The sequence below is a fragment of the Cellulosimicrobium sp. BMG9.23 genome (assembly GCF_059159985.1).
Genome location: NZ_JBZGBZ010000006.1, coordinates 334,063 through 387,300 on the forward strand (window position 1 = coordinate 334,063; position 53,238 = coordinate 387,300).

Here is a 53,238-nt window from a genome sequence, read left to right on the forward strand (position 1 = left end):
CCTCGAACGTCAGGGTCACGCGCTCCGGCGGGGGCTTCGGTGACCCGTGCACGCCCGCCGTCGGCACCCCCGACACGTCCAGGCCGGGGTGGCCGGGGAACAACGAGGCGACGTGACCGTCCGGCCCCATCCCGAGGAGCAGGACGTCGAACTCCGGGACGGCCGAGCCGTCGGCGGCGTGCGCGGCGAGCTCGTCGGCGTACCGCGCCGCGGAGTCCTCCGGCGTCGCGACGACGTCGGCCGCGGGCATCGGGTGCACGTTCTCCGCGGCGAGGTGCGGCAGGTGGGCGAGGAGCGCGTCGCGGGCCTGCGTCTCGTTGCGCTCGGGGTCCCCGGACGCGAGGAACCGCTCGTCCCCCCACCACAGGTGCACGCCGGACCAGTCGACGGCGTCGCGCGCCGGGTGGCGCGCGAGCGCCGCGAGGCTCGCGATCCCGACCGTCCCGCCCGTCAGGACGACGTGCACGGGGCGGCGCGTCGACTGCACGTCGAGCAGGCGCGTCACGAGCCGCGAGGCGACGGCCTCGGCGAGGACGGCGCCGTCCGGGTGCACGACGACGAGGCGCGCGTGCGAGGCGTGGGCGGCCCCGGGAGCCACCGCGCCCGGGCCGCTCACGCGCCCACCTTGGTGAGCCCCTTGGTCAGCACCTCGCCGTAGACCTCGTCGGGGTCGAGGCGCCGCAGCTCCTCGATGAGGGCTTCGCTGAGCGTGCGGATCGGCAGGGCGACCCGGCGGTCCGGCTTGCCGGGCTGGCTGATCGTCACCGTGCGGCCGTCGGGCCGGTCGAGGACGACAGGGCCGCTCTTGCGCTCGAGCGTCACGCGCGTGATCGCCTCGGCGCCGCGGCGTCGCACGACCTCCGCGGGGCAGCGCAGGCGCTGGCCGAGCCACGCGGCGAGCAGGTCGAGCGACGTGTGCTTCGCCTGCCCCTCGACGGTCACGCTGGTCACCGGGTCGTACGGCGGCTGGTCGAGGGCCGCGGCGATGAGCCCGCGCCACAGCGTGACGCGTGCCCAGGCGAGGTCCGAGTCCCCGGGGCCGTAGGTCGTGGCGAGCGCGGCGAGCGTCGCCTCGGGGTCCTTGGCCGTGATGGAGTCCGTGATCCGGCGCTGCGCCATCGCACCGACCGGGTCGTCGTCCGGGGAGGCAGGCGGCTCGCCGGGCCACCACACGACGATCGGCGCGTCGGGGAGCAGGAGGGGCATGACCAGGGTGTCGGCGTGCTCGAGCAGTGGGCCCGAGGTGCGCAGCACGACGACCTCCGACGCGCCGGCGTCGCCGCCCACGCGGATCTGGGCGTCGAGGCGCGCGTCGCTGCCGCGCGCGGCGGGCGCCACGACCACGACCCGGCACGGGTGCTCGCGGCTCGCGTCGTTCGCGGCCTCGATCGAGGTCTCGACGTCGGACTCGCGCGCGATGACGACGAGCGTCAGGACACGACCGAGGGCGATCGCGCCGCCCTCGTCCCGGAGGCGCACGAGGCGCTTGTTGACCGCGTTCGTCGTGGTGTCGGGCAGGTCGATGATCATCGCGGGGTCCTCCCCGGTCGCGTGCTGGCGGTGCGCGCCGAGCGGCGCGCGGGTCGGTGCTGTCCGGCGGCGCGGTCGGCGAGCTGGCGCGGGCCGGTGCGGGGGCGTGCGCCGGTGCGGGCGCTCACGGGCGCCGCCACGCACGGCCGTCGCGCGCGAGCATCTCGTCGGCGGAGGCCGGGCCCCAGGTGCCGGAGCGGTACTGGTCGGGCGTGCCCTTCGCAGCCCAGTGCGCGGTGATCGGGTCGAGGATCTTCCACGACAGCTCGACCTCCTCGCGCGTGGGGAAGAGCGGCGGGTCGCCGAGCAGGACGTCGAGGATCAGGCGCTCGTAGGCCTCGGGGGAGGACTCCGTGAAGGCGTGGCCGTAGCCGAAGTCCATCGTGACGTCGCGGACCTCCATCGCCGTCCCGGGGACCTTGGCGCCGAAGCGCATCGTCACGCCCTCGTCGGGCTGCACGCGGATGACGAGGGCGTTGTTGCCGAGGTCGGACGCCTGCGACGTCTCGAACGGCAGGTGCGGTGCCTTCTTGAACACGACCGCGACCTCGGTCACGCGTCGCCCGAGGCGCTTGCCGGTGCGCAGGTAGAACGGCACGCCCGCCCAGCGGCGGTTGTCGATGTCGACGCGGACCGCGGCGTACGTCTCGGTCTTGGAGTCGGCCGAGATGCCGTCCTCGTCGAGGAAGCCGATGACCTCCTCGCCGCCCTGCAGGCCGGCGGCGTACTGGCCCCGTGCGGTGTGCCGGGACAGGTCGCGAGGGACCCGGACCGAGGACAGCGCCTTGATCTTCTCCGCGCGCAGCGACGGCGCGTCGAACGAGACGGGCTCCTCCATCGCGACGAGCGCGAGGAGCTGCAGCAGGTGGTTCTGGATGACGTCCCGCGCGGCGCCGATGCCGTCGTAGTACCCGGCGCGACCGCCGATGCCGATGTCCTCGGCCATGGTGATCTGGACGTGGTCGACGTAGTGCGCGTTCCAGATCGGCTCGAACATCTGGTTCGCGAAGCGCAGGGCGAGGAGGTTCTGGACCGTCTCCTTGCCGAGGTAGTGGTCGATGCGGAAGACCGAGTCCGGCGGGAAGACCTCGGAGACGACCGCGTCGAGCTCGCGGGCGCTCTCCAGGTCGTGACCGAACGGCTTCTCGATGACCACGCGTCGCCACGCGTCGCCGTCCGGCTTCGAGAGCCCCGACTCGGCGAGCTGGCGGCACACGACCGGGAACGCGCCCGGCGGGACCGACAGGTAGAACGCGTGGTTGCCGCCCGTGCCGCGCTCCGCGTCGAGCGTCTCGACGGTCTCCCGCAGGCGCTCGAACGCGGCGTCGTCGTCGAACGAGCCCTGCACGAAGCGGATGCCCTCCGCGAGCTGTCGCCACGTCGCCTCGCGGAACGGGGTGCGCGCATGCTCCTTGACCGCGTCGTGGACGACCTGGGCGAAGTCCTGGTCCTCCCAGTCGCGACGCGCGAAGCCGGTGAGCGCGAAGCCGGGAGGGAGGAGACCGCGGTTCGCGAGGTCGTACACCGCGGGCATGAGCTTCTTGCGCGCGAGGTCACCCGTCACGCCGAAGATGACGAGCCCGCACGGGCCCGCGATGCGAGGCAGTCGCAGGTCGAGGGGGTCGCGCAGGGGGTTGTGCTCTGCCGTGATCTTGGCCGGTCTCACCTGGTGGCACCGTTCCGTTCGAGGGTGGTCGGGAGGGTCTGAGGCGCGCCGCGATCCTAGGAGGCGACGCGGCACGCCTGCGCGGTCTGCTCGCGGACCGGACGGGCGTCAGCCCTGGTGGGCGGCCTGGGCCAGGTTGTCGGCGGTGGTCTCGAGGAGCTCGGTCCAGCTGTCCTCGAACTTGCGCACGCCCTCGGCCTCGAGGCGGTCGGTCACCTCGGCGAGCGAGACGCCGAACGACTCGACGGTCTCGATGGTGCGCCGCGCCTCGGCGGCCGTGCCCCGCACCGTGTCACCGGTCACGACGCCGTGGTCCGCGAACGCCTGGAGCGTGCCCTCGGGCATGGTGTTCACCACGCCGTCGGTGACGAGCTCGTCGACGTACATCGTGTCGCGGTACTCGGGGTTCTTGACGCCGGTGGAGGCCCAGAGGGGTCGCTGCGGGTGGGCGCCCGCCGCGGCGAGCGCACGCCAGCGGTCCGTGCCGCTGAACTCCTCGTAGGCCTCGAACGCGAGGCGTGCGTTGGCGATCGCGGCCTGGCCCCGCAGGTCCAACGCCTCCGGGGTGCCGACCTTCTCCAGGGCGGCGTCGACCGCCGTGTCGACGCGCGAGACGAAGAAGGACGCGACCGAGCCGATCGGGGCGAGGTCGATGCCGGCCGCGCGCGCCTGCTCGAGACCGGTCGCGAACGCGTCCATGACGGCGCGGTAGCGCTCGAGCGAGAAGATCAGCGTGACGTTGACGCTGATGCCCTGCGCCAGGGTCCGGGTGATCGCCTCGAGGCCCGGGAGCGTGGCCGGGATCTTGATGTAGACGTTGGGCCGGTCGATCGTGCGCCACAGGCGCTCGGCGACCTCGACGGTGGCCGCCGCGTCCTGGTTCGCGAGCCGCGGGTCGACCTCGATCGACACGCGCCCGTCGACGCCGTCGGTCGCGTCGTACAGGGGACGCAGGAGGTCGGCGGCGGTGCGCACGTCGTCGGTCGTGATGCGCTCGACGGCGGCCTCCACGGCGGCGGCGTCGGTGCCGGCCGGCGCGAGCTCGGCGAGCTGCGCGTCGTACGCGTCGCCCTTCGACAGGGCGGCGGCGAAGATCGTCGGGTTCGTCGTCACGCCGACGACGCCGCGCGTCGCGACGAGGTCGGCGAGGTTGCCCGAGCGCAGACGCTCGCGCGACAGGTCGTCGAGCCAGATCGACACTCCCGCCTGCGTGAGCTGCTCGATCGGTCCGGGGACGGTGGTCTGCGTCATCAGGGGGTCCTCTCGTGGTACCTCGACGGGGCCTCGCCGGCCCCGCGCTCCGTCCCGGCGCGGTGCCACGGGTGCGACCCGTGGCGCAGGTCCGAGGTGGGGCGCCGGGACCGGGGCCCCACCTCGGAATCTACGGTCGGTCAGGCGAGGTCGCCAGTGCCGCCCTCGACGGGCTTCGCCGGGCCACCGGGGGCGTCGCCGCCGCGCGCCGCGGCGATCGACTCGCGCGCTGCTGCGGCGACGGCCTCGGCCGTGATGCCGAACTCGCGGTAGAGGACCTTGTAGTCGGCCGACGCGCCGTAGTGCTCGATGCTCACGACGCGACCGGCGTCGCCGACCAGCTCGCGCCAGCCCTGGGCGACGCCCGCCTCGACGGAGACGCGAGCCCGGACCGCCGCCGGCAGGACGGACTCCCGGTACGCGTCGTCCTGCAGGTCGAACCACTCGCGGCTCGGCAGCGAGACGACGCGCGCCTGCACGCCCTCGGCCGCGAGCTGCTCGCGCGCCTCGACGGCGAGCTGCACCTCGGAACCGGTGCCGAGCAGGATGACGTCGGGGGTGCCCTCGGCGTCGACGAGCACGTAGCCGCCGCGCGCGGTGCCCGAGGCGTCCGCGAAGCCGTCCGTGCCGCGCGGGAACGTCGGGACGTTCTGGCGCGTGAGGATCAGGCCGGCGGGGCGCTCGGTCGTCTCGAGGATCGTGCGCCAGGCCCACGCGACCTCGTTGGCGTCGGCAGGACGCACGACGTCGAGACCGGGGATGGCACGCAGGGCCGCGAGGTGCTCGATCGGCTGGTGCGTCGGTCCGTCCTCGCCGAGGCCGATCGAGTCGTGCGTCCACACGAACGTCGACGGGATCTGCATGAGCGCGGCGAGCCGGACGGCCGGGCGCATGTAGTCGGAGAACGTGAGGAACGTGCCGCCGTAGGCGCGCGTGCCGCCGTGCAGCACGATGCCGTTGAGGATCGAGCCCATCGCGTGCTCGCGGATCCCGAAGTGCAGCGTGCGCCCGTTCTCGTTCCCGGGGAACTTCTTCGTGGCGTGCTCGACGGGCACGAACGACGGCTCGCCGTCCATGGTCGTGTTGTTCGAGCCCGCGAGGTCGGCCGAGCCGCCCCACAGCTCGGGCAGCACGTCCTTGAGGGCGGTGAGCACCTTGCCCGACGCCGCGCGCGTCGCGACGTCCTTGCCGGGCTCGAACGACGGGAGCGAGTCCTCCCAGCCCTGCGGCAGGGTGCGCGTGGTGAGGCGCTCGAGCAGCCCGACGCCCGCCGGGCTCGCCGTCCTCCACGCGTCGAAGGCGGTGTCCCACGCGGCGCGCTGGTCGCTCTGGCGCTCGGCGACGGAGCGGGTGTGGGCGAGCACGTCGTCGTCGATCGCGAACGTCGCCTCGGGGTCGAGGCCGAGCTCGACCTTGAGGCCGCGGACCTCGTCGGCGCCCATCGCGGAGCCGTGGATGCCACCGGTGTTCTGCTTGGTGGGCGACGGCCAGCCGATGATCGTGCGCAGCGCGATGATCGAGGGCTTGCCGGTCTCCGCCTTCGCGGACTCGAGGGCCGCGGCGAGCGCGTCCACGTCCTCGGCGTAGCCCGTGCCGCCGTTGGTGAAGTCGACGCGCTGCGTGTGCCAGCCGTAGGCCGCGTAGCGCGCGAGGACGTCCTCGGTGAACGCGATGTCGGTGTCGTCCTCGATCGAGATCTTGTTGTCGTCCCAGATCACCACGAGGTTGCCGAGCTGCTGGTGGCCCGCGAGCGACGACGCCTCGGACGTCACGCCCTCCTGAAGGTCGCCGTCGGAGGCGATGACGTACACGTGGTGGTCGAACGGCGACTCGCCGGGCGCGGCGTTCGGGTCGAGCAGGCCGCGCTCGCGGCGCGACGCGAAGGCCATGCCGACCGCGGACGCGAGGCCCTGGCCGAGCGGCCCGGTCGTGATCTCGACGCCGTTGGTGTGCTTGTACTCGGGGTGGCCCGGGGTCTTCGAGCCCCACGTGCGCAGCGCGGCGATGTCGTCCATCTCCAGGCCGTAGCCGGCGAGGAACAGCTGCAGGTACAGCGTGAGCGACGAGTGGCCCGCCGACAGCACGAAGCGGTCGCGACCGACCCAGTGCGAGTCGGCAGGGTCGTGGCGCATGACCTTCTGGAACAGGAGGTAGGCCGCGGGCGCCAACGAGATCGCCGTGCCCGGGTGGCCGTTGCCGACCTTCTCGACGGCGTCGGCGGCGAGCGCCTTGATGGCCTTGACGGCCCGGTCGTCCAGGTCCGTCCAGTCCAGGGGCGTGTGAGCAGGGGGCAACGCGTTCACCGAACCTCATTCCCGTCCGGAGCGCGCGCCCCGGATCCTCGCGACAACTCGAAGCAACCGTCGACCTGTCCCTGCCGGTGCGTCCCGGCGACGCCGGGAACCCGGCTGGTACGGCGCGACCCGCCGGTCGAGTGGACGACGGGCACGGTGCGGCGCAGCGCGGTTGCGGCACCCAGCCTATACGCGGACGGGCTTCCCGCCCGGTGGGTGCTCACGTCGTGGATTTCGGTCGGATCTCACACAATATGCGGGCCCGTGCGGTCGGCCCCGTGGCAGGGCGCGACGTACGATGCTCAAGGACGGCCGGTGGTCCGTCCTCGCTCGCCCCCCACCTCAGAACGGAACACCGAAGCGCGTGCACACCACGAGCCAGGCACCGATCGACGGGACCGGAGTCCCGTCGCGCACCGCGCCGACCCCCGGGTCGGCGGACGAGGCGGTGCGTCCCTCCGCGACCGTCGCCGCTCGCGGGGTGCGGGAGCGCCTCGGCGCGTACGTCGCGCTGACGAAGCCGCGCATCATCGAGCTCCTGCTCGTCACGACCGTCCCCACGATGATCCTCGCGGCGGGCGGCTTCCCCGACTTCTGGCTCGTCGTCGCGACGCTCGTGGGCGGCACCCTCGCCGCCGCGTCCGCGAACGTCTACAACTGCTACCTCGACCGCGACATCGACGAGATGATGAATCGCACCAAGCGGCGCCCGCTCGTCACGGGCGAGGTCACGCCGCGCGCGGCGCTCGTGTTCGCGACGGTCCTCGGCGTCGTGGCGCTCGTGTGGTTCGCCGTGCTCGTCAACGCGCTCTCCGCCTGGCTGACGTTCGCCGCCATCGCGATCTACGTCGTCGGCTACACGATGATCCTCAAGCGCCGCACCCCGCAGAACATCGTGTGGGGCGGGATCGCCGGCTGCATGCCGGTCTTCATCGGGTGGTCCGCCGTCGCGGACTCGCTGAGCTGGGCCGCCGTCGCGCTCTTCCTGGTCATCTTCTTCTGGACGCCGCCGCACTACTGGCCGCTGTCGATCAAGTTCAAGCGCGACTACGAGACGGCGGGCGTCCCGATGCTCCCCGTCGTCGCGGACGACCGCAGGGTCGCGCGCGAGATGATCGTCTACGGGCTCGCGATGGTCGCGTCGTCGCTCGCCCTGTGGCCGCTAGCGGGCATGACGTGGGTGTACGGCGTCGTCGCGACCGTCCTCGGCGTGTGGTTCATGGCGTCGTGCGTGACGATGCTGCGCCGCGCGCAGGACCCGTCGCGCGGCAAGATCGGCGCGATGAAGGTCTTCCACGCGTCGATCACCTATCTGACGCTGCTGTTCGTCGCCGTCGCGGTGGACGTCTTCCTGCCCTTCTGACACGTGCCGGCACGTGCCGGCACCTTTCGCCGCACGGCCGTTCCCGGGGTCGCCTCCGCCGTCGCGCCGCTCGGCGCGGGCATGATGGTCCCGTGCACCCTGCTCTCTCCGCCCGAGCCGGCGAACCGGCGCCCGGCACTCCGGGTGCGCCCGTCGTGGTGCCCGACGCGCTGGACCGGGCAGCGCGCGAGTACCTGGCGCACCTCGCCGTGGAACGTGGCCTGTCGGCGAACACCGTCGCGGCGTACCGCCGCGACCTGTCGCGCTACGTCGCGTTCCTCGCCGCGCGCGGCAAGCATGCCGTGCGCGACGTCGCCGCGGAGGACGTCGGCCTCTACGTCACGGCGCTGCGCACGGGGTCCGACGGCGGCGCGTGCCTCTCGCCGTCGTCCACGGCCCGGTCCGTGGCCGCGGTGCGGGGGTGGCACCGCTTCTGCGCGGCGGAGGGCCTCGCCGACGGCGACCCGTCGGCGGACGTCCGGCCGCCCGCGCAGGGCAAGCGGCTGCCGAAGGCCATCTCGACCGACGAGGTCGAGCGCATCCTTGAGGCGGCCGGGGCCGGCGACGGCGCAGCGCCGCTGCGCGACCGGGCGCTCCTCGAGCTCGTGTACTCGACGGGCGCGCGCATCTCGGAGGCCGTGAGCCTCGACATCGACGACCTGGACCTCGGCACGGGGGCCGTCCGCCTGCTCGGCAAGGGCGGCAAGGAGCGCGTCGTCCCGGTGGGGTCGTTCGCCCGGCGCGCGCTCGACGCCTATCTGGTGCGCGGTCGTCCGGACCTCGCCGCACGCGGGCGCGGCACCCCGGCCACGTTCCTCAACACGCGCGGCGCGCGGCTCTCGCGGCAGAGCGCGTGGGCCGTGCTGCGCACGGCCGCGGAGCGCGCCGGCCTGGCGCACCCTGAGCGGATCTCTCCGCACACGCTGCGCCACTCGTTCGCCACCCACCTGCTCGCCGGCGGGGCGGACGTGCGCGTGGTGCAGGAGCTGCTCGGGCACGCGTCGGTGACGACGACGCAGATCTACACGCTCGTGACCCCCGACACGCTGCGCGAGGTGTACACGTCCTCGCACCCGCGCGCGCTCGGCTGAGCGGACCAACCCGTCGTTCGACCGGGATCGCGGCGCGCGGGCGCGTGCGGACGGGCGCGCGCCGGGTGCTGCGATACCGTGGCGGACGTGAGCAGCCAGGCCGAGACCCAGCACGAGACCGGCGGCACGTACCCCGCGCCCGGTGCCGGCGAACGTCCCGCCGCCCCGTCGGACGCCCCGTCCGACCGGCAGGCGGGTGCGTCGTCGGAGGCCGCGGTGCACGTCGAGGAGGCCCCGCGCGTCGACGTCGTCGGCCGCCCGCTCCCGGTGTTCCCGGACCCCGCCCCGCTCGCGTCGCACGGCCCCGGCCGGATCATCGCGATGTGCAACCAGAAGGGCGGCGTCGGCAAGACGACCACGACGATCAACCTCGGTGCCGCGCTCGCGGAGTGCGGACGGCGCGTGCTCCTCGTCGACTTCGACCCCCAGGGTGCGGCGTCGGTCGGCCTCGGGGTCAATCCGCACGAGCTCGACCGCACGGTCTACAACCTGCTGATGGAGCGCGGTGCCGACGTGCACGAGGTCATCGTGAGCACCGACGTCGAGAACCTGGACGTCCTGCCGGCGAACATCGACCTGTCCGCGGCGGAGGTGCAGCTCGTCGGCGAGGTCGCGCGCGAGTCCGTGCTGGCCCGCGTGCTGCGCCCGGTGGTCGACGAGTACGACGTGATCCTCGTCGACTGCCAGCCGTCGCTCGGCCTGCTGACCGTCAACGCCCTCACCGCCGCGCACGGCGTGCTCATCCCGCTGGAGTGCGAGTTCTTCGCGCTGCGCGGCGTCGCGCTGCTCGTCGAGACCATCGAGAAGGTGCGCGACCGGCTCAACCCGCGCCTCGACGTCGACGGCATCCTCGCCACGATGTTCGACTCGCGGACCCTGCACTCGCGCGAGGTCGTGGCGCGCGTCCACGAGGCGTTCGGCGACAAGCTGCTCCAGACGGTCATCGGTCGCACGGTGAAGTTCCCGGACGCGTCCGTCGCCGCCGAGCCCATCACGGTGTACGCGCCGAACCACCCGGGCGCCTACGCCTACCGGCAGCTCGCGCGGGAGCTGGTCGCCCGTGGCGACGCCGCCTGACACCGACGCCGCGTCCCCGCGCACCGAGCAGCGCGGCTTCGAGGTCCGGCTCGACAACTTCAACGGACCGTTCGACCTGCTGCTGTCGCTCATCACGAAGCACAAGCTCGACATCACGGAGATCGCGCTCGGGCGCGTGACCGACGACTTCGTCGCCCACATCCGGGAGCAGACGCGCGCGGCCGCGGAGGCGCACGCCGCGGGCGAGGAGCACCCCGGCTGGGACCTCGGGACGGCGAGCGAGTTCCTCGTCGTCGCGGCGACCCTGCTCGACCTCAAGGCGGCCAGGCTCCTGCCGTCGGGGATCGTCGACGACGAGGACGACCTCGCGCTCCTCGAGGCCCGCGACGTGCTGTTCGTCCGGCTCCTGCAGTACCGCGCGTACAAGGAGGTCTCGGGCGTGCTCGCCGAGCGGCTCGAGAGCCAGGGCCGGCGCTTCCCGCGCGTCGTGCAGCTCGAGCCGCACCTCGCCGCCCTCCTGCCCGAGCTCGTGTGGACGATGGGTCCCGACCGCCTCGCGGCGCTCGCCGCGGGGGCGCTCGCGCCGAAGGCGCCGCCGCCCGGGGTCGACCTCGCGCACCTGCACGCCCCTGCCGTGAGCGTGCGCGAGCAGGCGGACGTCGTGGCGGGGCGCGTCCGGCGCCAGGGTGCGACGACGTTCCGCGCCCTCGTGGCGGACGCGGGGGAGACCGTCGTGGTCGTCGCACGCTTCCTCGCGCTGCTCGAGCTCTTCCGGGAAGGCCTCGTCGGGTTCGACCAGCTCTCCCCGCTGGGCGAGCTCACGGTCCGGTGGGCGGGGGAGGACGACGCCGGCCTCGCTGCGGGGGTCGGCAGCGAGTTCGACGAGGACGACGAGGACGACGAGCAGGATGGGCTGGACGAGGGGCGTAACCAGGAGGTCGTCCTGGAGCGGGACATGACGGAGGTGCACGCGTGAACGAGGTCGAGGACGACCGGGTCGTCGAGGAGGCGGTGGCGACGCTGACGGTGGACGACGCCGTCGACCTGCCCGACGTGCACGACCTGCCCGACGTGCACGACCTGCCGGGCGGGCTCGCCGCCGCGCTCGAGGCCGTGCTCATGGTCGCCGACGAGCCGATCCCCGTCGTCGAGCTCGCCGCGGCGCTCGCCGTGCCGACGGGCGAGGTCGCCGAGACGCTCGTCACCCTCGCGGCCGAGTACCGGGGCGACGACGGCGGCCGGCCGCGCGGGTTCGAGCTGCGCGAGGCGGGCGGTGGCTGGCGCGTGTACTCCGCGCCCGCGCACGCCGACGCCGTCGGGCGGTTCGTCCGGGGCGGTCAGACGGCCCGGCTGACCCAGGCGGCGTTGGAGACTCTGGCCGTCATCGCGTACCGTCAACCGGTCAGCCGGGGGCAGGTGTCCGCGGTCCGGGGCGTGAACGTCGACGGCGTGGTACGTACTCTCGCCGCGCGCGGGCTCGTGGCCGAGGTCGGGCAGGACCCGCACACGGGCGCAGGCCTGTTCGGCACCACGGGGTACTTCCTCGAGCGCATGGGCTTCTCGTCGCTCGACGAGCTGCCCCCGCTCGCGCCGCACCTGCCGGGGATGGACGATCTCGAGGGGATCGACGGGCTCGCCGACCTCCGGTCGGCCGGCTCGCGACGGCCCTCGGCGGCACAGACGCCCGACGACGCCGGGTCGACCGACCCGGCGCACGACGAGGGCACGGACGAAGGACAGCGATGAGCACAGGAGACCGACGCCGGGACGGCGACGGGTCACGTCGACGCGAGGACGCGCAGGGCCGCGACGCCGGCCGGGGCACCGGTGGCACGGGACGCGGCGCGGCCGGGAGCGGGCGTGGTGCGGCCGGGAGCGGGCGTGGCGCGGGCGGCGCGGCCGGTGCCGGTCGCGCGACCGGTGGCTCCGGTCGCGGGGCCTCAGGTCGCGGGGCCTCGGGTCGCGGCGGTACACCGGGTGGTGCCGGTCGGGGCGCGCGGGTCGGTCCCGGCGCACGGCCCGCCGCGGCGCCGCAGCAGCGCCGCGTCCAGCGCGCCGCGCCCACGGAACCGGTGCGCGACGTGCACGTCGAGGACGGCGTGCGCCTGCAGAAGGTCCTCGCGTCGGCCGGCCTCGGGTCGCGCCGCGCGTGCGAAGAGCTCATCGCCGACGGCCGCGTCGAGGTCGACGGGGTGCAGGTGCGCGAGCTGGGCGTGCGCATCGACCCGGCGACCGCCGTCGTGCACGTGGACGGGCTGCGCCTGCAGCTCGACACGTCGCGCGTCACGCTCGCGCTGAACAAGCCGCGGGGCGTCGTGTCGACCATGCACGACCCGGACGGGCGCACGTCGCTCACCGACTTCGTCGCCGACCGCTCGGAGCGGCTGTTCCACGTCGGGCGTCTCGACGCCGACAGCGAGGGACTGCTCCTGCTGACGAACGACGGCGAGCTCGCGAACCGCCTCGCGCACCCGTCCCACGAGATCGCGAAGACCTACCTCGTGACGGTGGAGGGCAAGGTCCCGGGCAACGTCGCGAACAAGTTCCTGCACGGCATCGAGCTGGAGGACGGCGTCGAGCGTGCCGACTCCTACCGCGTGGTCGACCAGGTCGCCGACCAGACGATGGTCGAGATCGTCCTGCACTCGGGCCGCAACCGGGTCGTGCGGCGCATGTTCGAGGAGGTCGGTCACCCCGTGACGCGCCTCGTGCGCACCCGCATCGGCCCGATCGCGCTCGGCAACCTGCGCCCCGGCACGACGCGCGTGCTCGGGCGCACCGAGCTCGGGACCCTCATGTCCGCCGTCGACCTCTGAGGACCGCCGAGACCTCACCACCGCACGAAGGAGCACCAGCCATGCCGGTCCGGGCGATCCGGGGCGCCACCCAGCTCGACGCCGACGAGCGCGAGCACCTCTTCGCGCGCACGCGCGAGCTGGTGCAGGAGGTGCTCGACGCGAACCGCGTCGACACGTCCGCGCTCATCTCGATCCTCTTCACGTGCACGCCCGACCTCGTGTCCGACTTCCCGGCCGCGGCCGCGCGCGAGCTGGGCCTGGGGGACGTCCCCCTGATGTGCGCGACGGAGATCGCGGTCGCGGGCGCGCTGCCCCGCGTCGTGCGCCTCATGGCCCACGCCGAGCTGGACGTCGACCGCGCCGACGTCCAGCACGTGTACCTGCACGGCGCGACCGCGCTCCGCCGGGACCTCGCCCAGTGAGCACAGCCAGCCCGGTGACCCCGGTGAGCGCGCGTGACGACGCGCGAGGAGGAGACGAGATGACGCAGGGCACGCCGAGCACCGGCGCCGGCGCCGCCGGGAGCGCCGCCGGGAGCGCCGCCGTTCCGCTGACGATCGCGATCGACGGGCCGTCCGGGTCGGGCAAGTCGAGCGTCGCGAAGGGCGTCGCACGACGGCTCGGGCTCGCGTACCTCGACACGGGCGCCATGTACCGGGCGGCGACGTGGTGGTGCCTGCACCGCGGCGAGGACCTGCAGGACACGCTGGCCGTCGCGCGCGCCGTGCGCGTCATGCCGCTCGTCGTCGGCCTCGACCCGGACGACCCCACGGTTCACGTCGACGGGACGGACGTCGGCGAGGCGATCCGCAGCACCGAGATCTCCACGGCCGTGAGCGCCGTCGCGACGAACCTCGACGTGCGCGCCGAGCTTCGCCGCGTCCAGCGCGCGGTCATCGAGGCGGAGCACGGTCCGGACGGGTTCTCCGCCGGGCGCGGCGTCGTGGCCGAGGGGCGGGACATCACGACCGTCGTCGCACCGGACGCCGACGTGCGGGTCCTGCTCACCGCGAGCGAGGAGGCGCGCCTCGCCCGCCGCTCGCTCGACGTGCACGGCACCGCGGACGCCGCGGCCGTCGAGGCGACCAGGGACCAGGTGCTGCGGCGCGACCGCGACGACTCGACGGTCTCCCAGTTCCAGGTCGCCGCGGACGGTGTCACCACGGTCGACTCCTCCGCGCTCGACCTCCCGCAGACGGTCGACGCGGTCCTCGCCGTCGTCGAGCGGGTGACCGGTCGGGCGGTGGGCCACCGCCCCGCGCCGTGAGCGGCGCGGCACCCGCACCTCGCGTCCCGTCGCACGCCGGGCCGGCGTGGTCCCGGTGGGTCGGTCGCTTCCTCGCCCGCGTGGTGTGGGCCACGCGCGTCGAGGGCGCCGAGAACGTCCCCGCCGAGGGTCCGGTGGTGCTCGCCGCGAACCACACGGGCGTCGTCGACGGTCCCGTCGTGCTCGGCGTCGCCCCGCGCCCGCTGCACGTGCTCGTCAAGGAGGAGATGTTCGTCGGGCCGATCGGCGGGGTGCTGCGCGCCGCCGGGCAGATCCCCGTGGACCGCCCGGGCGGGCGCCGGGCGCTGTCGACGGCGCTCGCCGTCCTGCGCCGCGGCGGTGCGGTGGGCGTGTTCCCCGAGGGCAACCGGGGCCGTGGCGACGCGACCGCGGCGCGCGCGGGCGTCGCGTGGCTCGCGCTCAACGGTCACGCCACGGTCGTCCCCGTCGCGGTCCTCGGCACGCGACGCACGGGCGAGGGCGTCAACCACGTCCCTGGGCTGCGCCGCCGCCTCGTCGTGCGGTTCGGGGAGCCGCTCGTCGTGGAGCGTGTCCCGGGGGTGAGCGGCAAGCAGGCGCTCGAGGACGCGAACGAGAGGATCCGGCACGCGCTCGCCGTGCTCGTCGCCGACACCGTGGCGAGCTCCGGGATCGCGCTGCCCCTGGACGACCCGAACCGCGAACGGCGGCCGACGTCGTGACGCCCGACGGTCCGGCACCCGTCCTCGGTGCCCCGCCGGCCACGCCGCGCGGTGCCGTCGGCGACCGGCCCGCGACGGGCATCCTCCTGGGCCTCGCGTCGGCGCTCGCGTTCGGCGCGAGCGGACCGTTCGTCAAGCCGCTGCTCGAGGCGGGGTGGACACCCGGGGCGGCCGTCCTCGCGCGCGCCCTGTGCTCCGCGCTCGTCCTCGCCCCGTTCGCCCTCGTCGCCCTGCGCGGGTGCCGTCGCGCGCTGCGGCACGAGTGGCGCCTCGTCCTCGGGTTCGGGCTCATCGCGGTGGCCGCGACCCAGCTGTGCTACTTCGCGGCCGTCGAGCGCCTGCCGGTCGGCGTCGCCCTGCTGATCGAGTACCTCGCGCCCGTGCTGCTCGTGGGCCTCGCGTGGGCGCGGACGCGGCGGGTCCCGCCCCGGCTCACGCTCGCCGGGTGCGCGGTCGCCGTGGCCGGTCTGGTCCTCGTCGTGGACCCGGGCGGCGCGAGCCTCGACGTGATCGGCGTGGTTCTCGCGCTCGGTGCCGCGATGGGACTGGGTGCCTACTTCGTGCTCTCCGCCCGCCCGACGACGGTCCCGCCCGTCGCGCTCGCCGCGTCCGGCCTGGCTGTCGGTGCGGTGGCGCTCGCGGCGGCGGGCGTGACGGGTCTGCTCCCGCTGCGCGCCCCGCTCGTGGACGTCCCGCTCCTCGGGTCCACGGTGCCCTGGTTCGTGCCGTTGACGGTCGTCGTGCTCGTCGCGACGGCGTTCGCGTACGTCTCGGGCGTCGCCGCGACGGTGCGCGCGGGGGAGCGGCTCGCGTCGTTCGTCGGGCTCTCGGAGGTCCTGTTCGCCGTGCTCATCGCGTGGTTGCTCCTCGGCGAGGTGCCGAGCGTCGTGCAGGGTGTCGGGGGTGCGCTCGTCGTCGTGGGCATCGTCCTCGTCCGCCTCGCGGGGACGGAACGGGTGGCGCTGGGCACGGACGCCGGGGCGGCCCGACGCGCCACCACGGCCGACGCGGAGTAGGTTCGCGCGTATCCCGTGCCGTCGGCGCGGGTCGCGCGAGGTGGCGCGGGTCCCGCGGGGGAGGAGCAGCGATGGCGGACAAGGTCACCACCGTCGACGAGTACGTCGCGTCCCTCTCGCCGGCAACGCGCGAGGTCGTCGAGCACCTGCGCGGCGTGATCCACGCGACGGTCGACGGGCTCGGCGAGCGGATCAGCTACGGCATCCCGACGTTCACGCTCGACGACCGCTACGTCGTGTACCTCGCGGGCTGGGCGCACCACGTCTCGCTCTACCCCGTGCCCGACGACGAGGACGACGACCTCGCGCGCCGGATCGCGCGCTACCGCGACGGCAAGGGCACGCTCCGGTTCCCGCTCGCGGAGCCGGTGCCGGACGACGTCGTGCGCGACGTCGTCGCGCGGCTGGCGGCGCGTCATCACGGAGCGGTCGGCTGATGCGCGGGCCCGTCTCCACGCGGTGCAGGGAGCGGCGTCCTCGCCGCGTTCGGAGAGTGCGCGCACTCCTGGGAGAATGGTCCCCATGACCACACCCGACCAGGCCCAGCCCGGCACGCCCGACGAGACCGACGCCGTCGTGCAGCCCGTGGACGGGACGACCTCCACCGCCGAGGCCGGCAGCCCGACCGACGGGTCCACGGAGACCGTCGACGACGAGGCGCGCGAGCGCGCGCTGCGCGCCGGGCTCGAGGACTACGAGCTCGAGGACACCGACCTCGCCCTCATCGACGCCGACGACCTCGACCTCGAGGACCACGAGCCCGAGGCGCCGCTGCCGGTGCTGGCCGTCGTCGGGCGCCCGAACGTCGGCAAGTCGACGCTGGTCAACCGCATCATCGGCCGCCGTGAGGCCGTCGTCGAGGACAAGCCGGGCGTCACGCGCGACCGCGTGAGCTACCCGGCGGACTGGGCCGGTCGCCGGTTCACGCTCGTCGACACCGGCGGCTGGGAGGTCGACGTCGCGGGCCTCGAGTGGAAGGTCGCCGAGCAGGCCGAGGTCGCGATCTCGCTCGCCGACGCCGTGCTCTTCGTCGTCGACGCCACGGTGGGACCGACCGCCACCGACGAGCGCGTCGTGCGTCTCCTGCGCGAGTCGGGCAAGCCGGTCGTGCTGTGCGCCAACAAGGTCGACGGCCAGTCCGGCGAGGCCGACGCCGCCTCCCTGTGGAGCCTCGGGCTCGGCGAGCCGCACCCCGTCTCGGCGCTGCACGGCCGCGGCACCGGCGACCTGCTCGACGCCGCGATGAAGGCCCTGCCGACGGAGTCGGAGCACGGCGAGCTGCGCCCCACGGGCCCGCGTCGCGTTGCCCTGATCGGCCGCCCCAACGTCGGCAAGTCGTCCCTGCTCAACAAGATCGCGGGCGCCGAGCGCGTCGTCGTCGACGAGACCGCGGGCACCACGCGCGACCCGGTCGACGAGCTCGTCGAGATCAAGGGCGTGCCGTACGTGCTCGTCGACACCGCGGGCATCCGGCGCCGCGTGCACCAGACGAAGGGCGCGGACTTCTACGCCTCGCTGCGCACGCAGGCGGCGATCGAGAAGGCCGAGCTCGCGGTCGTGCTCGTCGACGCGTCCGTGCCGCTCACCGAGCAGGACACGCGCGTCATCTCGCAGGTCGTCGACGCCGGGCGCGCGCTCGTCATCGCGTACAACAAGTGGGACCTCATGGACGAGGACCGCCGCCCGTTCCTCGAGCGCGAGATCGAGAAGGACCTCGTGCAGGTCACGTGGGCGCCGCGCGTCAACGTCTCGGCACGCACGGGCTGGCACACCGACCGGCTCGTGCCCTCGATGGAGCGCGCGCTCGACTCGTGGGACATGCGCATCCCCACGGGGCGCCTGAACGCGTTCCTCGGCGAGCTCGTCGCGGCGCACCCGCACCCGCTGCGCGGCGGAAAGCAGCCCCGCATCCTCTTCGCGACGCAGGCGTCCACGCGGCCGCCGCGCTTCGTGGTCTTCGCGACGGGCTTCCTCGAGGCGGGCTACCGCCGGTTCATCGAGCGCCGCCTGCGCGAGACCTTCGGGTTCGAGGGCACGCCCATCGAGATCAGCGTGCGAGTCCGGGAGAAGCGCAAGCGCTGACGCGGACGTCCGGAGGGGCGCCGGTCGTGCGGCGAGAAGCTCGTGTCACAACGGCGCGTGCTGTCCCGTCGGAGGGTGCATGGACGCACACGCGCAGCACCGGATCGTCGTCGTCGGAGCCGGGTACGCCGGTCTGACCGCTGCCCAGCGGCTCGCCCGCCGGCTACCCCGTGGGCAGGCGTCGGTGACGCTCGTCACCGCGTCGCCCGACTTCGTCGAGCGTCCCCGCCTGCACCAGGTCGCGACCGGACAGCGGATCGCCACGCTCTCGCTCCCCGAGCTCGTGGCGGGGACGTCCCTGCGGTTGATGGTCGCGACGGTGCAGGGCGTGGACGTCGACCGGCACGTGGTCGACCTCCCGGACGGCCCGGCCCTCCCGTACGACACCCTGGTGCTCGCGACGGGGAGCCGGATCGACACCGAGACCGTCCCGGGCGCGAGCGAGCACGCCGTCGCGCTCGACGACCGTCCCGGCGCGGAGCGCGCCGCGACGCGCGTCGAGGAGATCGCCCGAGCGGGCGGGAGAGTCGTCGTGTGCGGTGGGGGCGCGACGGGCATCGAGATCGCGGCCGAGCTCGCCGACCGCTGGCCGGACCTGAGCGTACGTCTCGTGAGCGGCTCCGACCCGGGATCCTGGCTGTCGGGGCGTGCGCGCCGCCATCTCCGATCGGTCCTCGACACGCTCGGCGTGGTTCGCACGACGGCGCGGGTCGTGCGCGTCGAGCCGGGGAGGGTCGTCCTCGCCGACGGCGCCGGGGCGGACGAGGGACGCGCGCCGGTGCCGTTCGACCTGTGCTTCTGGGGCGCGGGCTTCCGTACCTCGCCGCTCGTGGCAGGGTCCGGGCTGGCGGTCGACGGCCGCGGACGCGCCCTCGTGGACGGCACGCTCCGCTCGGTCTCCCATCCGGACGTGTGGGTCGTCGGCGACGCCGCAGCCGCGCCCGGGCCGTGGGGAGCATCGCTGGCCATGGGCTGCCGCACGGGAACCTTCACCGGGCCGGCCGCGGCGGACGCGGTGACCGCGGTGCTCACGGGGAGCGAGCCCCGACCCCTGAGGTTCCGCTACCGGCACGAGTGCCTGAGCCTCGGGCGACGTCGTGGGCTCGTACAGCTCCTGGACCCGCAGGGCGCACCGCTCGACCGCATCCTCGTCGGGCGGGCGGCGATCGCGTACAAGAACGCCACGCTGGACGGCGCGCGATGGCTCTTCAGGCACCCGGGCCCCCTCGTGCCGCGTCGTCGGTCACTCGTCCCGCCGGTCCGCGAGATGATCGGCGCATGACCCTCGACGACGCCGCGCTCGAGCGCCTGCGCCCGCTCGCCTTCGCGGTCGCCTACCGGATGCTCGGCAGCGTGGCGGAGGCGGAGGACGTCACGCAGGACGCGATGGTCAAGGTGCTGGGCGTCGAGGACGTGCAGAACCCGGACGCGCTCGTCACCACGATCGCAACCCGGCTCAGCCTCGACGTCCTGCGGTCGGCCCGGGTCCGTCGAGAGCACTACGTCGGCGACTGGTTGCCGGAGCCGCTCGTCTCCCGCACCGTCGAGGGCTCCGCGGGAGCCGGCGACCACGCGGAGCTGGCCGACGACGTCTCGACGGCGTTCCTGGTCCTCCTCGAGAACCTCAGCCCGACGGAACGCGCGGCGTTCCTCGTGCACGACGTGCTCGGCTACTCCCACGGGGAGACCGCACAGATCGTGGGCAGGTCGGAGGCTGCGACGCGTCAGCTCGTCTCCCGCGCACGCCGCCACGTCGTCGAGCGTCGGCCGCGCTTCGAGGACGACGCGGCGCGCAGGAGCAGGCTCGTCGACCGGTTCCTCGCGGCGTGCGAGAGCGGTGAGCTCGACCTCTTCGTGGAGCTCCTCGCCGACGACGTGGTGTTCACGGGTGACGGCGGGGGCAACGTCCCGCCCGGGTTCGCCATCTCGAGGCCTGTCTCCGGCCGCGACGCCGTCGCACGGCTCCTGCTGGGCTTCACGCGACGCGGCATGCCGGTGCGCCTCGAGGCGGCCGTCGTCAACGGGGGTCCGGGCGTGGTCGCCGTGGCGGGAGCCGAGGCAGGCGGCGGGATCGTGTCGGTGCTCGGGCTCGAGGTGACGGGCGGGCTGGTCGTGCACATCCGCTCCGTGGTGAACCCCCACAAGCTGCGGCACCTGGGCCGGCTCGCGGACCTCCCGCGGCTCGCAGAGGCAGCGGGCCGCGGGCGCTGAGGGGACGGCGCTCGCGGAGGAGCGGCCGCGACGCCCGCCGTGCACCGGGTCCGCCGTGGCAGAGCGGGGCATACTCTCCTCGTGGCATCTTCCCTGGAACCGGTGCGCCGCGACGAGGTGCGCCGCCGCACCGCGACCCTCACCGCAAGAGGCCGCGCGCTGCGCCTGGGCGTCGTCCGTGACACCGCCGCGACGCGGCACGTCGTGACCTTCCTCGTGGTCGCGGTGGCCACGGTGCTCGTGACGCGCTTCCTCCTCGCTGCCTCCGGGTACCCGCAGGTGGGCGGGGGAGACCTGCACGTCGCGCACGTGCTGTGGGGCGGTCTCGGGATGGCGCTGGGCATCGTCGTGCTGCTGTCGTTCGTCGGCCCGACCCTCCGGTCCCTCGGAGCGGTGCTCAGCGGGATCGGGTTCGGGCTGTTCGTGGACGAGATCGGCAAGTTCGTCACGGCGGACAACGACTACTTCTACGAGCCGACGGCGGCGCTCATCTACGCGACCGTCGTGGCTCTCGTGCTCGTGACCGAGGCGCTGCACGGCCGACGGCGGCACCACGGCGCGGAGTACCTGGCCGTGGCCACGGACCGCGCGGTCGCGGGCGTCGCGGGCGGGTTCACCGACGAGGCGCGCGACGAGGCACGCGCTCTCGCGGCGCGCGGCCGGGATGAGCCCGGCGCGGCCGAGGTGGCTGCCCTGGTCGAGGCGGTGCCGCGCGACGTCGTGGACGTGCCCGACCCGGTACGAGCGCTCGTCCGTCGCGCGTCGGACTGGTTCACGGCCGCGCTCGAGCGGCGCTGGACGGCGGTGGTCGTGGTCGTCGCCGTGCTGGGCGTGGTCGCCGGCTCGGTCGCCGTGGCGGTGCGTGTCCTGGTGCGTGACGTCGACGTGCCCACGTGGGTCGGCGTCGGGATGCTCGCGGGCGCCGCCGCGACGGTCGCGTGCGTCGTGGCCGGGCTGCTGGCCGGGCGCCGCTCGCGCCGGGCGGGGGCGGTGTGGGTGCGGCGCGGCGTGCTGGTCTCCCTCCTGCTCACCCAGCTCCTGGTGTTCCGAGCGGTGCAGTGGGTGGGCGTGGTCGGGCTGACGGTGGACCTGCTCGTGCTGGCGGCGCTCGGGTCCGCGCTGGGGCGGGACGACGAGCGCCGCGCGAGGCCGAACGGCTGATCGGACGGGCCACCACGACGGCCGAACCCCGGGTTGTGGGTCGATCCAGGGCTGGATCGGCCGGTAACCCGGGGTTCGGCACCTCCGCGGGCGGTGCCGCGGGACGAGCGTCAGCGCATCGACGTGACGGGGAAGCCGTCCATGTCGTCGAACGACTGGTTCTCGCCGGCCATCGCCCAGACGAACGAGTAGGCGGCGGTGCCGACACCGGAGTGGACGGACCAGCTCGGGGAGATGATCGCCTCGCGGTCGCCCACGACGAGGTGGCGCGTCTCGGTCGGCTGCCCGCACAGGTGGATGACGCGCGCGTCGGCCGGCACGTCGAAGTACAGGTAGCACTCGGTCCGGCGGTCGTGCGTGTGCGCCGGCAGGGTGTTCCACATGCTGCCCGGGTGCAGCGACGTGACGCCCATGACGATCTGGCAGGACTTCACGCCGTTCTCGTGGATGTACTGGTTGAGCGAGCGGCGGTTCGACGTCACCTGGTCGCCGAGCTCGCGCACCGTGCCCTGGCCGGGCAGCGTGAGCACGGTCGGGTAGGCGGTGTGCGCGGGCGCGGAGAAGAGGTAGAACGCTGCGGGCCCGTCCTCGCCAGAAGCGTCGCTCGCGTTCGCGAAGACGACTTCGCGCACGCCGCGGCCCACGTACAGGCACGCGCCCTTCGGCAGCTCGTGCACCTCGCCGTCGGTCGTCACGGTGCCCGTGCCGCCGACGTTGACGATGCCGACCTCGCGGTGCTCGAGGAAGTACTCGCTGCGGATCTCGTCGTACGTCGGCAGCGGCAGCGGGGCGTCACCGGGCACGGCCCCGCCGAGCACGACGCGGTCGTGGTGGGTGTAGGTGACGTTCACCTCGCCCGGGACGAACAGGTCCTGGACGAGGAAGCGGTCGCGCAGCTCCTGCGTCGTCGCTCCGGTGATCTGCTCGGGGCTGGTGGCGTAACGCTGTTCCACGGGTCTTCTCTCCTGGTGGTGCGGATGGTGCTCGGTCAAGCTTCGGGAGGTTTCTCAGGCGGCTCAGCGCACGAGCCAGCCGCCGTCCACGGGGAGGATCACCCCGTGCACGTACGCGGCGGCGTCGGACGCGAGGAAGACCAGCGCGCCCGCGAGGTCGGCGGGCGTGCCCCACCGGGCGGCCGGGATGCGCTCGGCGATCGAGCGCTCGCGCGTCTCGTCAGCGCGGATCGGCGCGGTGTTGTCGGTCGCCATGTACCCGGGGGCGATCGCGTTGACGTTGACGCCGCGCGCGGCCCACTCGTTGGCGAGCGCCTTGGTCAGGCCAGCGACGGCGTGCTTGGACGCCGCGTAGCCGGGCACGAGGATGCCGCCCTGGAACGACAGCATCGAGGCGACGTTGACGATCTTGCCGCCGCCGCGCTCGAGCATGCGCCGGCCCGCGGCCTGCGACAGGTGGAACACCGCGTCGAGGTTGACCGTCAGCACGGTGTCCCAGTCCTCGACGGGGTGCTCGGCCGCAGGAGCGCGGCGGATCGTGCCGGCGTTGTTCACCAGGACGTCCACAGCGCCGAGCGCCTCCTCGACCTCCGCGACCGCGGAGCCGAGCTCGGCGGGGGTGGCCGTCGTGAGGTCGCGCTGCACCGAGTGGACGCGACGGCCGAGCGCCTCGACCTTCGCGATCGTCTCGGTGGGCACGCTGCGGTCGAGCAGCGCGACGTCGGCACCCGCCTCGGCGAGCGCGACCGCGGCGCCCTGGCCGAGGCCGCGGCTCGTGCCCGTGACGAGGGCGACCTTCCCGTCGAGACGGAACTGGTCGAGGATCATGCGCGCGCTCCTTCGGTCGTGGTGGTCGAGCTGCCGGACGTGGCCGCGCCCGCGGTCACGGGGGCCTGGTCCGCGAAGCGCGTCGTCAGCGCACCGAGGCCCGCCACGCGGATCGTCACGGCGTCGCCGTGCACCAGGGGACGGTGCGCGGCGAGCGCGTCGGGCAGCTTCTGCGGGGTGCCGGTCGAGATGACGTCGCCCGGTTCGAGCGTCATCACCTGGCTGAGGTAGTGCACGAGGTACGGCAGCCGGAACACCATCGTCGACGTGCTCTGCGACACGGTGACGACGCCGTCGCGCTCCACCTCGACGGTCAGGTCGTGGAAGTCGGGCACCTCGTCGGCGGTCACGACGGCCGGCCCGAGCTGGCCGAACCCGTCGAGGCACTTGCCCATCGTCCACTGGCTGGAGCGGCGCTGCCAGGAGCGGTCGGACACGTCGTCGAACAGCGCGTACCCGGCGACGTGGTCCATCGCGTCCTCGACGCGCACCCGGTGCGCGCGGCGCCCGATCACGACGGCGATCTCGCCCTCGTAGTCGACGTCGTCCGCGACCGCGGGGACGGTGATCACGTCGTGCGGCCCGCTCAGCGTGTTCGGCGTCTTGACGAACACGTCGGGGAACTCCGGGTCGTTCGTCCTCGGGTCCTGCCCGTCCGGGACGTGGCCCCGGTAGTTGTACCCGAGGCACAGGATCTTCCCCGGGCGGACCGGGGGAGCGAGCCGCGCGTCGTCGGCCCGGGGGAGCGCACGGAGCGCGGCCGGGTCGGCCGCGGCCTGCCCGACGGCGTCGCGCACCTGCGCGGTCAGCGCCGGGTCCGCGAGCACGTCGGTGACCGTGACGCCCGCGCCGAGCAGCGGCGCGAGGTCGAGCAGGCGGTCGCGGCCGCCGTCGGGCACGAGGGCACCGGGACGCTCGACGCCCGCGGCTGGGTGGCCCGTGCCGTCGTCCGCGACAGTGACGTGCGTGACGTGCGTGACGTGCGTGACGTGCGTGACGTGCGTGACGAGCCTCACCAGTACCTCACCCAGCCCGGGAGCGTGTGGCGCACGAGCGCCTCGAGGTAGAAGTAGTCGCCCCAGAGGCTGCCCTCGTCGACGCCGATGCTCTTGGGAGCGTCGTAGACCGAGTGCAGCAGGAGCGCGTCCGACTCGACGCCCTCGGCCGCCGGGGTGTAGCCGGTGACGAGCGCGCGGAGCATGTCGAGCGAGGCGGTCACGTAGCGCTCGCGGCGCTCGGGGTCGGTCTCGACCGCGGCGAGCTCGTGCAGCCCGCACGCGGCGATCGCGGCGGAGGAGCTGTCGCGGGGCGCGTCGCTGCCGTCGGTGTAGACGAGGTCCCAGTAGGGCACGCCGTCCGACGGCAGGTGCGCGAGGAAGTAGTCCGCGCAGCGGCGGGACGCGTGCAGCAGATCCGGGTCGCCCGTCACCCGGTGGTTCATCGCGAAGCCGTAGATGCCCCACGCCTGGCCACGGGCCCAGCACGAGTCGTCACCGGCACCCTGCTCGGTCCCACCGCGCAGGGGCTCGCCCGTGACGGGGTCCCAGTAGAACGTGTGGAAGGTCGTGTCGTCCTCGCGCACGATGTGCCGCGCGAGCTGCGCGGTGTGGCGGCGCACGGCGTCGGGGTAGCGTTCCTCGCCGGTCTGCCCCCCGGCCCACGTGAGCAGCGGCATGTTCATGAGGCTGTCGACGATGGTGCGGCCCCGCTGCGCGGGGTCGGACAGGTCGCCCCACGCCTGGAGGATGCCGGCCGGTTCGAGGAACCGCGTCATGAGGTGGTCGGCGGCGGACAGGGCCGCGGCGCGAGCCGTCTCGTCGCCGAGCAGGCGCCACGGCGCGACGCACGACAGCGTGTAGAGGAAGCCGAGGTCGTGCGTGTGCAGGTCCTCGCCCTGGTCGACGCGGCGCGCGAAGTCCGCGACGTGCCGCTCGCCTGCCGCGCGGAACGTGGCGTCGCCCGTGAGCTCGTAGGCGAGCCACTGCATGCCGGGCCAGAAGCTCGTCGTCCAGCCGCGGTTCGCGCCCTCGGCGAACTCGGGGGTCGCGGGTCGAGGCGGGTACACGTTGCCGGCGGTCGTGTCGTCGGGGTAGCGGTCGCCGAACGCGGCGATGTTGCGCCGGACGGTCGCGAGGGCGGCGTCGACGGCGGGTGCGAGCTCGGTGGCGAGCCCGGTGGCGAGCGTCATCAGGAACATCCTTCTGGTCGGGCGAGGTCGCCCGACGGTCGGTGACGTAGTCAGCAGGTGCGGCGGCGGCGAGGCAGCAGCACGGGGGGCGGGGAGAAGTCAGCGGGCGGCGGCGGCCGGCGTCGTGGCAGACCCCGTGACCGTGCCGAGGGTGGAGTGCAGCGCGTAGCGGGCGGCGCCCCACGCGACGAAGAGCAGCGGCGCGAGCGCCAGGCCCAGCCCGACGGCGGGCCGGGCCGCGACGACGGACCCGAGCATCGCGAGGACGAGCAGCGCGGGGAGCGTGAGGTACCAGCGCCGGACGCTGGCGAACAGCGACGCCCGGAGCAGGTCGCGCAGGCGCGCCGTCGGGTGGTCGGCGAGGGACGCCGTGGCGACGAGCGTCGTCACGAGCGTCAGCGCGACCAGCGTGACGAGCACCGGGATGGCGACCGCGCCGACGGCGTGGCCCCACACGGCGCGCACGTCCACGGCGAGCACCACGACCAGCGCGGTGCTCAGCGCGCCCAGCGCGACGGACCGGCGCCAGTGCTGCCGGTAGCCGCGCCAGAACGTGCGCACGACCTGCGCCGAGCCGTCCGCCGTGATCGCGCGGAACACGCCGAACGCCGCGACGAGCGCCGGCGTGCAGAACGGTGCCAGGAGGGCGAGGGCGGGCCACGACGCCGTCGGGTCCGTCGTCATGGCGAGCACCACGAGCGGGAGGCACATGACGACGACGAGGAGGTTCGTCGCGAGCCCTGCGTACACGGTGCTGAAGACGAGCTCGTACGTCTCGTGCGAGACGAGGTGGCGCCGGGGAGCGTGCGCAGAGGTGGCCATCGCGATCAGCCCTTCAGCCCGGTCGACGCGACGCCCTCGACGAAGTACCGCTGGCCGAGGAGGAAGATGATCGCGATCGGCAGGACGGACAGCACGGAACCGGTCATGATCAGCGCGTGCTCGGCGTTGTACTGGCCGATGAAGGACTTGAGACCGAGCTGGACGGTCCACAGGTCGGGGCTGCGCAGGTAGAGGAGCGGCCCGAGGTAGTCGTTCCAGGTGTTGACGAACGTCAGCAGCGTGAGGCTCGCGATCGCGGGGACGGACAGCGGCATCATGATGCGACGCCAGATCCCGTACTCGCTGAGGCCGTCGATGCGCGCGGCCTCGCTGAGCTCCTCGGGGATGGTCTCGAAGTACTGCTTCATGAGGAACACGCCGAACGCGCCGAAGGCCTGCAGGGCGATGATCGACCACAGCGTGTTCGACAGCCCGACCTCGGACATCATGATGAACTGCGGGATCATGTACGACTGCCACGGCACGGCGATGGTGCCGATGTAGAGCAGGAACAGCGCGTCGCGCCCGCGGAACCGCATCTTGGAGAACCCGTATGCCGCGAAGCTGCCGGTGAGCACCTGCAGCACCGTGACGGTCACCGACAGGATGAGCGTGTTCTTGAGCCACGACGTCATGTCGGACTTCGCCCAGATGTCGAGGTAGTTCTGCCACACGACGGGGTCGGGGATCCACTGGATCGGGATCGTGAACACCTGGTTGTTGTTCTTCAGGGACGAGACGACCATCCAGAAGAACGGCAGCAGGATCGCGGCGGCGGCGACCGCCATCGCGACGTAGCCGACGGTCCTGCCCGCGACGGACCGGGCGCGGCCGCTCGGCGGACGCAGGTCCGGGGCGAGCGTCGCCGGAGCGGCGGCAGGGGTGGGGGTGTCGAGCGTGGCCATCACGCCTCCCTCCTCTTGTTCACGAGGAACTGGACGATGGTCACGCAGATGCAGATGAAGAACAGCACGACCGCGACGGACGACGCGTAACCGAACTGGTTCTCCACGAAGCCCTTCTGGTAGATGTACTGGCTCAGCACGAGGGTCGACTGCCCGGGGCCACCGTTGGTCATGACGAGGATCAGGTCGAAGATCTTGAAGCTCCCGATCGTGAGCATCACGGTGACGAAGAACATCGTCGGGCGCAGGCCCGGGAGCGTGACGTTCCAGAACCGCTGCCACGCGTTGGCGCCGTCCATGCGGGCCGCCTCGTAGAGCTGGGCGGGCACCGTCTGCAGGCCCGCGAGGAGCAGCAGCATGTAGTAGCCCATCTCGCGCCACACGCTCACGAGGATGACGGCGGGCATGGCCCACGTGCTCGACGTCGTCCACCCGGGCGGGTTGTCGACGCCCACGGCGCGCAGGAGCTGGTTGATGGGCCCGAACTCGGGGCTGAAGAGCATGTTCCACACGACGGCGATCGCGACGATCGACGTGATGTAGGGGAAGAACGCGACGGTGCGGAAGAACGCGACGCCGCGCAGCTTGCGGTTGAGCAGGAGCGCCAGGCCGAGCGACGCGGCGAGCGTCAGCGGGATGTGGATCGCCGCGTAGTACAGCGTGTTGAGCAGCGCCGTGTGGAAGCTCGCGTCACCGACGAGGCGCTCGAAGTTGTCGAGGCCGATCCACTGCGCCGCGCCGAACACGTTCCAGCTCGTGAACGAGATGTAGAACAGCACGATCACGGGGATGAGCGTGAGCAGGGCGAAGCCGATGAAGTTCGGCAGGATGAAGCTCCACCCCACGAGGGTGTTGCGCAGCTTCAGGCGGCTTCCGGCGCGGTGGCGGCTCGTCGGCGGTCGGGACGGCGTGGCCGGCCCGTCCGTCCCGGGCTGCGACCGCTCGTCGGCGGCGATGGTCGACATCGTGGGACTCCTGTGTCTGGAAGATCGTGGTGTGCCGGCCCGCCCGGGGGCGCCGCGGTCAGCGGCGCGGCGCCCCGGACGGGTGCGGCGGAGGAACCGGGAGGCGTCAGCCGATGCCGGCCTCGGACGAGGCGCGGTCCTCGGCCTCGGGGATCGCGTCGGCGATCGGGGTGGAGCCGGACATCACGGCGGTGTGCAGGTCGTTGAGGATGTTCTGCACGGCGGCGGTGCTCGGTGCGACCGGGTTCTCCGGCTTGGTCTCGTGCGTCGAGAACGCGAACTTCGACAGGTCGTCCGTCGGGACGCCCTCGAGGCCGAAGAACGTGTCGACGACCGTGTCGGAGGAGAGCGCCGGCGTGATGCCGATCTCGGCGAGCGCCGAGGCGCCGCCCTCGCCCGCGGCGAACGCGAGGAAGTCCTTCGCGGCCTGGACCTTGTTCTCGTCGATCGCCGGGTTGATGCCGAAGGCGGTCGGGTCGCCGAACGTCACGGGGGTGGCGTCGGTGCCGGTCGTGGACTCGTCGACCTGCGGGATCGGGGCCATGCCCCACGCGAACTCGTCCGCCTCGCCGTTCTCCTGCTGCGCGATGAGCGTCGCGGCATACCACGTGCCCATCGGCATCATCGCGGCCTGCTGCGTGCCGAACTGCGCCTGGTAGGTGAGCGAGTTCGTCGTCACGGTGCCGAACGTCGGCTGGGCGCCCGCGTCCTGCAGGTCGAGCGCACGGTCGTAGAACGGCTCGAGGAACGAGTAGTCGGCGCTGTCGAGCGACGCGCCGTCGCTCTGCGCGAGGGCGAAGCCCTGCACCGTGGACTGCCACGAGTGCTGGTACGTGCCGGTCGCCGTCGAGCCGGAGCCCTGGAACGACGTCGTCAGGTCCTTCGCGGCCTGCGTGTAGTCGTCCCACGTCCACGAGCCGTCGGGCTGGGCGACGCCCGCCTGGTCGAACAGCTCCTGGTTGTAGTAGAGGATCCACGAGTCCTGGCGGTAGGGCACCGCGTAGGTCGCGCCGTCGGCCTCGTAGGCGTCGACGCCGCTCGTGCCCTCGTCGAGCTCGCCGACGACGTCGGACACGTCGAGCAGCTGCTGGCCGGACTGGTAGGTGTAGAAGTTCTTGAGGTTCTTCAGCACGTAGATGTCGGGCGCGGTGCCCGCGGCGAGGTCCGCCGTCATCTGCGTGTCGTAGTCGTTGCCGGCGGCGTACTCCTTGACCTCGACCGTGACGTCGGGGTTCTCCTCGTGGAACGCGTCCGCGATGGTCTGGAACTCCGGCGTCGACGCCAGGCTCCAGCCCGCGAGCGTGAGGGTGACGGGGCCGTCGGCCGTGGCGTCGCCGCCGGACTCGCCGGAACCTCCGCCGCAGGCGGTCAACGTGAGGGCGACCACGGCGGCGGTGCCGATCGCGATCGGTGTCGTGCGCTTCATGTTTCCTTGCTCTCCTTCGAGTTCGGCGGCCCGACGTCGGGCCTGGTCCTTTCGCCGGCAGTGGGTCGGCGGGAGGGGTGGTTCAGGGCAGGTCGGTGAGCGTGCGTTCTCCGTCCGGCCAGTGCACGAGGGCAGTGCGTCCTGCCGACGTGAGCTCGGCTTCGCTCACCAGCAGGCGCGGCGCCGAGGGGTCTGGTTCGCGGGCCGCGCCCGCGAGCGTGAGCAGCACCGCGTGCCAGCGGCCGGGCTCGACCGGGAGGTCGACCGCGTCGGCCGCGGACGCGTGCCCGAGCGGCGAGGCGTCGGTGCGGTGCTCGGTCGTGACGAGCGCGTCCGGAGCGGTGAGCGGGACAAGCGACGCGGTGAGGCCGTCGCCGTCGACGACGGGCCAGCCGCCGACGCGCAGCCGCACGGCGGTGGCGTCGACGCCGTCGGCGAGCTCGTCGACACGCACGAGGCGGACCTCCCAGGGACCGCGCACGAGCGAGACGACCGTGAGCGTGCCGGCGTCCGTCGCGACGCCGGGCAGGCCGTGGCCGTGGTCGCGGCCGTCGGTCTCGGCGTCGAGCCAGTGCGCGCGCACCACGGAGCCGGAGACGCCCACGGGCACCTGGCCCGGCGTCTCGTCGACGCGCGTCGTGAGCGCCCGCCAGCCGGTGCGGTGCGTGGCGCGACCGTCGGCGTCGGCGAGCGTGACGCTCTGCTCGACGGGCGACGTGCGGCTCGCGAGGTCGGACCAGGGCGCCGTGGCGGTCGAGTACCCGAGGCGCGCGTAGAGCGGCGAGTCCCCGATGCGGTCACCCTCGAGGGCGTGGTCCGTGCCGTGGTTGACGACGCGCACGACGCCGTCGGCCCGCGTGCCGCTGACGACCCAGCCGGGTGCGGCGACGGCGCGCAGCACGTCCTCGCGCTCGACGGGCAGCGGCTCCTCGGTCGCGGTCCACGCGGGGTGGTCGGCGGGAAGCGCGAGGCCGATCAGGCCCTTGCTCGCCCAGTACGGCGACCCCGGGCCGGTGTACGACTGCGAGATGGGCAACCACTCGTGGTGCCAGCCCTGCGTGAGCAGGCCGCGCTCGTCGGGCGCGCCGTGCTCGACGAAGTGGGACACGACGCCGGACGCGGCGCGGCGCAGCAGCCCGGGGGAGTGGGACGGGACCTCGGCGATCGCGCCGACCCAGAAGGGGGCGGCGGCCGCGAAGCGGTACGTGAGCGAGCGACCCTGCAGGAGCGGGGAGCCGTCGGCACCGACGAGCGCGAGCGCGTCGTCGAGGTAGCGGTCGAGGAGGCGCACGTCGCGCTCGCGGCGCGGGGCCGCGAGGTCCTGCGCGCCCCGCATGCGCGCCCACAGCGTGGGGTACAGGTGCAGCGCCCAGCCGGCGTAGTGGTCGTAGGAGCGCTCGGCGCCGTCCGCGAGCCAGCCGTCGGCGCGCTCGAAGCCGTCGTGCGTCGCGAGGTCGGCGGCCATCTCGTCGAGCGAGTGCGGTCCGCCGACCGAGCGCAGGAACGTCTGCACGACGAGGCGGAACCAGACCCAGTTGATGCGCGGGTAGGTGTCGTCGCCGACGGCCTCCGCCAGGTAGTCGACGAGCTGCTCCTGCACGAGCGGCGACAAGCCGTCCCAGATCCACTCGCGCGTGAGGTCGAGGACGAGGGCCAGCGAGGCGGCCTCGACCTTGGCCTGCGCGTGCTCCGACAGCCGCAGCCAGCGGTCCTGCGCGTGCGGGTCGGATCCGGCCGCGAGGCCCTGCGCGTACCACTCGGCGTAGCCGCGCGGGTCGGCGCCGCGCTCTCCCGCGAGGCGGAAGCCGGCGAGCAGGAACGTGCGGGCGAAGCCCTCGAGCCCGTCGATCGCGCGACCGTAGCCACCCTCAGGACCGGGCAGCGTGATGCGTGCGTGGCCGGGGGAGGCGAACGGGAGGACCGAGGAGAGCAGGTGGTCGCCGAAGGCCGCCCACCGTGCACGGTCCCACCCGGTGAGGGGGCTCGTGGCGAGGGCTAGGGTCGACTGCGACCGGGTGCTCTCGTACGTCATCGTGTCCTCCGTCGTGCGGTGCGCCTCCGTGCGCGGTCCGCTCTGCATGCTGGTGAGACCGATCACGTGATGTGATCGCTCACCGAACACTTCCGCAGTCAAACGTTCAGGAACGGACGGTGTCAAGCGCGGTACCCTTCTGTTATGATCGCTTCTGATCGGTAGGGCGGAACGGTCCGCCAGCGGTCACACCAGCGGTCACCACCTCGACGGAGAGAGATGCCCACCCACTTCACCGGCCCGCTCGGCGCCGCCTTCGGCCTGCGTGCCGCATCGCCGCCCGAGCGGCGAGCCGCCCTCGCCCGCCTCCTCGTCGACCCGGCCCACGCTCTCCCCGTCGCACCCGCCTCGGACCGCGCGGTCTGGATTCCCGGTCCCGGCGCCGCGCCCGGCGGTGTCGACGCCGTGACCGTCGAGGCGGTGCTCCTGCGCGCCGAGAAGGAGCGCGGGACGCCGTGGCCGCTGCCGCTCGCGAGCACCGCCGCGCGGCTGCACCGCGACGGCAACCGCACCGCGCACGAGGAGCTCGTCCTGGGCCGCCAGCGCCGCCTGTCGCGCGCCGTGGTCGCCGCCGCGGTCACGCTCGACGACGCGTGGGTCGACGAGGTCGCCGACGGGATCTGGGCGATGTGCGAGCAGAGCACGTGGTGCTGGCCCGCGCACGACGACGCGTTCGCGACCCGGGGCTGGGTGCTCCCGGACCGCGACCGTCCCTACCTCGACCTCGGCGCCGGCGAGGTCGCGGGCCAGCTCGCCTGGGCGGACCACGTGCTGGGTGACGCGCTCGACGACCGGTATCCCGGGCTGCGGGCTCGGATCCGGGCGGAGGTGCGCGAGCGCGTGCTCGACCCGTTCGTCGCGCGGCGCGACTGGCACTGGATCGGCCTCGACGGCGACGTGCACAACTGGAACCCGTGGATCCACGGGAACGTGCTCGTCGCGGCGCTGCGCCTGCTCGACGACCCCGCCGACGCGGACCTGCGCGCGCACGTCGTGGACCTCGCGGTCGAGGGGCTCGACCGGTACGTCGCGGTGCTGCCCGACGACGGCGCGATCGACGAGGGCTACGAGTACTGGTGGAACGGTGCGTGCCGCGTGATCGAGGCGCTCGACGTCCTCGCGCACGCGACCGACGGGGCGCTCGACGCGCTCGACCCGGCCGCCCCGGTGGCCTCGCTGCGCGCGACGGTCGCGTTCCCGCACCGCATGCACCTCGGCGGCGACTGGTACCTCGACCTCGCCGACGGCCGCGCGCTGCCCCCCGCGGACCAGCCGTGGCACGCGCTGCACCGAGCCGCGCGCCGCGCCGGGGACGACGACGCTCGCCGCCACGCGGCGTCGTACCGCGTGCCGGGCGCCCCCGTCGCGGACGAGGACTCCGGTCTCGGGCGGCTGCTGCGCGCGGTCACGGACGCCGCCTGGCTCACGGCCGGGCCCGCCGAGGCCCCGCTGCCCCGCGACGTCTGGCTGCCCTCGACGCAGGTGCTGCTCGCGCGCGAGCGGGCAGGCAGCCCGCGCGGCCTCACGCTCGCGATCAAGGGCGGGCACAACGGCGAGCACCACAACCACAACGACGTCGGGTCGTTCGTCGTGGCGTCCGACGGCGTCCCCGTGCTCGTCGACGCCGGTCGCCCCACGTACACCGCGCAGACCTTCGGCCCCGACCGGTATGCGATCTGGACCATGCAGAGCTCGTGGCACAACGTGCCGGAGATCGCGGGCACGCCGCAGGACGTCGGCGCGGCCTTCGCGGCGCGCGAGGTCGTCCCGGGGGACGCGGAGCTGTCGCTCGACCTCGCGGGCGCCTATGCCGTGGACGGCCTCGCGGCGTGGCGCCGCACCGCACGCCTCGAGCGCGGTGCGAGGCCCGACGAGGAGGACGGCGACGAGCGAGGTGGCCGTCGCGCCCGGGTCGTGGTCGACGACGCGTGGGACCTCGGCGCGGCGGCTCCCGCTGCGGCGGTCCTGCACCTCCTCGTGGCCGGCGAGGTCACGACGTCGCCCGGCGCGCTGCGCGTGGTCCCGCTCGACGGCGCGAGACCCGTCGTCGTGCGCTGGCCCGAGGACGTCCCGGTCGACGTGACCGTCCGGAGGCTGGACGACCCGATGCTGTCGGACGTGTGGGGCGAGACCCTGACGCGCCTGACGCTCGACGTGACGGACCGGACCGACCTGACTCTCGTCGTCGAGCAGGACGACGCCATCGACGACGATGCCATCACCCAGGAGGGGGCCCTGTGACCACGGAGGAGATGCAGCGCGCGCCGCTCGCTGCCGAGCGACGCGCGCACCTGCTCGCGTCGCTCGAGCGCGACGGCGTCGTGCGCGTCGCGGACCTGACGGAGGAGCTCGGCGTGACGGCCGTGACCGTGCGCCGCGACATCGCCCAGCTCGAGCGCGAGGGGCTGCTCGCGCGCGTGCACGGCGGCGCCGTGCCCGTCGACGGCCGCGAGAGCGGCACCGAGCGCACGCCGACCGCGACGATCGGCGTGCTCGTGCCGTCGCTCGACTACTACTGGCCGGGCGTCGTGCGCGGCATGGAGGCCGAGGCGCGCAAGCACGGTCTGCGCGTCGTGCTGCGCGGGTCGTCGTACGAGGTCGCGGACGAGCGGCCGACGATCGAGCGGCTCGTCGAGGGCGAGGACCTGCGGGGGCTGATCCTCGCGCCGCGCACGGACAGCCCGCACGCGCAGGAGCTCGTCCAGTGGCTCGCCCGCACGGACGTCCCGTCGGTGCTCGTCGAGCGCGAGGCGGCGCTCGCGCCGCACCGGGAGGCGCTCGAGTCGGTGGTGTCCGACCACGCGCTCGGTGCGCTCATGGCCGTGCACCACCTCGCGGACCTCGGACACCGCCGGGTGGGTCTCGTGCTCTCCCGCCAGTCCCCGACGTCGCGCAAGATCGCCGCCGGCTGGCGTGCCGCGTGCGCGGACCTGGGCCTGTCGTCCGAGGAGCACTTCGAGCGGCTCGCGCCCGACCGGCACAAGCCGGAGTTCGCGAAGGCCATCGCGGACGTCGTGGACACGGCGGTCGCGTCGGGCACGACGGCGCTGCTCGCCCACTCCGACCCCGAGGCCTTCGCCATCGTGCAGAGCGCGCAGGACCGCGGGATGTCGGTCCCGGGGGACCTGTCCGTCGTCGCGTACGACGACGAGGTCGCGGGCCTCTTCAGCCCGGCCCTGACAGCCGTGCGCCCACCGCGCGCGGCGGTGGGGCACGCGGCGGTCGACCTGCTCGCGAAGCGTCTGGCCGACCCGACGCGTCCCGTGCACCGCGTCGCGATCAGCCCGAAGCTCGTGGTGCGGGAGTCGACGGGGCGGGTGACCGCGGCGCGCGCCTGACCGTTCCTGCGCGGTCCTCGCGTCGACCGGTCGGCGTGTGCCAGGGTCGTGCCCGTGCCTGAGCTCATCGCCGAGTCCGACCGCCCGTCCCTGCCGACCCTCCCGGTCCTTCCCGGGTTCCATCCGGACCCCTCCGTCGTGCGGGTCGGTGACCTGTACTACCTCGCGTGCTCGAGCTTCGAGTACGCGCCGGGGGTGCCGGTCTTCCGCTCGCCCGACCTCGTCGCGTGGGAGCTCGTGGGCCACGCGTTCGACCGGCCCTCCCAGCTCGCGCTCGCGCAGGCCGGGCCGTCGGGCGGGATCTACGCCCCGACGCTGCGCCACCACGACGGCCGCTTCTGGCTCGTCACGACGAACGTCAACGACGGTCCGGGGCACCTGCTGGTCTCGGCGACCGACCCGGCCGGCCCGTGGTCCGATCCGGTGCGGATCGACGCGGGCGGGATCGACCCGGACCTCGCGTGGGACGACGACGGAACGTGCTACCTCACGTGGTCCGACGGCGGGATCGTCCAGGCGGAGCTCGACCCGACGACCGGCGAGCTGCTCTCCGCGCCGCGCACCGTGTGGCAGGGGACCGGGGGCCAGCACCCGGAGGGGCCGCACCTGTACCGCGTCGGCTCGTGGTGGTACCTGCTCATCGCCGAGGGCGGCACGGGGCACGGCCACGCCGTGACGGTCTCGCGCGGGTCCTCGCCGAGCGGGCCGTTCGAGCCGTGCCCGGACAACCCGGTGCTCACCGCCCGCGGCACCCGGAGCTTGGTGCAGAACACCGGCCATGCCGACCTCGTGGAGCGGCCCGACGGCTCGTGGGCAGCGGTCTTCCTCGGCGTGCGACCCGACGGGAAGTTCCCCGGATGGCACGTGCTCGGCCGCGAGACGTTCGCGGCGGCGGTCTCGTGGGTCGACGGCTGGCCCCGCGTCGGCCGTGCGCTGCAGCCGGACGCCACGCCGGCAGTCGAGAGCGTCCTGGGCGACGTGCGTCTCCCGGCGGACTGGGTCGCTGCGAGCGCGTTCCCCGGCGACGTGCTCACCCGGTCCGACGGCGCGTGGCGGCTCGTGCCGCGCACCCCCGAGGACCGGTCGTTCGTGGGCCGCCGCCAGGAGCACCGGGTGTCGAGCGCCCGTGCACGCGTGGATGCCTCCAAGGGCGTCGGTGGGCTCGAGCTGCGCGTCGACCCGGACCACGCCGTGACGCTCGAGGTCGCGGGCGACGTCGTGCGCGTCGTCGCGCGCATCGGGCCGGCGGTGTCCGTCCTCGCCGAAACGGTCGTGCCTCCTGGCGCGGAGCTCGAGCTGCGCACGCAGGCCTCGACCGAGCACGAGTACAGCCACCGGCGCGGGCCGGACGAGGTCGTCGCGGTGCTCCACGGCGCGGACGGGCCGCGGGAGCTGGCGCGCGTGGACGGCCGGTACCTGTCGACCGAGGTCGCGGGCGGCTTCACCGGACGGATGGTCGGGCTCGTGTGCGCGAGCGGTCAGCTCACGGTCGAGGCGTTCGCGTACACGGGCAGCGCGGAGCCCGCGCCTGTCGTCTGAGGCGTTCGCCGATCGTGCACGGCGACGGTGCTCGCCGACTGCTGTCGGCGACGGCGCTCACGGCGCTGGTGTGCGCGTCGTCGCCGCGAGACGGCTCACCCCCCGTACCGGATCGGTACGGGGGGTGAGCTGCATCGGACGTGGTGCCGCGCGGGGCCGGGTCCCCGGCCCCGCGCCGGAGTGGTGCGGAGCGGTGCCGGGTCAGCAGGTGGGCGCCACGTGGGCGACCTCCTCGACGCTCTCGCGGTCGTCGCCGTCCGTGGTGCGGGCGGTGACGGTCACGGTGCCCTCGGCGGGCGTCGTGCGGACGGCGAACGTCTGGTAGGCGTTCTTGCCGGGCGCGACGGCCGCGAAGGTCTTCGAGCCGTAGGCCGTGGCGACCTCGACGTCGAGGGGGGCCTCGTCGTCGTTGGTCACGCGCACCGCGAGGTAGGGCGTGCCGGCGAGGCAGCGCGTCTCGACGACGGCGGTCGTCGTCACGCCCTGCTCGGCCTCGTCGCCCGCGATCCCGACCCAGGAGAGGACCGGGGCCTCGGTGCCGCCGTCGCTCGCGACGGTGTACGACACGACGGTCTCCTCGGTGAGCGTGAACTCGCCCGAGAGCACCTGCGAGCGGCCGGAGCTGCCGTTCGGGAACGCGACCTTGCCCACGGGCACGGTGACGGCCTGGCCGTCGGAGCCCGTCCACGAGACCGAGGTCTGCATGGTGCGCGCCTTGCCCGCGCCGACGTTCCACCACTCGGTGTGGCCCGAGGAGACGGTGTACGTGCCGGCCGGGAGCGTGAACCGGTAGACGAGCGGCGTCGAGGCGCCGGCCGTGTACCAGCCGGTCTCGCGCATCTTGTCGTACGGCGTCTGGCCCAGCAGGCCCTTCGCCGAGTAGTTCGCGGCCCGGCCCCAGCCGACGGCGTCGGACCAGAGCGCGTCCGCCTCGGCGTTGCGCAGCGCGCCGCCCTGCGCCTCGACGAAGCCCTGCACGGCGCTGAACGCGGAGGCGCCGGGGACCGCGGGTGCGTTCGCGTCGACGAAGTACTGCAGGCCGTCGGGGACGACCTCGACCTGCGCCGTGACGGCGAGCGCCTCGTTGCCCGTGAACGTCCCCGTGAGGTTCACGAGGGCGTACGGGGTGTCGAACGCGCCCGCGGGCACGAACCACTCGACGGGGGCGTCGATCGTCGAGCCGGCCTGCGACGTCGCGCGGACCGTCTCGGGCAGCTGGGGGACGTCGCCCACCGAGGTGGCGAGACGCGCGACGGGCTCGGCCACGGTGGCCGGGGTGGTCTCCGGGTCGGTGACGACCGGCGGTGCGCCGCCGACGAGCACGTCGACGCCGTCGAGCGTGAACGTGCCGCTGCGCACGGTGACCGTCACGGTGTGCGGCGTGGAGCCGTCGAGCCCGCGCTGCCAGTACGACGTCTGGCGGTCGCCGGTCGAGCCGACGTCCACCGTCCGCACGGGCTGGTCGTCGACCGCGACGTCGAGCGTCGCGGCGCCGGTGGCGCCGAACAGGTCGAACCCCGTGCCGTCGACCTCGAACACCGCCGAGCGGCCCGCGGTGAGCACGTGCTGCGTGCGGTTGAGGTGCGCGTAGCCCGACTGGTTGAAGGAGAAGCCGCCGGGGTAGGAGATGCGCGCGTCGGCGTCGTCGATCTTCACGGACTCCCAGGCCTGACCCTCGATCGGGGTGACGGCGAGGTCGTCGTACTGCGTGTTGTAGTAGCCGCTGACGATCGAGATGCGACCGGTGAGCATCGGGTTGGTGCTCGCGTCGACGTACCGCGCGAGCGGGGCGCCGTCGAGTGTGACCGTGATGACGTTGTCGCGCGCCTCGACGGACAGCGAGTGCCACGCGTCGGCGTCGAAGCCGGCGATCGTCCCGGAGGAGACCGCGGTGCCGAGCTTGCGCAGCTGCCACGTGCCGTCGGCGTAGACGCGGGCGGTGTAGGTCGCGAGGTCCTCGCCCGTCGGGACGTGCTGGCGCACGCCGAGCCCGGCGTAGTTCGGCAGGCTCGCGTCGCGGACCTGCGTGTCCATCCGGAAGTCGACCGACGCGGTGTAGTTGGCCCACGAGTGGTCGCCCAGCACGGTGGCCGGGGGAGCCGTGGACGGCCTGTTCTGCGCGTGGCTGCCCCACACGTCCCACGTGAAGCCGCGGTTCTCGGCGTGGATCTTCTGCACCATGACGTTGCCGCGCTCGCCGTCGCCCTCGACGACCTCGAACGCGCCGTTCTGGTCGGCGGTGTACCGCGGCGAGCCGCCGCGCCGCTCGACGTAGCCCATCTCGACGCCGTGGACGTCAGCGGTCGGGTAGCCCTCGTACTCGTAGTCGTCGGTGTACGGGAGCTCGAGCGCGGTGTCCTCGGCAGGCGACGCGTAGTCGGCGCGGTCGTACGACGCGGTCGTGCCGTGCACGCCCTGGGGCAGCGTCGACAGCGTCTGTATCGAGTACGGAGCGATCTCGACCTGGTAGACGGCGTACTCGACGCCGTCCGTCGTCTCGGTGCGCACGGGCTCGACGTAGCCGGTCGGCCGCAGCCAGTTGGCGTCGTACTCCTCGCCGGCGTCCGGTCCGCGCGTCTCCCACACGGTGAGCGGGCGCGGCTCGCCGAGGTTGGCGACCTTCACCTCGAAGTGGCGCGCGGTCTTCGTGTTGTTCGCGTGCACCTGCGTGAAGTCGGGCTCGCCGCCGTCCGCGGCGGGCGTGCGCAGCGTCATGTACGTCCGGGTCGAGGTGTCCACGTTGGTGCCGCCGTCACCCTTCGTCCCGTCGCCGTACGTGGCGCCCTCGACGTACTCCCAGCCCGACTCGGCGAACTGGTGGAAGTGGCGCACGAGCGCGACGCCCACGCCGCCCTCGTAGTAGCCGGACCACGGGTCCGACGCGCGGATGAGGTGCTTGGGCGAGTACTGCGTGCCCTCGTACATCGCGCTCACCGCGGGCTGGAAGAGGAACGACGTCATGTGCGCCGGGTTGTCGCCCGCTCCGCTCCAGCGGTAGGCGTTGATGAAGCGGTCGGCGATGTCGACGGCGCCCACGGTGCCGCCGATGCCGCCGCGCGCCGGGTCGGCCTCGACGCGGTACTCCGGGTCGATCATCGGGGCGACGCCCTCGGAGTACAGCACCTGCATGCCGAACTCCTTGTTGAGGCGCGTGAGGTTCGGCCCACCGGCGATGTCGTAGTGGTACCCGATCGCGTCGACCTGCTCGAGCGCCGCCGGGCTCGCGAGGATCGCCGCGGCGACCGGCTCGACGTTGCGGTACGTGTCGAGCGCGACGATCTTGATGTCACCGTAGTCGTAGCGCGCGTCCTCGGCCTCGGCGTCCTCCTCGAGGCGCTCGGCGAAGTCCACGACCCACGCGAGCTCGGGCGCGATCGACGGCTGGTGGAAGCTGCCGCCCACCTCGTTCTGCGACGGGGACATGTAGTCGAACTCGACCCCGTACGTGTCGTACGCGGCGTCGATCGTCTCCTTGTACCACTGGTAGCGCAGGTCGGGGTCCGTCTTGGTCCACGACGGCTCGCCCCAGCGCAGCGCCTCGGTCTCGATGTCCGGGTTGATGGACAGCGCGTCGGCGATGAAGTGGAAGCCCGAGCCGCGCAGGACGTTCGCGGGCTCGTCGGCGCTGCGCTTCGTCGCAGGCTCGGTGCCCGACGACGTGTTGTTGTCCGCGCCGAGCTCGACCTTGATGTGCTTGAGCCCCGCACCCGTCTCCGGGTCGAAGATCAGGTGCATGATGCGCCAGTACGCCTCGGGGTTCTCCTCCTTGTAGTCCAGCAGGAGGTTGCCCGTGTTGTTGCACGAGACGGAGCCGAAGCCGCCGAACACGTTGTACGGCGTCCCGTCCTCGCGGCGCTCGACGTCCTCGCCGTCGACGAGGATCTGCTGCCAGTCGATCGACGGGTCGTCGAAGCGCAGCTCGGGCAGGTCGGCCGGGAGCGCGCTGGTGGTCGACGGCGCGGCCGGGGCGCTCGGGGCCGACGCCGCGGGCGTCGCGGCGACGAGGCCGGTGACCGACAGCGCGAGCGCCGTCGTCACGGCGGTCGCCGCGCGGGCGCGCCCGTTCGGTCCGCCGGGTGGGGCGTGGAGTCTCATGGTGTTGCCTTCCTGTCGCCGGCACCGGCGACATGGTGCGGGGTGGTGGGGGAGGCTCAGCCGCAGTGCGCGGCGGAGGTCGTGAGGTCGCGCTCGGTCGTGACCGTGCGGCCGTCGACGTCGGCGCTCGCCGTCACGGTGACGGCCACCTCGTCGGTGCTCGCCTGGCGGGTCGGAAACGACTGGTAGGCGTTCCTGCCCGGCGCGACGTCGGCCACGGTGCGCGGGCCGAACGGCGTCCTGAGGGTGACGTCGACGGGGACGTCGTCGTCGTTCGTCGCACGGACCGCGACGTAGGCCGTGCCGGCGAGGCAGCGGACCTCGGCCTGGACGGCGACCGCGAGCTCCGGGTCGGCAGGCTCCTCGCCGGGGACCGTGCCCGCCACGGAGAGCTCGCTGATCTTCAGGTACGAGCCCGGGGTGTCGAACGTCAGGCGCAGCGCGTCGGACGTGACCGCGTCGAAGGTGACGGTCGTCAGCGAGCCGTTGGCGGCGGGCGCGACGGCGCTCGCGGTGGTGGGGCGCCACGCGCCGTCGGCGTCGCGGTACTCGACGCCGACGCCCGTGATCGTGCCCTCGGTGTTGGTGAGGCGCACGGCGTCCAGGCGCCACTGCTCGGCCGCGGCGACCGTGAACGTCACACGGTCCTTCTTGCCGGTGCCGCCCGCCCACGTGGACCACGCGGTCGAGGGGTTGCCGTCGCACGCGAACGACGCCGGCATGGTGCCGTACTCGGTCTGGTGGAACGACGCGTTCACCGTCGTACCGGGCTCGCGGCACACGTCCGCCGGGCCGTCGACCTGGACCGTCGCGCTGACGTACCGCCCGGCGAGCGGGCCGTCCCCGGCCACGTGCCCGACGAGCGTGTGCGTGCCCCGGGTGGCGAACGCGGCGTCGAGGCTCGCGGTGCTCCAGTCGGCGGTGAGGTCGTCGTACTGCTCGCCGTCGACGGTGACGTCGAACGTCGGGTCGAAGGCGTCGCGGTCGTCGACGTGGGCAGAGAACTCGAGGGGGGTCACCGGCTCGAGCGGGTGGAACAGCGTCGTGTTCGTGGGGTCCCAGGCGCCGACGTTCTCGACGGTCACGCGGCCGTCCTTCACCTGGATGGGTGCCCACACGTAGCGCGAGCGCTCGCCCGCCGAGGCGTTGGCCTCGGTGATCCAGCGGTCGCCCATGTACGCGAAGCGGCCGGCCTCCTGGTCGATCGCGATGACGAACGTGGGCTGGGAGTCGAAGCACTCGACCGGGTCGGCGGTCCCGACGCCCGTGCGCCCGGCGTCGCCGACACACGGGTTGCCGAGCCGCTCCCACTGGCCGCTCGACGGGTGGCGGTCGTTGTCGCCGACGACGGCCTCCGTGGGCGTGATCATCGAGCGGGACCGGTACGCGACGACCGGCGTCGAGGCCCAGCCGTCGGTGCCCGACGTGAGCATGTAGTACCAGCCGTCGTGCTTGAACACGCTCGACGCCTCGCGCTCGACGTCCGGCAGGACGCGGTTCGAGAAGTCCTCGCCGAGGGTGGCGTCGCTGCCCGTCTCGAGCGGCCCGGTGTACTCGGCGTTAAGGCGCGACACGTACATCCACTTGTTCATCTCGGACGAGTAGACGGCGTAGGCGTCGTCGGCGACCGGGTCGACCGTGTGCTCGTCCGTGTCCTGGAAGATCGTCATGTCGCGCGAGTCGCCCTCGCGGCCCGCGTTCGGCACGCCCGGCGCCCAGTTCATCTTCGTCGTGTTGACGAGCTTGAACGGGCCCCACGGGGTATCCGACGTCGCGAAGCCGATCTCGGCCCGCGAGTACCGGGACCCGACGTTCTGGTTCGCCGGGTCGCCGCCGCCGCGCACCCAGCTCACGAGGTCGGCGTTGTCGGCCAGCGGCCCGTCCGCGTGGTAGATGACGACGAACTTCTTCGTCTTCGCGTTCCAGAGCATCTTGGGACGCTCCATGATGTTGATGTTGCCGTTGAGGCGGTACGACGCGTTCGCGAGCGCGGCCTCGTCGTACGTCGCGGCGACGCCGGCGTCCTCGTCGGCCCACGTCTCGACGTAGGGCGCGACGAACGCCTTCGCGGCGTCGATCTGCTCCTGCGTCGAGGTCGCGTCGGGCGCGGTCTTGTTCGCCACGGCCTGCAGCGCGTCGACCTTCGCCGGGTCGACCTCGACGGCGGTGCCCGCCGCGTTGACGCGCAGCGTGAAGTGCTGGTGGCTCGGGAGCACGCGGCCCATGTCATGCCACGTGGTGAGGTCGGTCGACCAGTAGCCGCGCACGCCGTCCACGGGGCGCGTCGCGTGCGTCTTGTCCTCCCCGTACCAGAGGTGGACCTCCTGGTCGGTCGTCCCGTCACCGGTGATGTCGAGGCCGACCTCCTCCTCGTGCACGGTGACGACCGAGCCGCCGTGGGCCTTGATCGCGTAGCCGTCGGCGTCGGCCCAGACCGAGTCGTCCGGCGCGGGGACCGTGCCCGACGGCGCGGCGGCGGGCGAGGCCGCGGGTGCGGCGGCGGCGGCGAGAGAGCCGCCGAGCACGAGCGCGGTCGCGGCAGCGAGGGCCGGGGCGAGGCGTCGGCGACGCGCAGGTACGGAGGTCGGGTGGTTCGGGCGGTGGACGGGTCCGGCGGCAGCGTCGGGCACGAGGATCTCCTTCGATCATCCGCTCTGCCCGTGACGATCTCCCGTGATCGTTTATGTTTGTTCACGTGCAGCAGCGTTCGTTCGTGTCCGAAAGTAGGTTCTACCTCACCGACCGTCAACCGAGTGCCGCGACCTGAACCGAAACGAACACGTGACGACGGTCCGGCGTGTGAGGAACCGATTGCCACGTGGCAGGACCGTCGCCGTCCCCGGATCCTCCGCGCCGGGCAGAATGGCGTGATGCTCAGCACCCGACGTGTCCGTCACGAGCGCGTGTCAGCCGCGCTCGCCGCCCGTGACGACGACGACCTCGTGGCGCTCCTCGGTGCTTCACCCGCCGGTGCCGTGGGCGTGGGCGGTGGCTCCTCGGTGCTCGACGTCGACGGCGTCGCGGTGTTCGCCAAGCGCATCCCGATCACCGACCGGGAGCTCGCGCACCCGCACAGCACCGCGAACCTGTTCGACCTGCCGATGTCCTGCCAGTACGGCATGCACCCCCTCGCCGGACCGGGGTTCGGCGCGTGGCGCGAGCTGGCGGCGAACGAGATCGTCAGCGAGGGAGTGCTCGCCGGTGAGACGGAGTCCTTCGCCCTGCTCTACCACTGGCGGGTGCTGCCGGGCCGCCCACCGGTGGCGTCCGAGCACGTCGAGATCGAGGCGGTCGTCGCCCAGTTCGGCGGCGACCCGGCGGTGCGGGCCCGGTTCGAGGAGCTGGCCAGTGCGAGCAACAGCCTCGTGCTCTTCCTAGAGCATCTGCCAGACCGGCTGCCCGACTGGCTCGACGACCCGGTGGCCCGTGCCGAGACGGTCGAGCGGCAGCTCTTCGACGCCGTCGCCTTTCGGCGCCGCCATGAGCTGCTGCACCTGGACGGTCACTTCGGCAACATGCGCGCCGACGACGAACGGGTCTACCTCGTGGACTTCGGGCTCGCCACGTCGCCGCGGTTCGACCTGTCCGACGCCGAGCGCGAGTTCGTCGCGCGTAACGTCGACCACGACGCCGACTACGCGGCGATGCGACTGGTGAACTGGTTGGTGACCACCGTGTGCGGGGTGCCGCTGTCGACCAGCGGTGGCCCCGTGGCGCGCAACGCCTACGTGCGTCGGTGCGCGAGCGGCGACATCCCGCCGGACCTGCCGGCGCCGGTAGCTGGCATCCTCGCCCGGCACGCTCCCGCCGCGGCGCGGATGAACGACTTCTGCTGGCGCCTGGTCGACGGCGACATCCACGCGCAGTACGGCGAGCCCGCAGCCGGATCGTTGCCGACGTAGGGCTTGGTGCGTCGGTGCGCCGAACCTGCTGACGACACCAACCGACGGCTGGCCCCCGAGGGGACTGGCCGTCGTCGTGCAGTGCCGTGATGTGCTGCGTGCGAGGACAGCCCAGCTGGGCGTGTTCGCAGCCCGGCTCGCGGCGCTCGCAGCCTTCCGGCTGTCTCACCTCGACGCGTGATGGATAGGGTGACGTCCATCACAGCGATGCGAGAACCCGAGGTGGCGGCGTGATCGAGATCGTCTTCCGGATGCGTGACTGGCACTACGTCGACGGCACACTGGACAACACCGGAGCGACCGAGCGCGTCGGAGGTGACGAGGTGCTCGCCGCGTCCGCCGGCCGGCTGAGGGAAGCTGGCTGGGCAGCGGCCGCCCGGCACCCGAGGAGCCTGCCCGGGTGGAGTTGGCCGCCCGAGGACGACGAGCTCGCCGTGGCGCTCGAGCGAACCGACTGGGAGCTGATCGTCCACGAGCTCCGACGCTGGGCGGAGATCACCGCGCTGCGCGACGACGACGACGCACGGGACGAGGCAGCGACGGAGCGGCGGGTCGCCGCGCTGATCGAGCGTTGGCTCGACGGCGGGGCGGCGTCGAGCCTGCCCGGCGCGTCGGACGGGTCGACAGGCACGGTCCCGTCCCACGGACCGGCGTCGTGAGCACCCGATGACGTCCGTGACGTGGCCGCAGGCCCTCGCGTGGCGGCTGGGACGGCACCTCCTCCACCCCGTGGGCGACGAGCCCGTCACCGGTGTTGTCCGCCGGCTGGGCGCGGTGCCCGCCGCGGCGGACGCCGAGCTCGCGATCCGGCTGCGGCAGTCGTCGTCGCGGCCGGGGGAGGTGTCGCAAGCGCTGACCGACGGCGACCTGCTCGCCGTCTACGCGTTCCGCGGCGCGACGCACCTCGTGACGCCCGAGGACGGCGGGGCCTACCTCACGCTGCGCGCGGCGGGCCGGATGTGGGAGCGCGCGAGCTGGCGCGAGTACTACCGCCTCGAGCCCGAGGACTGGCCGCGGTTGCGCGAGGCCGTCCGCGAGGCGCTGAGCGACGGGCCGCTGACGCGCGCCGAGCTCGGCGACGCCGTCGCGCGGGACGCCGCGTACTCGCACCTCCGGCAGGCGTTCGCCGACCCGTCGCACACGTTCCTCAAGCCGTTCGTGTGGCAGGGCGACATGTCGTTCGGCCCCTCACGCGGCCAGGAACCCACGTTCCGGCGGCTCGACACCAACCCGCGCTGGACGCCCTGGCCCGACCTCGACGAGGCGGGGCGGCATGCCGTCCTCGCGTACGTCGGCACGTACGGGCCGGCCACGGAGGCGCACCTCCAGTACTGGCTCGGCGAGGGCCTCGGCGGCGGTCGCGCCCGCGTCCGCCGGTGGTGGGCAGAGCTCGCTGAACGGTTCGCCGAGGTCGACGTCGAGGGGGAGCCCGCGACGGTGCTGCGCGAGCACGCCGACGCCCTCGCCGAGACGCCGCCGTCGACGAGCGTCCGCCTCCTCCCGGGACACGACCAGTGGGTGCTCGGGCCGGGTACCGCTGACGAGCACGTCGTGCCGCCGGAGCATCGCCAGGCCGTGAGCCGTGGGGCAAACCTCGTCGTGGTCGGCGGCGTCGTCGCGGGCACGTGGGCGGTGTCGGGCGACGACGTCACGGTGACGTGGTTCGACGGCGCCGGGTCGGACGCCGAGGCGGCGGCACCCGGGGCGCTCGCCGACGAGGTCGGGCGGCTCGGCACGATCCTCGAGCGTCCGTTGCGCTCATTCCCGACTCCCTGAGCCGCGCCCCGGCGCGTCAGTGCTCTCCGTCGAACCGGAGCAGCGAGTCCCCATCGTCGGATGCCCAGACGTGACCGACCCACTGGACGTCGCGGACCTCCGGCCGGCGACGCGTGACGAGCGCTGGCTCGATCTCGTCCCACGCTGCGCGCGCCGCAGGTCCCGCGAAGACCCTCAGACCTTCGGGGTAGATGCCTGCGACGACGACGGCACCCTGCGCGACGAGATCTCTCCCGACACGACCCGTCACCCGCTGAGGTGTCCGGCGGTAGACGACGGCAGCGATGCGGAGCGAGCCGTCGGGCAGCTCCTCGAGCGTCGGCATCGATTCCGTCACGGCCGAACTTCCGAACTTCGGATCGTCACCGAGACGGGGTCGGCTCCGGGTCCGCGCCGAGCGCAGACCGAGCGCCATCGACGGGGAGCACGGCACGGTCTTCGAGCGACGGCGCCTGCGGAGCCTTCATGGAGGCAGAGTGTCCCACGGCGGCCTCTATCCCCGGGACGCGGAGTTCGGTCCGTACTGCTCGCTCCCTCGATCTGTCACCCTTCCTCCGTGAGGTCACGAGGGACAACTGCCCGTTTCTTGGCGCGCGACGGCGCCAGTGCCGACGAGAGAGAAGCACTCTGCCGCGCGGTGCTGGATGTGCTCCAGGACCGGCTGACCTCCCTCGACATCGACGTGTACTCGGACGACCCGTGGCCACCTGACGTCGAGTGGGCGGTGACGGAACTCTCCGACCGCGCCGTCGAGCAGCGTGGCTGGCTCGCCAAGAAGTTCGGCGGGGCTCCGGGCGTCACGGTCCGGCTCGACCCGAGCGTCGACCGCGACCTCGACCTGGCCGCGGCGATCGCGCCGTACACGATCGCGATGACGGGGATCTCCGGGAGCGGACGCATCGTCGTGTCGGCGGACGACACCGGCAGCTCGTTCGTCGTCGAGCTCACTCCCGCGGAGCATGCGGCGGTCCTCGCCCGCATCGGAGAGCTCGACGTGAGCGGGGACGTGCTGGTCGTGATCGACGACTGAGTGCCGGAGCAGCGCTTGCTCGTCCGGGGCGCTCGACTGGCCCGGGTGGACACAGCTCGCGTCGCGAACGAGAAGAGCCGGATGCCCGGGCGCTTCGATCCGCCGTCAGCAGATTCGACCCCGCTACCGTGCTGGGGTCCGTAGGGTCACGGAGATGACGAGCCCAGGTGTCCCAGTAGAGCTGATCTTCGTTCACGGCGCGCTGGTGCGTGACGGGGAGTGGTGGTTGCGGCGAGCCGCCGACCTGCTCCGCGAACGCACGGGAATCCGCAGCCGAGCCCTCGCGCTGCCGTCCTGCGGCGAGACCGGGCCCGAGCAGGTCTCGGGTGGCCTTGTCGCCGACGCGGCGGCGCTTCGCCGGGAGCTCGACGACGTGGACAGAACGATCGTCGTGGGCCACTCCTACGGAGGCACCGTCATCGCCGAAGCGGGCCCGCACCCCGCGGTCGCGCACCTGCTCTACGTGTCGTCCTACCTGCCCGACGTCGGGCAGTCCCAGGCCGCCATCATGAGCGGGGAGCCGGACCCGGTCTCGATCGGCGACAACGGGGACGGCACGCTGAGCGTCTCCGGCTACGACGCAGCCTCGTTCGGAGCCCGGTTCCTCCAGGACGCGGACGACGCGACCCAGCGTCAGGCGTGGGAGCGGGTGACCCCGCAGGCGGTCGGGGCGTTCATGACGCCGACCAGTGCTGCCGGATGGCGCGGGGTCGACTCGACCTACATCGTGTGCGGGCAGGACCGCAGCACCTCGGTCGAGCTGCAGCGCACCCATGCGGCTCGAGCGACACGCTCCGTCGAGCTGCCGACCGGGCACCACCCGTTCGTCTCCCACCCCGACCTGGTGGTCGACCAGGTGCAGGCCCTGCTGGAGCAGGTGGCCCACCCCTGACGCTCGAACGCTCGTGACCTGTGGAGGCGCACCTCCGGCCTACGCCGTCTCCCCGGACGGAACGTACGGTGACCAGGCCGGATCGCGGAGGCCAGGGCAGTGCTCGGGGCTCGGGTGCTTCGCGTCGAGGATGAGGCGGTCCAGCGCGTCGCGCGTGGCGGCGAGGTCGGCGATGGCGGTGGTGATGCGGTCGCGCTCGGCGGCGAGCATCTCGAAGACCTCCGGTGACCCCTGGCCGCTGTCGACGCACGGCAGCACCTGCTGGATCGTGCGGCTCGGCAGCCCGGCGGTGAAGAACTGCTGGATCAGCTTGACGCGTTCGACCGCCGCCTCGGCGTAGTCGCGCTGTCCGCTGGGGGTGCGCTCCGAGGCGAGCAGCCCCTGTTCCTCGTAGTAGCGCAAGGCCCGCGGGCTCACCCCTGCGCGCTGTGCGACCTCGCCGATCCGCATCCCCTGGTCCCCTCGTCGCTCGCAGACTTGCCCTTGACGTCAACGTCAGGTCCTAGCGTAGCCGCCGCCGGCCCGATCCGGGGCCGCGTCGTCGAGCCATGCCGCAAGGAGACAGGATTCCCATGGACATCACCGATCAGATCACACTCGTCACGGGCGCCAACCGGGGCATCGGGCGCGAGTTCGTACTCGAGCTGCTCGAGCGCGGGGCGCGCACGGTGTACGCGACCGCCCGCCGCCCCGAGGCTCTCGACGTCGTCGACGACCGGGTCGTGCCCCTGAGGCTGGACCTCACGGACCACGCGTCCGTGGTCGCGGCGGCCGCCGCGGCGAGCGACGTGACCATCGTCGTGAACAACGCCGGCATCGCCACGGGGGCTTCCCTGGTCACCGGCGACCTGGCCGAGGTGCGCCGGGAGATGGACACGCACTTCTGGGGGACGCTCGACGTGATCCGCGAGTTCGCGCCCGTCCTCGCGAGGAACGGCGGCGGCGCGGTCGTCAACGTGCTCTCCGCGCTGTCGTGGTTCGCCAGCCCCGGGACCGGGTCCTACGCCGCCGCCAAGGCCGCGGAGTGGAACCTGACGAACGCCGTGCGCCTGGAGCTGGCCTCGCAGGGCACCCTCGTGCAGGGAGTGCTCCTCGGCGCCGCCGACACGGACATCTCGGCCGGCTACGACGGACCCAAGATCGACCCCCGCGACGTGCCGCGTCGCTCGCTCGACGGCCTCGTCGACGGGTCGATCGAGGTGATCGTGGACGACTGGACCGCGATGGTGAAGGCGTCGCTCGCTGGAGACCCGGCGGAGTTCTACGCGCGGATGGCGGTGCTGCTCGGCGCGAGCTGATCCGGGCGCATGTCGGCGGGCGCTCGACCAGCCCGCCGACATCCGCTCCCGTCGGGCATCACCCCGCGGGGGGAGCTGCGGCGCACCGGCACGTGCTGACGTTCTCCCGCGTTCTCGGTGAGCTCGGCCATGGATCGGAAGCGCCGCAACGGTGAGCCATAGATGCGACGAGCGATCTCAGGGTCGCAGTCAGTCAGTTCGCTGATGCGCGCGATCGCCGCGTCGTCGGACGGTGCAGCCAGCACGGCGTCGACCATCTGGTGGAGCACCTCCCGGGCACTGAGCAGCGCGACGGCCTCTGCGCGGCGGAGGCGCAGCCCCGCATGATCGGTCCGAGGACGCTCGGGGGGCGACGGCGGGCGACCTGCTCCGAGGTGAGGTTTACCTCGAGAGGGGAGCGCCGCTTTCGCTGCGCTCGCGGCGGCCAAGGAAGCCGCGACGCCCGCTGCCGCGGAGGCCGCACGAGCGGCGGGTCACGCTGCCGGTGCCGCCTTCCTGCATCCTCTCGCCCAGGCGACCCAGGTGAAGCACATCCTCGGGTCCGCGGCGTACGCGGCGCGTGCGGCGGAGTTCGACGCAGGCGACGACAGCCGGTCGGGGACGAGTGGGTGGACCGGGCACAGGAGAGCGCGCCGGCACTCGTCGCCGAGGTTCTGCGCCAGTACCCGGCAGCACCTGACGGTGGCGGACGCGTCGGCGAGCTCCTCCGGATGCTCGACGCGTCTTTGCGCGGATGAGACCGCGGTTCGGCAGAGCGGTCTGCTCGCGTCCGAACCCTCGTGCTGCCGGCGGTGATGGACCCTCTGCGGGATGTTCTAGTCTCGCGCCCATGGTCCTGGAACTGGATGGCGAGAGCGACGTCAAAGAGAGCTCTTGCCGCGAGTGCGGGCGCACCGATCTGCTGGTGACGACCTTCGTCCTTCGTGACGGCGAGCCGTACGGCATGGCGAAGACGGCACTGCGCGATCATGACGGCCAGGAAGCCTGGATCGACGTCGCGCTGGGTGACTTCGACGAACAACGGACGTCGTCCCAAATTTCCTTCGGCTGCCGAGTCGGGCCGATCGAGGGCTCCTCCGAGCCCGCAGCCTCTGCTGTCCACGCTGCTCAGTGCTACGACGACGCCTGGTTCTGGGGCCACAAGCTCACGCGAGGCGAAGCGCTGGCACATCCGAGGATCGACGAATTCTGGACGGTCGTGGACTTCCTGCTCGTACACGAGCCGTCGATCCAGCATCACGTCTACCACCTGGGGCTCGGCGGTGATGAGGTGAGAAGTCGTCGCCGCGACACATACTGGCGACGTCGGCGCGGCGGTCGTCGATAGGGGAGCAAGGTCGCCGCCAGGACGACGGAGACGCCAGTCGCAAGGTCCGCCGCGGTCCACAGCAGAAGCCGCATGTCGACCCACTGCGTGCCCACCGGAGGCACGAGGCGGACTGTCTCGAGGAACACGACCGGTGGTCGCCTTACTTACAGTTTCGCGAGAACTGCTAGTAAGCGCCCAGCGCTACTGACAGTTCTGGGGCCCACCGTCGGTGTGGCGAGAGTCATGTGCCCGACGCGCCCGACGGGCACATGTCGTCGGCGACATGGATGCATCATGTATCTATGCCACGCACCACCAGCGGTTCCGCCACCGAGCAGGCCTACCGTCACGTCAAGCGACACGTCCTCGACGGCAGCCTGCCCGGCGGGTCGATGACGAGCGAGGGCGAGATCGCCGAGCAGCTCGGCGTGAGCCGCACGCCGGTGCGGGAGGCGTTCCTGCGGCTCGAGGCGGAGGGTCTGCTGCGCCTGTACCCGAAGCGCGGAGCGCTCGTCGTGCCGATCGCGCCGGGGGAGACGGAGGACGTCCTCGACGCGCGGCTGCTCGTCGAGACCCACGCGGCGCTCGGCGTGACGCGCCTCCCGGACAGCGAGCTCACCGCACTGGTCGCCCTGCTGCGCGACCTCGTCGTCGCGCAGGAGGCCGCCGTCGACGACCGCGACGTCGCCGAGTACGCCACCCTCGACGCGCGGTTCCACGGCGAGATCGTCGCCGCCGGCGGCAACGACCTCCTCACGGCCTTCCACACGAGCCTGCGCGAGCGCCAGCAGCGCATGGTCGCGCACAGCGTCCGCTGGGACGAGAGCCGGGCTGCGACGTTCGTCGCCGGCCACCGCGCGCTCGTCGACGCGCTCGAGGCCCGCGACACCCGCACCTACAAGCGCCGGATCCAGCGCCACCTCGACGACGCGCGGACCGGTCTGTGAGCCGCGCAACTGACGCCCCGACCGAGGTGAGCCGGCAGACCGGGGCGGCTCCGCGCGTCGGGCACCGGGCCTGGCTGCCCGTCGCCCTGGTCATGGCTGTCGTGGCCTGGGGCGGCAACGAGTTCACGCCGCTGCTCGTCATGTACCGGGAGGTGGGGCACTTCTCGACGGTAACCGTCGACGCGCTGCTCGCCGCGTACGTGCTCGGCATCGTGCCGGCGCTGCTGCTCGGTGGTCCGCTCTCCGACCGGTACGGACGCCGTCCCTTGCTCCTGCCCGCGGCGCCGGTCGCGCTCGCCGGGTCGCTCGTGCTCGCGGCGGGGGAGTCGTCGGCTGCGCTGCTGGCGACCGGGCGCGTCCTGTGCGGGGTGGCGCTCGGGCTCGTCATGGCCGTCGGCACCACGTGGGTCAAGGAGCTCAGCGACGCCGCGGCGCAGCAGTCCGGTGTGCCCGACGGCGGGTCCGGCGCCCGGCGCGCAGGTCTCGCCCTCACGCTGGGGTTCCTCGTCGGGGCGGGCGTCGCCGCCGTGCTCGCGCAGTGGGCGCCCTGGCCGACGCACGCCGCCTACCTCCTGCACGCGACGCTCGCCGTCGTGGCGGGCGTGTGGGTGCTGCGCGTCCCCGAGACGCGCTTCGGGACTAGGGCCGGTGTTGACGGTGCCGAAAGGGGACGTCTGGTCGACGACCTGCGCGTCCCGGCGATCGCGCACCGGCGGTTCCTGCGCGTTGTCGTGCCGGTGGCGCCCTGGGTGTTCGGGTGCGCGGGCAGCGCGTACGCGGTGCTGCCCGGCCTGGTCACCGCCAGCGCGGGCAGCGCGCCCATCGCGTTCTCCGGGCTCATGACGGTGCTGGGGCTCGGGTGCGGCGTCGGGATCCAGGTGCTCGGACGGCTGATCGACACCCGGCACAGCGCGCGGGCGTCGGTCGTGGCGATGTCGATCGTCGTGGTCGGCATGGGTCTCGGTGCGCTCGCCAGCGCGCGGCTCGACCTGCCGACGGCGCTCGTCGCCGCGATGGTGCTCGGCGCCGGCTACGGGCTCGCGCTCGTCGCCGGGCTCAGCGAGGTGCAGCGCATTGCGACGCCTGACGACCTCGCCGGGCTCACGGCCGTGTACTACTCGCTGACGTACGTCGGGTTCTGCGTGCCGGTGGCGCTCGCGGCGCTGTCCGTGCGGTGGACGTACGCACAAATGTTCCTCGGCGGGCTCGTCATCGCGGCGTTGTGCCTGGTGGTCGTCGCGTTCGCGTGGCGGGCGCACCTGCCGACGGGGGAGCGGCGTGAGGTGCTGGAGCCCGGCAGCGAGACCGGCGGCAGAGCCACGACCGGGGCAAACGGTGCGCTGGAGGCATCGCGGATGAGGTAGAGTATCCGAGGCTTCACGGGGTCCAATCCGCGTTCCATATGGAGTAGTACGTTCCATATGGACTCGGCCCCGTGGACGAGCCACGGGCTGTGGCGCAGCTTGGTAGCGCACCTGACTGGGGGTCAGGGGGTCGCAGGTTCAAATCCTGTCAGCCCGACCG

General features: G+C 73.2%; 46 protein-coding genes and 1 tRNA gene (1 of these 47 only partly in view). 28 read left to right on the forward strand and 19 right to left on the reverse strand.

Features of this window, described 5'->3' with window-relative positions; translation table 11 throughout:
- From pgl to tkt, 5 genes are all read right to left on the reverse strand, one after another.
- Positions 1 to 616 carry the 5' portion of a 6-phosphogluconolactonase gene (gene pgl, locus AC4H2G_RS12535; RefSeq protein WP_494366064.1) on the reverse strand. 197 nt of this gene lie to the left of the window's left edge, so 616 of the gene's 813 nt are visible here — the first part of the coding sequence; it begins with the start codon at positions 614 to 616; the stop codon falls past the left edge of the window.
- Positions 613 to 1,530, reverse strand: coding sequence for a glucose-6-phosphate dehydrogenase assembly protein OpcA (opcA, locus tag AC4H2G_RS12540; RefSeq protein WP_494366065.1), 918 nt, complete (start codon positions 1,528 to 1,530; stop codon positions 613 to 615). Before opcA ends, pgl begins: the two co-directional genes overlap by 4 nt.
- A gap of 124 nt (positions 1,531 to 1,654) precedes the next feature.
- Positions 1,655 to 3,196, reverse strand: coding sequence for a glucose-6-phosphate dehydrogenase (zwf, locus tag AC4H2G_RS12545; protein ID WP_494366066.1), 1,542 nt, complete (start codon positions 3,194 to 3,196; stop codon positions 1,655 to 1,657).
- Between the two features lie 108 nt (positions 3,197 to 3,304).
- Positions 3,305 to 4,447 (reverse strand): transaldolase, encoded by a 1,143-nt coding sequence (gene tal, locus AC4H2G_RS12550; RefSeq protein ID WP_494366067.1) that lies wholly within the window; start codon positions 4,445 to 4,447, stop codon positions 3,305 to 3,307.
- Between the two features lie 140 nt (positions 4,448 to 4,587).
- Entirely contained in the window at positions 4,588 to 6,750 is a 2,163-nt protein-coding gene (gene tkt / locus AC4H2G_RS12555; RefSeq protein ID WP_494366068.1) for a transketolase, read from the reverse strand.
- A 355-nt stretch (positions 6,751 to 7,105) separates the two neighbouring features.
- Here tkt and AC4H2G_RS12560 point away from each other — a divergent pair, with 355 nt between their 5' ends.
- From AC4H2G_RS12560 to AC4H2G_RS12630, 15 genes are all read left to right on the forward strand, one after another.
- Positions 7,106 to 8,104: a heme o synthase gene (locus AC4H2G_RS12560; RefSeq protein WP_494366069.1), complete on the forward strand. Its 999-nt coding sequence runs from the start codon at positions 7,106 to 7,108 to the stop codon at positions 8,102 to 8,104.
- A gap of 158 nt (positions 8,105 to 8,262) precedes the next feature.
- Positions 8,263 to 9,195 (forward strand): site-specific tyrosine recombinase XerD, encoded by a 933-nt coding sequence (gene xerD / locus AC4H2G_RS12565; protein ID WP_494366114.1) that lies wholly within the window; start codon positions 8,263 to 8,265, stop codon positions 9,193 to 9,195.
- 216 nt (positions 9,196 to 9,411) lie between these two features.
- Entirely contained in the window at positions 9,412 to 10,272 is an 861-nt protein-coding gene (locus AC4H2G_RS12570; protein ID WP_494366115.1) for a ParA family protein, read from the forward strand.
- The gene (locus AC4H2G_RS12575) at positions 10,256 to 11,209 is read left to right on the forward strand and encodes a segregation and condensation protein A (RefSeq protein WP_494366070.1); all 954 of its coding nucleotides are present in this window, start codon (positions 10,256 to 10,258) and stop codon (positions 11,207 to 11,209) included. Before AC4H2G_RS12570 ends, AC4H2G_RS12575 begins: the two co-directional genes overlap by 17 nt.
- A gap of 44 nt (positions 11,210 to 11,253) precedes the next feature.
- Positions 11,254 to 11,979 carry an SMC-Scp complex subunit ScpB gene (gene scpB / locus AC4H2G_RS12580; protein WP_494366116.1) on the forward strand — a complete coding sequence of 242 codons (726 nt, stop codon included), beginning with the start codon at positions 11,254 to 11,256 and terminating at the stop codon, positions 11,977 to 11,979.
- Positions 11,976 to 13,049: a pseudouridine synthase gene (locus AC4H2G_RS12585; RefSeq protein ID WP_494366071.1), complete on the forward strand. Its 1,074-nt coding sequence runs from the start codon at positions 11,976 to 11,978 to the stop codon at positions 13,047 to 13,049. Before scpB ends, AC4H2G_RS12585 begins: the two co-directional genes overlap by 4 nt.
- Before the next feature lie 41 nt (positions 13,050 to 13,090).
- Positions 13,091 to 13,453: a chorismate mutase gene (gene aroH, locus AC4H2G_RS12590; RefSeq protein ID WP_494366072.1), complete on the forward strand. Its 363-nt coding sequence runs from the start codon at positions 13,091 to 13,093 to the stop codon at positions 13,451 to 13,453.
- A 59-nt stretch (positions 13,454 to 13,512) separates the two neighbouring features.
- Positions 13,513 to 14,298 carry a (d)CMP kinase gene (gene cmk / locus AC4H2G_RS12595; protein ID WP_494366073.1) on the forward strand — a complete coding sequence of 262 codons (786 nt, stop codon included), beginning with the start codon at positions 13,513 to 13,515 and terminating at the stop codon, positions 14,296 to 14,298.
- The gene (locus AC4H2G_RS12600) at positions 14,295 to 14,999 is read left to right on the forward strand and encodes a lysophospholipid acyltransferase family protein (protein WP_494366074.1); all 705 of its coding nucleotides are present in this window, start codon (positions 14,295 to 14,297) and stop codon (positions 14,997 to 14,999) included. Before cmk ends, AC4H2G_RS12600 begins: the two co-directional genes overlap by 4 nt.
- Complete coding sequence (locus tag AC4H2G_RS12605; protein ID WP_494366075.1) at positions 14,996 to 16,015, forward strand: EamA family transporter; 1,020 nt, start codon at positions 14,996 to 14,998, stop codon at positions 16,013 to 16,015. The genes AC4H2G_RS12600 and AC4H2G_RS12605 overlap by 4 nt, the downstream gene beginning before the upstream one ends.
- 71 nt (positions 16,016 to 16,086) lie before the next feature.
- Positions 16,087 to 16,452: an iron chaperone gene (locus tag AC4H2G_RS12610; protein WP_494366076.1), complete on the forward strand. Its 366-nt coding sequence runs from the start codon at positions 16,087 to 16,089 to the stop codon at positions 16,450 to 16,452.
- Between the two features lie 85 nt (positions 16,453 to 16,537).
- Positions 16,538 to 18,097 (forward strand): ribosome biogenesis GTPase Der, encoded by a 1,560-nt coding sequence (gene der, locus AC4H2G_RS12615; protein WP_494366077.1) that lies wholly within the window; start codon positions 16,538 to 16,540, stop codon positions 18,095 to 18,097.
- Between the two features lie 79 nt (positions 18,098 to 18,176).
- Positions 18,177 to 19,379, forward strand: coding sequence for an NAD(P)/FAD-dependent oxidoreductase (locus AC4H2G_RS12620; RefSeq protein ID WP_494366078.1), 1,203 nt, complete (start codon positions 18,177 to 18,179; stop codon positions 19,377 to 19,379).
- A complete protein-coding gene (gene sigJ, locus AC4H2G_RS12625; protein WP_494366079.1) occupies positions 19,376 to 20,308 on the forward strand; it encodes an RNA polymerase sigma factor SigJ in 933 nt (310 codons plus the stop codon). Before AC4H2G_RS12620 ends, sigJ begins: the two co-directional genes overlap by 4 nt.
- Before the next feature lie 81 nt (positions 20,309 to 20,389).
- Positions 20,390 to 21,469 carry a hypothetical protein gene (locus AC4H2G_RS12630; RefSeq protein ID WP_494366080.1) on the forward strand — a complete coding sequence of 360 codons (1,080 nt, stop codon included), beginning with the start codon at positions 20,390 to 20,392 and terminating at the stop codon, positions 21,467 to 21,469.
- A 110-nt stretch (positions 21,470 to 21,579) separates the two neighbouring features.
- On the opposite strand, the gene kduI is transcribed toward AC4H2G_RS12630, so the two are convergent.
- The 9 genes from kduI to AC4H2G_RS12675 all read right to left on the reverse strand — a co-directional run bounded on the left by kduI (position 21,580) and on the right by AC4H2G_RS12675 (position 31,588).
- Complete coding sequence (kduI, locus tag AC4H2G_RS12635; protein WP_494366081.1) at positions 21,580 to 22,422, reverse strand: 5-dehydro-4-deoxy-D-glucuronate isomerase; 843 nt, start codon at positions 22,420 to 22,422, stop codon at positions 21,580 to 21,582.
- A 63-nt stretch (positions 22,423 to 22,485) separates the two neighbouring features.
- Positions 22,486 to 23,250 carry a 2-dehydro-3-deoxy-D-gluconate 5-dehydrogenase KduD gene (gene kduD / locus AC4H2G_RS12640; RefSeq protein ID WP_494366082.1) on the reverse strand — a complete coding sequence of 255 codons (765 nt, stop codon included), beginning with the start codon at positions 23,248 to 23,250 and terminating at the stop codon, positions 22,486 to 22,488.
- Entirely contained in the window at positions 23,247 to 24,266 is a 1,020-nt protein-coding gene (locus AC4H2G_RS12645) for a fumarylacetoacetate hydrolase family protein (RefSeq protein WP_494366083.1), read from the reverse strand. Before AC4H2G_RS12645 ends, kduD begins: the two co-directional genes overlap by 4 nt.
- Positions 24,263 to 25,438, reverse strand: a complete 1,176-nt coding sequence (locus AC4H2G_RS12650) for a glycoside hydrolase family 88 protein (RefSeq protein WP_494366084.1) — start codon at positions 25,436 to 25,438, stop codon at positions 24,263 to 24,265. The genes AC4H2G_RS12645 and AC4H2G_RS12650 overlap by 4 nt, the downstream gene beginning before the upstream one ends.
- Positions 25,439 to 25,537: 99 nt before the next feature.
- On the reverse strand, positions 25,538 to 26,260 hold the full coding sequence (locus AC4H2G_RS12655; protein ID WP_494366085.1) for a DUF624 domain-containing protein: 723 nt from the start codon (positions 26,258 to 26,260) through the stop codon (positions 25,538 to 25,540).
- A 5-nt stretch (positions 26,261 to 26,265) separates the two neighbouring features.
- On the reverse strand, positions 26,266 to 27,165 hold the full coding sequence (locus tag AC4H2G_RS12660; RefSeq protein ID WP_494366086.1) for a carbohydrate ABC transporter permease: 900 nt from the start codon (positions 27,163 to 27,165) through the stop codon (positions 26,266 to 26,268).
- A complete protein-coding gene (locus AC4H2G_RS12665) occupies positions 27,165 to 28,130 on the reverse strand; it encodes a carbohydrate ABC transporter permease (protein ID WP_494366087.1) in 966 nt (321 codons plus the stop codon). Before AC4H2G_RS12665 ends, AC4H2G_RS12660 begins: the two co-directional genes overlap by 1 nt.
- A 106-nt stretch (positions 28,131 to 28,236) precedes the next feature.
- Entirely contained in the window at positions 28,237 to 29,556 is a 1,320-nt protein-coding gene (locus AC4H2G_RS12670; protein WP_494366088.1) for an ABC transporter substrate-binding protein, read from the reverse strand.
- Positions 29,557 to 29,638: 82 nt separating this feature from the next.
- Positions 29,639 to 31,588 carry a DUF2264 domain-containing protein gene (locus AC4H2G_RS12675; RefSeq protein WP_494366089.1) on the reverse strand — a complete coding sequence of 650 codons (1,950 nt, stop codon included), beginning with the start codon at positions 31,586 to 31,588 and terminating at the stop codon, positions 29,639 to 29,641.
- A 219-nt stretch (positions 31,589 to 31,807) separates the two neighbouring features.
- Between AC4H2G_RS12675 and AC4H2G_RS12680 the strand changes: the two genes are divergently transcribed.
- From AC4H2G_RS12680 to AC4H2G_RS12690, 3 genes are read left to right on the forward strand one after another with little or no spacing between them, the layout of a single operon-like run.
- Positions 31,808 to 33,829 carry a heparinase II/III domain-containing protein gene (locus AC4H2G_RS12680; RefSeq protein ID WP_494366090.1) on the forward strand — a complete coding sequence of 674 codons (2,022 nt, stop codon included), beginning with the start codon at positions 31,808 to 31,810 and terminating at the stop codon, positions 33,827 to 33,829.
- Positions 33,826 to 34,926 (forward strand): LacI family DNA-binding transcriptional regulator, encoded by a 1,101-nt coding sequence (locus AC4H2G_RS12685; RefSeq protein WP_494366091.1) that lies wholly within the window; start codon positions 33,826 to 33,828, stop codon positions 34,924 to 34,926. The genes AC4H2G_RS12680 and AC4H2G_RS12685 overlap by 4 nt, the downstream gene beginning before the upstream one ends.
- 54 nt (positions 34,927 to 34,980) lie before the next feature.
- The gene (locus AC4H2G_RS12690) at positions 34,981 to 36,465 is read left to right on the forward strand and encodes a glycoside hydrolase family 43 protein (RefSeq protein WP_494366092.1); all 1,485 of its coding nucleotides are present in this window, start codon (positions 34,981 to 34,983) and stop codon (positions 36,463 to 36,465) included.
- A gap of 201 nt (positions 36,466 to 36,666) precedes the next feature.
- Here the strand turns inward: AC4H2G_RS12690 and AC4H2G_RS12695 are convergent, their stop codons facing one another.
- Both AC4H2G_RS12695 and AC4H2G_RS12700 read right to left on the reverse strand, forming a co-directional pair.
- The gene (locus AC4H2G_RS12695) at positions 36,667 to 40,560 is read right to left on the reverse strand and encodes a glycoside hydrolase family 30 protein (protein WP_494366093.1); all 3,894 of its coding nucleotides are present in this window, start codon (positions 40,558 to 40,560) and stop codon (positions 36,667 to 36,669) included.
- A 56-nt stretch (positions 40,561 to 40,616) separates the two neighbouring features.
- Positions 40,617 to 43,190, reverse strand: coding sequence for a discoidin domain-containing protein (locus tag AC4H2G_RS12700; protein ID WP_494366094.1), 2,574 nt, complete (start codon positions 43,188 to 43,190; stop codon positions 40,617 to 40,619).
- 240 nt (positions 43,191 to 43,430) lie between these two features.
- On the opposite strand from AC4H2G_RS12700, the gene AC4H2G_RS12705 reads away from it, so the two are divergent.
- From AC4H2G_RS12705 to AC4H2G_RS12715, 3 genes are all read left to right on the forward strand, one after another.
- On the forward strand, positions 43,431 to 44,462 hold the full coding sequence (locus AC4H2G_RS12705) for a serine/threonine protein phosphatase (protein WP_494366095.1): 1,032 nt from the start codon (positions 43,431 to 43,433) through the stop codon (positions 44,460 to 44,462).
- Between the two features lie 230 nt (positions 44,463 to 44,692).
- The gene (locus AC4H2G_RS12710; protein ID WP_494366096.1) at positions 44,693 to 45,121 is read left to right on the forward strand and encodes a hypothetical protein; all 429 of its coding nucleotides are present in this window, start codon (positions 44,693 to 44,695) and stop codon (positions 45,119 to 45,121) included.
- A gap of 7 nt (positions 45,122 to 45,128) precedes the next feature.
- Positions 45,129 to 46,238 (forward strand): DNA glycosylase AlkZ-like family protein, encoded by a 1,110-nt coding sequence (locus AC4H2G_RS12715; RefSeq protein ID WP_494366097.1) that lies wholly within the window; start codon positions 45,129 to 45,131, stop codon positions 46,236 to 46,238.
- Positions 46,239 to 46,254: 16 nt separating this feature from the next.
- Here the strand turns inward: AC4H2G_RS12715 and AC4H2G_RS12720 are convergent, their stop codons facing one another.
- Entirely contained in the window at positions 46,255 to 46,575 is a 321-nt protein-coding gene (locus AC4H2G_RS12720) for a hypothetical protein (RefSeq protein ID WP_494366098.1), read from the reverse strand.
- Between the two features lie 300 nt (positions 46,576 to 46,875).
- Between AC4H2G_RS12720 and AC4H2G_RS12725 the strand changes: the two genes are divergently transcribed.
- Together AC4H2G_RS12725 and AC4H2G_RS12730 are read left to right on the forward strand one after the other, a co-directional pair.
- Positions 46,876 to 47,268, forward strand: a complete 393-nt coding sequence (locus tag AC4H2G_RS12725; RefSeq protein ID WP_494366099.1) for a hypothetical protein — start codon at positions 46,876 to 46,878, stop codon at positions 47,266 to 47,268.
- A gap of 154 nt (positions 47,269 to 47,422) precedes the next feature.
- Complete coding sequence (locus AC4H2G_RS12730; protein ID WP_494366100.1) at positions 47,423 to 48,160, forward strand: alpha/beta hydrolase; 738 nt, start codon at positions 47,423 to 47,425, stop codon at positions 48,158 to 48,160.
- A 39-nt stretch (positions 48,161 to 48,199) separates the two neighbouring features.
- Here AC4H2G_RS12730 and AC4H2G_RS12735 read toward each other — a convergent pair whose 3' ends face one another.
- Positions 48,200 to 48,610 (reverse strand): MerR family transcriptional regulator, encoded by a 411-nt coding sequence (locus AC4H2G_RS12735; protein ID WP_494366101.1) that lies wholly within the window; start codon positions 48,608 to 48,610, stop codon positions 48,200 to 48,202.
- 122 nt (positions 48,611 to 48,732) lie between these two features.
- Here AC4H2G_RS12735 and AC4H2G_RS12740 point away from each other — a divergent pair, with 122 nt between their 5' ends.
- Positions 48,733 to 49,458, forward strand: coding sequence for an SDR family oxidoreductase (locus tag AC4H2G_RS12740; RefSeq protein WP_494366102.1), 726 nt, complete (start codon positions 48,733 to 48,735; stop codon positions 49,456 to 49,458).
- Here AC4H2G_RS12740 and AC4H2G_RS12745 read toward each other — a convergent pair.
- The gene (locus AC4H2G_RS12745) at positions 49,422 to 49,715 is read right to left on the reverse strand and encodes a hypothetical protein (RefSeq protein WP_494366103.1); all 294 of its coding nucleotides are present in this window, start codon (positions 49,713 to 49,715) and stop codon (positions 49,422 to 49,424) included. The genes AC4H2G_RS12740 and AC4H2G_RS12745 overlap by 37 nt on opposite strands.
- Positions 49,716 to 50,287: 572 nt before the next feature.
- On the opposite strand from AC4H2G_RS12745, the gene AC4H2G_RS12750 reads away from it, so the two are divergent.
- From AC4H2G_RS12750 to AC4H2G_RS12765, 4 genes are all read left to right on the forward strand, one after another.
- Positions 50,288 to 50,785 (forward strand): hypothetical protein, encoded by a 498-nt coding sequence (locus AC4H2G_RS12750; RefSeq protein WP_494366104.1) that lies wholly within the window; start codon positions 50,288 to 50,290, stop codon positions 50,783 to 50,785.
- Positions 50,786 to 51,069: 284 nt separating this feature from the next.
- A complete protein-coding gene (locus AC4H2G_RS12755) occupies positions 51,070 to 51,714 on the forward strand; it encodes a GntR family transcriptional regulator (protein WP_494366105.1) in 645 nt (214 codons plus the stop codon).
- Positions 51,711 to 53,078, forward strand: a complete 1,368-nt coding sequence (locus AC4H2G_RS12760) for an MFS transporter (RefSeq protein WP_494366106.1) — start codon at positions 51,711 to 51,713, stop codon at positions 53,076 to 53,078. Before AC4H2G_RS12755 ends, AC4H2G_RS12760 begins: the two co-directional genes overlap by 4 nt.
- 83 nt (positions 53,079 to 53,161) lie before the next feature.
- Positions 53,162 to 53,235: transfer RNA gene (locus tag AC4H2G_RS12765), tRNA-Pro, on the forward strand.
- The last annotated feature ends 3 nt before the right edge of the window (positions 53,236 to 53,238 follow it).

What these genes read in the sequence shown, in the direction of transcription:
- opcA (WP_494366065.1), bottom strand. Translation starts at nt 1,530, where the DNA reads ATGATCATCGACCTGCCCGACACCACGACGAACGCGGTCAACAAGCGC.
- tal (WP_494366067.1), bottom strand. Translation starts at nt 4,447, where the DNA reads ATGACGCAGACCACCGTCCCCGGACCGATCGAGCAGCTCACGCAGGCG.
- AC4H2G_RS12585 (WP_494366071.1), top strand. Translation starts at nt 11,976, where the DNA reads ATGAGCACAGGAGACCGACGCCGGGACGGCGACGGGTCACGTCGACGC.
- aroH (WP_494366072.1), top strand. Translation starts at nt 13,091, where the DNA reads ATGCCGGTCCGGGCGATCCGGGGCGCCACCCAGCTCGACGCCGACGAG.
- cmk (WP_494366073.1), top strand. Translation starts at nt 13,513, where the DNA reads ATGACGCAGGGCACGCCGAGCACCGGCGCCGGCGCCGCCGGGAGCGCC.
- AC4H2G_RS12610 (WP_494366076.1), top strand. Translation starts at nt 16,087, where the DNA reads ATGGCGGACAAGGTCACCACCGTCGACGAGTACGTCGCGTCCCTCTCG.
- der (WP_494366077.1), top strand. Translation starts at nt 16,538, where the DNA reads ATGACCACACCCGACCAGGCCCAGCCCGGCACGCCCGACGAGACCGAC.
- AC4H2G_RS12620 (WP_494366078.1), top strand. Translation starts at nt 18,177, where the DNA reads ATGGACGCACACGCGCAGCACCGGATCGTCGTCGTCGGAGCCGGGTAC.
- sigJ (WP_494366079.1), top strand. Translation starts at nt 19,376, where the DNA reads ATGACCCTCGACGACGCCGCGCTCGAGCGCCTGCGCCCGCTCGCCTTC.
- kduD (WP_494366082.1), bottom strand. Translation starts at nt 23,250, where the DNA reads ATGATCCTCGACCAGTTCCGTCTCGACGGGAAGGTCGCCCTCGTCACG.
- AC4H2G_RS12650 (WP_494366084.1), bottom strand. Translation starts at nt 25,438, where the DNA reads ATGACGCTCGCCACCGGGCTCGCCACCGAGCTCGCACCCGCCGTCGAC.
- AC4H2G_RS12655 (WP_494366085.1), bottom strand. Translation starts at nt 26,260, where the DNA reads ATGGCCACCTCTGCGCACGCTCCCCGGCGCCACCTCGTCTCGCACGAG.
- AC4H2G_RS12660 (WP_494366086.1), bottom strand. Translation starts at nt 27,165, where the DNA reads ATGGCCACGCTCGACACCCCCACCCCTGCCGCCGCTCCGGCGACGCTC.
- AC4H2G_RS12665 (WP_494366087.1), bottom strand. Translation starts at nt 28,130, where the DNA reads ATGTCGACCATCGCCGCCGACGAGCGGTCGCAGCCCGGGACGGACGGG.
- AC4H2G_RS12670 (WP_494366088.1), bottom strand. Translation starts at nt 29,556, where the DNA reads ATGAAGCGCACGACACCGATCGCGATCGGCACCGCCGCCGTGGTCGCC.
- AC4H2G_RS12675 (WP_494366089.1), bottom strand. Translation starts at nt 31,588, where the DNA reads ATGACGTACGAGAGCACCCGGTCGCAGTCGACCCTAGCCCTCGCCACG.
- AC4H2G_RS12680 (WP_494366090.1), top strand. Translation starts at nt 31,808, where the DNA reads ATGCCCACCCACTTCACCGGCCCGCTCGGCGCCGCCTTCGGCCTGCGT.
- AC4H2G_RS12695 (WP_494366093.1), bottom strand. Translation starts at nt 40,560, where the DNA reads ATGAGACTCCACGCCCCACCCGGCGGACCGAACGGGCGCGCCCGCGCG.
- AC4H2G_RS12705 (WP_494366095.1), top strand. Translation starts at nt 43,431, where the DNA reads ATGCTCAGCACCCGACGTGTCCGTCACGAGCGCGTGTCAGCCGCGCTC.
- AC4H2G_RS12715 (WP_494366097.1), top strand. Translation starts at nt 45,129, where the DNA reads ATGACGTCCGTGACGTGGCCGCAGGCCCTCGCGTGGCGGCTGGGACGG.
- AC4H2G_RS12730 (WP_494366100.1), top strand. Translation starts at nt 47,423, where the DNA reads ATGACGAGCCCAGGTGTCCCAGTAGAGCTGATCTTCGTTCACGGCGCG.
- AC4H2G_RS12735 (WP_494366101.1), bottom strand. Translation starts at nt 48,610, where the DNA reads ATGCGGATCGGCGAGGTCGCACAGCGCGCAGGGGTGAGCCCGCGGGCC.
- AC4H2G_RS12740 (WP_494366102.1), top strand. Translation starts at nt 48,733, where the DNA reads ATGGACATCACCGATCAGATCACACTCGTCACGGGCGCCAACCGGGGC.
- AC4H2G_RS12745 (WP_494366103.1), bottom strand. Translation starts at nt 49,715, where the DNA reads ATGGTCGACGCCGTGCTGGCTGCACCGTCCGACGACGCGGCGATCGCG.
- AC4H2G_RS12750 (WP_494366104.1), top strand. Translation starts at nt 50,288, where the DNA reads ATGGTCCTGGAACTGGATGGCGAGAGCGACGTCAAAGAGAGCTCTTGC.
- AC4H2G_RS12755 (WP_494366105.1), top strand. Translation starts at nt 51,070, where the DNA reads ATGCCACGCACCACCAGCGGTTCCGCCACCGAGCAGGCCTACCGTCAC.